Source organism: Dactylosporangium maewongense (genome assembly GCF_039531485.1).
GTDB lineage: Bacteria > Actinomycetota > Actinomycetes > Mycobacteriales > Micromonosporaceae > Dactylosporangium > Dactylosporangium maewongense.
This window is the reverse complement of the sequence record NZ_BAAAQD010000015.1, coordinates 57076-114746: the sequence shown is the minus strand read 5'-3', so window position 1 is coordinate 114746 and position 57671 is coordinate 57076. Positions and strand designations below refer to the sequence as shown.

Below are 57671 nucleotides of genomic sequence, written 5' to 3'. Positions count from 1 at the left end.
TGTCCTGGCGGGTGTCCAGCAGCCGGGTGGCACTGACCGCGTGGTACTTGCTGCCGCTCGTGCCGGCGGCGAAGTAGCCGACCACGTCGCCGACGACGTCGGTGCTGCCGACCCCGCCCTGCATCGTGATGTCGATCTTGCCGTTGCCGGCCACGGCCACGATCGCGAGGTCGGCGAGCACGACACCGGTGGTCAGTTGCAGCCCGGAGACGGTGGGCAGGGGTGTGCCGTCGGCCCGGGTGATGAGGTGCCCGCCCGAGGTCGCGTTCGCCGAGGTGAGGTTGATCGCCACCGCGGTGATGCCGGTGGGGATGCCGTTGACGCCGCCGACCTGCAGCGCGATGGTGTTGCCGCCCGCCAGCGGGGCGGTCGGCGCCCCCAGCCCTGACCTCGTGTCGAGGATGCGGGTCGGGTGGAGCGAGTGGTAGCTGCTGTTGCCCGCCTTCGCCTCGTCGGAGGTGAAGTAGCCCGACACGTCGACCACGACGTGCGCGGTCCCGCCGCTGCCGTTGAAGATGCTGATCGTGCCGTCCGGTCCGACCGGGACGATCGCGAAGTTGGCCAGCACGGCGTTCGCCTGGAAGTACACGTTCGACGTCACCGGCTGCGGCGTGTTGGACGGGTACAGCGTCAGGTAGCCGGATGCCGTCGGCGAGATCACGGTCGCGTTGACCGCCACGGCGGTGACGTCGGCGGCCGGGACGCCGTTCGCTCCGGCGATCGTCAGCCTGACCGTGCCGCTCGGCTGGATCGGCGCGGTGTTGCCGCCGTTGCCGAGACCGCTGCGGGTGTCCAGGAACCGGGTCGGGGTGATCGTCTGGTAGTAGCCGGCCGGGGTCTGCGTCTGTGCGACGCCGGTGACCACTCGGACCTCGTCGATGTCGCCGGCGAAGAACTCCGCGGCGGCGCCGGCCCGCAGCGTCCGGCCGATGTTGAACGTGCCGCCGGCGTTCCAGACCGCGGCGACGCTCGCCTCGCTCTGGAACTGCCGGTCGACGTACAGCCGGATCCGTCCGGCGTGGGCGTCGTAGACAGCCTGCAGATAGGTCCAGCTGTTGAGCAGCGGCGCCGCGAGCGAGTTCACCTGGACCACGGTCGGGGTGTCGGTGTCGGCGCCGGTGACCGCGAACGACCACCGGTTGGCGGTCTTGTCGTAGCGGACGGTGTACGCGGCGCCCCGGCTGCCCTGCTGGGAGAAGGCGGCACGGGACACGGTGGTGTCGGTGAGCCGGACCCAGCCCTCGACCGCGAACGACTGGTCCGTGCGCACCGCCGGGTCGGCCGTGGCGACGCCGGAGGTGCCGTTGAAGCAGAGGCCGGTGCTGAAGTTGTACCCGTCGCACAACGTCACGGTCGGGTCGGCGGACAGCGTCAGCGGGTGCTGGTACCTGCTGTTGTCGGTGACCTGCCGGGGCTCGGCGGTGGTGTAGTCCTCCATGTCCCAGTCGCCGGTGGTGACGGGTGCGGCGAGCGGCTTCAGGTCGAGCGCCGGGACGACCACGCGGTCCCAGACCTGGACCTCGCCGATGTCGCCGAGGAACGTGCCGGTCCGGGATCCGTTGAGCTTGCCGCGGCCGGCGAGGAGCGCCCCGGTGGCGTTCCAGTTCGTGGCGCGGGTGGACTGACCGGCCAGGATGCCGTTCACGTACAGCTTCGCGGTCTTCGTGCCGGCGTCCCACGACGCCGCCAGGTGCGTCCACTGGTTGAGCACCGGCGGCGCGCCCGACGTCGTCTGCGCGACCGGCGCGTTGACCGTGTCCGTGCCGTACATGGTCAGCGTCCACCGGTTGACCGGCGCGGGGGCGTAGGTGACCGCGAACCCGCACGCGGAGGCGCCTTCCTGGCACAGGACGGTGCGGGTGGTGTCGAGCCCGCCGGTCGGCCGGACCCAGGCGGCGGCGCTGAAGCTCTTCGACGTGTCGAGCACGGCGCCGGCGGTGGCGGCGAGGTCGTCGACCCCGTCGAACCGCAGACCGCGGTCCTTGCCGGTGACGGCGTGCGTGCCCGGGACGCGGCCGTCGGTCCACGCCGGGCCGTTGGCCGCCGTCATGGCCGGGCCGCCGGCCGGCGACGTGGCCAGGCTGGTGCCGCTGCCCTCGTCCATCTTCCAGACGGCCTTCGGCGCGGCCGGGACGTCGACGAGGAACCGGTAGTCCTTCGGTGGCGACGCGTTCTGGGCGCCGTCACGGGAGCGGACCGTCAGGACGTGCTCGCCGACGTGGGTCGGGGTGACCCAGACCGTGGCCGTCCCGCCGGTGGTGACGGCGTTGACCCACGACTTCGGGCCGGCGTCGAGCTGGTACTCGTAGTCGACGACGTCGGTCTCGCCGTTGGCGCCGAAGGTGAACTGGCCGCTGCGCCCGGCCGAGCCGCGCATCGTGTCGTTGGGCGGCGACTCGAGGTACAGGCCGTCGGCCGCGGCGACGGTCGGTCTGGTGCCGGGCGGGGTGATGTCGAGCGTGAACTCGCACCACGGCGACCAGCCCGAGCTGCCGCCCAGGCCGTCGCTGACCTGCACCTGCCAGCGGGCCATCGACCCGGTGATCGTGCCGTCCTGGACCCCCACCTCGGCGAGGGTCCCGGACGGGACGCCGGTGTCGCTCTTCGGCCAGCCGGCGACGGCGGTCCAGGCGGTGCCGTTCCACTGCTGGAGCGCGAACGACGCGGACAGTTGGCCGCTCTGGTCGCCGTCGGGGTCGGAGACGCTGGCCTTGAGCCACGGCGCCGTCGACCGTACGGTCGGCCGGCCGCTGCCGGTGGCGCAGGCCTGCCCCGCGGCGGTGTAGTCGGGGTGTGTCGTCAGCGCCGACGCCTGCGGTGTGTTGGGCAGGTTGTTGTACTCGATGGACATGGCGGTGGAGGCCTGGTCGAACTTCTTCCACCGGTTGCCGGTGCTCTCGTCGGTGCCGTCGCTGTCACGCGCCGACAGGCCCAGGGTGTAGCTGCCGCGGCCCTGACCGAAGTTGATGACGTCGTTCACCAGGGTCTGGTTGGAGAACTCCATGTACATGTTGGGTTGCGGGTCGTTGGCGCAGCCGGCGCCGGTGGAGGGTTTGTGGGCGTTGCCGGACCTGGTCTCGACGAACAGGTTGAGGGCGGGGCCGGACCAGGTCTGTTTGCCGCTCGTGGTGAGGTCGCCGGTGCGGTACAGGCTGACGGGGGTGGCGGTGCAGGACCAGGAGTGGGTCATGGTGGTGATGAACTTGGCGCCGCGGATCTGTTTGCCGGGCAGCCAGCTGAGGTCGAACGCGAAGAACGACCGGTAGGTGCCGGACCCGTCGGTGTTGACGCCGACGCGGACGATGCCGTCGTCGCGGTTGGCGTTCGTGGAGTTGGTGTAGCCCCAGCGGGCGCGGCCGACGCCGGTCCACGGGTCGATCACGACCGGGTACGTGACGCTCGGGTCGGCGAGCATCGCGGCGTCGGGGACGATGACGAGCGATCCGCCCTCGACGGTGGTCGGGAGGTCGGCCTTGCGCGCGTTGTCGGGCACGTGCCGCAGCGCCGAGTTCTGGCCGGCGGTGAGGGACCGCTGGGCACTCGGCACGCCGGCGGAGTCCCACATGAGCGCCTGCCCGGCGGAGGCGGTGACCTTCCCGGCGCTGTCGCGGGCCTCGTAGCCGCCGCCCGGCTTGTTCCGCAGCGACCAGCCGGTGCTGGTGAGACCGAACTTCAGCTTGGCGAGGGCCGGGTTCGCCGCGGCCTGCCTGGTCTTGACGATCAGCGAGTAGCCGAAGCCCTCCACAGTGGACTGCACCTGCAGGTCGACGTCCGGCAGCACCGACTCGTACACCGCCGTGTCACCCTCGATCCGCGGCGCGGGCAGCTTCGACGGCCAGGTCAGCTTGAGCGCACCACCGGCACCGTTGAGAGTGACGAGGGGTTCGGTGCCGCCGGCGGAGAACCGCACGTCCGCCACCGACGCCGCCGGCGCGATCGTCGCACCGTCGCGGTGCAGGTTCAGGTCGATCTGCCGCCAGGTACCGTCCTTCTTCGTCCAGTGCGGCACCGCATAGCTCTCCCGCACCAGCGTCCCGCGCGGCGTGGCCACGACCCGGGCGAGCTCGGACTTCGAGCCCTGCACCTCGACGTCGCGGCCGCTGTCCACGGCCTGCCGGATGGCGGCGGTCTCGGCCGCCCGCTGGTTCGTGGACTGCTGCCCTGTTGGTGTAGGCGCGGGTTCCGCGCCGGCCGGCGCGCCGGCCGCCAGCGCGACCACGGTGCCGACCGCGGCGACCGTGAGCGAAGTGGTGACGGCGAATGAGCGGTTTCTGCGCACGGAACGACAGAACTTGATCACTATGAGCCCCCGCGAAAGTGAAAGTGAGCGAAACGTAGGGGCCGCGCACCCGCCATGTCAATCGATGCCCGCGATGTCGGCACACCGCCACACCCGCACCGCGGATCGGCGTCAGTCCGGGGGTGGGCGCTCGCCGGAGCCGCGGGGGATGAGCCGCACGTCGACCGTGACCGTCTGCACCGGGCGCCCGTGGTCGGCGGCGCGCAGGCGGAGCAGGTCGATCGCGGTCCGCCCGATCGTGTCGCTGTCCTGGGCGACGACGGTGACGCCGGGGCGCAGCAGGTCGGCGAGCGGGAAGTCGTCGAAGCCGACGATGGCCAGCGTGCCGGCGTCCGGTCCCAGGTGGCGCAGCACCTCCAGGGTGGTCGAGGCGTTGCCGGTGATGAGCGCCGTCGCGGGCCGCGGGCCGCGCAGCACCTCGTCGAGCGCCGCGGCGATCCGGGCGGGCTCCACGGGCCCGGGGTGGACCCGGCCGGTGATCGGCTCGCCGCCCGCCGCCATGCAGGCCCGGAACGCCGCGGCCCGCTCGCGGCCGGTGAAGATGCGCTCCGCGTCGCCGATGTAGGCGATGCGGCGGTGCCCGTGCGAGGTCAGGTGCCCGAAGGCGGTGCCGATGCCGGCGGCGTTGTCGGAGATGACGGTGTCGGCGGTGATGCCACCGGCCGGCCGGTCGAACGCGACGATCGGCGTGCCCGCGTCGAGCTCGCGGGTGAGGTACTGGTGGTTGTCGCCGACGGGTTCCAGCACGATCCCGTCGAGGTGGTGGCGGCACATGGACTGCACGACCTCGCGCTCGCGGTCCTCCTCGTCGGCCGTCGCCGTGGCCAGGATGGTGTAGCCGTGCTCGCGGGCGGCGGCGTCGAGCGAGCTGAGGACCGGATGGCCGGCGGCCAGGTTGCGCACCGCGACGCCGATGAGGCCGCTGCTGCCGCCGCGCAGCTGCCGGGCGCGTTCGTCCGGCACGTAGCCCAGGGCGGTGACGGCGGCGTGCACCCGGTAGGCGAAGTCGGCGCCGACGGTCGGGTCGCCGTTGACGACCCGCGAGACCGTTCGCAGCGCGACCCCGGCGTGCCGGGCGACGTCGTTCATCGTCGGCCGCTTGCGGCGCTCGGTCATGTCTGATCCTCCCATGTCTGCGGCTCGATCATAGGCGAGATCACTCAGACAACGTTATCCCGAGGCGTCGTCGGAGCGTTGACATCCGATGTTTCGCGGTCGTAAGGTTCCCGCACGGCCGCCACCGCTGTAGCTCCTGCCGGCCCGGGCGGACGTTATCCCGGAGGTTTCCATGTCATTGACCCGCCGCACGGTCCTGATCTCCGCACTGTCCTCCGCCACGCTGCTCGCGACCGGCTGCTCGCCGGGCGAGACCGGCGACGGCGGCCCGACGATCACGTTCCTCACCTTCGAGACCCCGGCACTGACCGCCACGTTCTGGGACGACTCGATCACCGACGCCACCAAGGGCCTCGACGGCGTCACCGTCAAGAAGATCGTGGCTCCGACCAGCGACCGCAACGCCTACGCGAAGCAGCTGCAGGCGTCCGGCCAGTTCCCCGACGTGCTCGCCTCCATCAACCCCAAGGACTTCCTCGAGGCCGGGCTGCTGCAGCCCTTCGAGCCGGGGTGGCTGGAGTCCAACTTCCTGCAGCCCGACGGCAACGCCATCGGCGGCAAGACCTACATCCCGCCGACCAACTCGCAGATCCTGCCGATGGTCTTCTACAACAAGGAGCTCTTCGCCAAGCACGGCCTGGCGGTGCCGGCGACCTGGGCCCAGTTCACCGACGTGGTGGCCAGGCTCAAGGCGGCCGGGGTGACCCCGATCCAGCTCGCCGGCGCCGAGCCGTGGTCGGCCAGCATGCCGCTCGTCGGCCTGGTCAGCGCGCACGTGCTCGGCCGCAACCCCAACTGGATCAAGGACCGCTACGCCGGCCGGACGCACTTCGCCGACGCCGACGTCGTCGCCGCCGTCACCCGGCAGCGCGACCTCGTCAAGGCCGGGGCGTTCGGCAGCGGCGCGCTCGGCGTCAACTACGCCGACGCCAACAAGCAGTTCCTCGACGGCAAGGCCGGCATGTACCTCATGGGCAGCTGGTTCATCGGCCAGGTCTCCGCCGCCCAGGCCGCGAGCTTCGGCGCGTTCCTGCTGCCGACCGAGGACGGCCGGCCGGTCGTGCCGTTCAACGTCGGCGGCACGACCAGCGTCAACGCGAAGTCGGCCAACGCCGCCAAGGCCGCCGAGTTCGCCAAGGCCTGGTCGCTGTCGCCGAAGAACCTGCGCACGCTCATCGAGACCGACGGCGCCTTCCCGATGCTCAAGACCGTGCAGCTGGAGGACTTCGGCGCCAAGGTCACGCCGCTGTTCACCGACTGCTACCGGTTCGTGCAGGACGGCACCGCCAAGGTCAGCTCGATCGGCTGGGTGAACAACGACGACGCGCTGCCACCCGGCGTCGCCGACCTGTTCTACGCCCTGTCGCAGCAGCTGTTCACCAATGACGACGTCAAGGGACAGCTCGCGGCGCTCGACGCCGCCTGGGACAAGGCCGCCAAGTGACGGCGCGGGCCCGGCGGCGGCGGCAGGGCCGGGGCCTCGCAGCCATCGCCTGGCTCGCGGTCGGCCTGTACGTGCTGTTCCTGCTCTACCCGCTCGGCCGCAGCGCGGCGCTGAGCCTGACCGACCGCAACCCGCTCAAGACCAGCAGCAGCTTCGTCGGGCTGGCCAACTACGCGGAGCTGCTGCGCGACGAGCGGCTGCGCGGCACGCTGCAGTTCACCCTGCTGGTCGTCGTCGTGGTGACGGTGGTGGCCAACGTCTTCGGCCTGGCCTTCGCGCTGCTGCTCAACCGCGACACCACCGGCTACCGGGTCATGCGCACGCTCGTGTTCATCCCGCAGGTGCTCTCCGGCGTCATCGTGGCGTTCATCTGGCGCAGCCTGCTCACCCAGAACGGCCTGCTCAACGCCGCCCTGCGCCAGGTCGGCCTCGGCGGCGAACCGGTCGCCTGGCTCGGCTCCACCCGGCTCGCCACCGTGTCCATCTGCGCCGTCGTGAGCTGGGCGACGATCGCGTTCGCGACGGTCGTGTACTCCGCGTCGCTGCGCACCGTCCCGCCGGAGCTGTACGAGGCCGCGCGGATGGACGGCGCGAGCGCACCGCAACGGTTCCGTGCCGTCACGCTGCCGATGATCGCGCCCGGCATGACCATCAACGTCGTCCTCTGCCTGATCACCACCTTCAAGCTGTACGACGTCATCGCGGTGCTGACCGGCGGCGGCCCGGCGAACACCACCCAGTCCACCGCGTACTACCTGCTGGAGGTCGCGTTCACGCAGAACCTCTTCGGCTACTCCTCGGCGATCGCCATGCTGCTGCTCGCGCTCACCGCCGGGATCGCGTACACCGTCACGTCCCTGCTGCGCCGACGCGAGGTCCGGCTGTGATCCGACGTCTCCACCCGCAGACCGTGTTCGCCGCGCTGGCGACCCTCGGTTTCTGCCTGCCCATCTACCTGGCCCTCGTCAACGCGTTCAAGGATCAGCGGCAGATCCTGGCGAACCCGGCGGCCCCGCCCGCGCCGTTCACGCTGACCAACCTCACCCGCGCGTTGCAGCGCCCGGACCTGCTCGTCCAGGTCGGCCTCATCAACTCCGTCGTCGTCACCGCCGTGTCCGTCGCGGTGCTGGTGCCGCTGGCCAGCGCGCTGAGCTTCTACATCTCGGAGCGCCCGCCACGGCTCAAGGGCGTGCTGCTCGCCGTCTTCGCGCTGGGCCTCATGGTGCCGCCGCAGGTGGTGCTGCTGCCGATCGTCGGGCTGCTGGACAGTGTCGGGCTGCAGCACACGTACGCCGGCCTCATCCTGGCCAACGTCGGCGGCGGCTACCTGTCCTTCGCCGTGTTCGTCTACGTCGGTTTCCTGCGCGGCGTGCCCCGGGAGGTCGTCGAGGCGGCCCGGGTCGACGGCGCCGGCGACCTGCGGGTGTGGTGGCAGGTGGTGTTCCCGATGGTGCGCCCGGCCACCGCGACCGTCGCCATCTTCCTCGGCCTGTGGGTGTGGAACGACTTCCTCAACCCGCTGTTCATCCTCGGCCCGCTGAAGGGACAGACCATCACCACCGGCGTCTACCTCTCGCTCGGCACCTACTCGACCGACTACGGCCAGCTCTTCGGCATCATGTTCCTCGCCGCGGTCATCCCGGTCGCCGGCTACCTGGTCAGCCAGCGCGAGTTCATCCACGGCCTGATGAGCGGGGCGACGAAGTGAGCGCGCCGCCGCTGGACGACCTCGCCGGGGACTGGATGCCCGCCGCCGACCTCGCGCACCTGCCGTCGCTGCGCAACCAGTGGGGCCAGGCACACGTCAACGCCGACCTCACGTCCGTGTCGTGGCTGGCGATGCCACCGTTCTCCGGCGGCTACCACACCGGCGTCCTGCGCGTCGCCGGCCGGGTGGTCGCCGCCGACCGGTTCCGCTGGGCGCCGTGGGGCGTCGCCCGGTCCGGCACCGCCGCCGGTCTCACCGTCGAGACCGACACGCGGCTCGGCTACGAGCGGCACGCCGTGCTGTGGCGGGTCCGCCTGCACAACCCGGGGGAGCGGCCGGTCACCGTCGACGTCGAGCAGCGCCTCCTGGCGCCGATCGCGCACAGCGAGACGGGCTGGGGCTGGCTCTACGGCGCGCCGTGGAGCGCCGGGCACTACCCGGACCACTTCGCCACCGAACGGGTGCGGGCCGAGGTCCTCGCCGACGCGCCGCGCCAGGTGCAGCTGCACGCCGCGGAGCCGCGGCACCTGCGGCTGGGCCGCCCCCGCCCGCCGGGCATCCAGCGCGACGAGGACACCGAGCCGATGCTGCTGTCGACGGAGCTGCCCGACCACACCGCGCCCGACTCCGGCCGCGTCCGGCCACCCGCCGTCCTCGGCAGCGTCCGCGGCCTCGCGGCCGCCCCCGGCACGTTCCGGATCCGTGCCGTGGACGAGGAGCACCGCCTCCCGGCCGTGGCGCTCGGACCCGGCGCGACGCTGAGCCTGCAGTTCCGCCCGGACGCCGACGGCCAGAGCGGCGTCATCCTGACCCACGGCAACCACCCCGACTCCGTCCAGCTCGGCCTCACCGACGGCCGGCCGTGGCTGCGGGCCGGCGGTGAGCTCGTCACCGGCGGCGAGGCGCTCGCGGCCGGGCGCTGGCACGGGCTGAGCGTCCACATCGGCGACCACGGCGCCTCCCTCGACGCCGGCGGCGCCGTGCTGACCACCGAGCCCTGGGACGGCGCGCACCGGTGGCGGCCCGAGATCGAGGACACGGCGGTGGTGGTGGCCGACGGCGGCAGCCCGGCCTTCGCCGCGTACGCCTTCGCCACCCCACCCGACCGCCTCGACCCGCTCGGCGGCGGCGCGGTCGCCGGCTGGACCGTCACCGTCGCCCCCGGCGGGACTGCCGAGCTCGGGGTCGTGCTGACCTTCGCCACCGGCCGCTCGGACGCGCTGCGCGCCGCCCGGCACACGGCGGGCCGGTTCGCCGCCGAGCACGCCGCCGTCGCCGACCGCTGGCGCGCCACCTGGGCGAGTGCCTTCACCCCCGGCAACGCGGTGTTCTCCGGCCACCTCCCGGTCCTCGACGGCGCCCCCGAAGGCCTCGCCCGCACGTACCACCTGGGCGTGCTGCTCGCCGTCTACCTGCGCAACACGGGTGTCAGCCCGATCGGCCCGGTCTACCTCACCGGCGGCCCGCGGCTCGGGGCGACCACGACGTTCTTCTGGGACCAGTCGGAGTGGCCGCACACCGCCGCCCGCCTCGACCCGGTGGCGCTGCGCGCCTGGCTGCTCGCCGCGCTCGCCCAGCCGTACGAGCGCTGCCACTCCTTCGACACCCGCAACCTGCTGCCGACCGGCAACCACTACGCCGCCAACGACTACGCACTGTTCCGCACCGTCCGCGCGTACCTGGCGGAGACCGGCGACCTCGCCCTGCTGCCGGAGAAGGCCGGCGCCGCGACGGTCCTGGACCACCTGCGGGCGATGGCCTACCGCCCGCGTTCGGCCCGCGCGCGGTGGGGCGACGGGGTGCTGATGGACTTCGGCCGCGACCCGTGGGAGCTGCTGGAGTGCGTGCCCAACTACCGCGACGCGGTCGTGTCGCTCAACGCCGCCCACGCCGGGATGCTGCGCAGTCTCGCGGGGCTGCTGCGCCGGCTGCCCACCGAAGACGAGACGGCGGCGGAGTTGTCTGCCGAGTTGTCGGTGGAGGCCGCCCGCGCCGACGCCGACGCCGACGCGCTCACCGCGGCGGTCCTCGGCCAGTACGCCGGCGGCGGCCGCTGGCGCATCGCGCACCCGGAGGGCGACGAGACGATCGGCCACGTCCTGGACTTCGCGCTGGTCGCCGCCGAGCTCGCCGACGACCTGCCCGAGCACGTCCGCGCGGAGATGGTCGAGTTCGCCGCCACCCACCTCGTCGACGGCGACTGGATGCGGGCCCTCGCCCCCGACGACCCGGTGGCGCCGCGCTCCGACCGCCCCGACCACGGCGCGGCGGGCGCGTTCGGCGCATGGCCCGGCGCCACCGCGCACGGCCTGTGCCGCCTCGGCCGGCCCGACCTCGCCGAGGCCCTGCTGTCACGCATCCACGCCGCCACCTCCGGCGGGCTGTGGGGGCAGGCGATGGAGGCGGTCGGCGGCGGCCGCTTCCGCGTCGCCGAGCGGGGCGTCGCCAACCGCGACAGCAACGCCGGTGTCGCCGCCACCGAGGCCATCCTGCTCGGACCATTCGGTCCTGACGTTCACCGCGGGGATCGGCGCCCCGCCCGTACCAGTCCCGGCAACAACCGCTCGTCCATTCCGCCGATGAGGGAGCGCACATGAACCACCGCCCGAACCACAGACCGCACCACCGGCAGGGCCGCCGGCTGACCGCCGCCGGCACCGCACTGCTCGGCGCCGGCGTCGCCGCGCTCGTCACCGTCTCCTCCGCCCCACCCGCGCACGCGGCGACCCCGACCCCCACCCAGCAGTGGACCGACGTGCAGAACCTCGTCGGTCCGATCCGCGGCGTCTGGACCAGCCCGGACGCCGCGGGCGCGATCAGCCGCTCGATGCCGAACACCGCCCTGCTCGGCAACGGCGACATCGGCGTCACCTCCGGCGGCAGCGCCGGCGCCAAGACCTTCTACGTCTCCAAGGGCGACTTCTGGGCCGGCAACCCCAACCCGTCGTTCGTCGCGCTCGGCGGCGTCACCATCGCGCCCGCCGCCGCTGCCCCGTCGGGCAACCTTGCGCTCGGGGCGACCGCCACCGCCACCAGCGCACATCCGGACTTCCCGCCGCCGCGCGCGGTCAGCGGGCAGTGGGGCAGCGGCTACGAGGGCTGGGTCTCGCAGATCGGCAAGCCGCAGACGCTGACGCTCGACCTCGGCTCCGCGAAGACCTTCGACCGGTACGTCGTGCGGCACGACAGCGCCGCCCGCCCCGCCGAGACCGCCAACAACACCAGGAACTTCACGCTGCAGACCAGCACCGACGGGTCGGCCTGGGCGACGGCGGACACCGTCACGAACAACACGGCCGCCGTCACCGACCGCACCGTCACGAGCCGCACCGTGCGCTACGTCCGGCTGAACATCACCGAACCGACCCAGGGCACCACCGCCGACTCCAGCACCAACCCGCGGGCCCGCATCGGCCAGCTGGAGCTCTACGCCCCCGGCACCGGGCCGGGCACGCCACCCGCGTCCGGCGCGTTCCGCGAGGAGCAGAACATCCTGCGCGGCGACGTCGACACCACGATGACGCTCGCGGGCCAGCCCGTCACCATGCGGACGTGGACGGCCGCCGACCGCAACCTCGTGGTGACGCAGCTGCAGTCCACCGGGACCACCACGGTATCGCTGAAGGCGGAGACCTTCGCCGGCGCCGTCGACGCCCGCTCCGGCTTCACCAACACCGCGGGCGTGTCCGGCCAGACGCTGTGGGCGACCCGCCGAACGCCGACCGGGCCGCGCTGGGTCTCCGAGGCATCGCTCGCCACCCGCCTGGTCGGCGGCACCGTGACCGGCACGCCGTCCGCGTCGGGTGCCACCGCGCGGCTGACCTTCGACCTCGCCCCAGGCCAGACCGTCCGGCTGGTCACCGCCGTCGCGGGCGGCGGGCAGAACCCGACCGGCACCGCGGCCGCCGCCCAGTCCCTCGCCGGCGCGCAGACCGGCGCCGCGCTTGACGGCCTCTACACGTCCCACGTGGACTGGTGGAAGGGCTACTGGCTGCGCTCCTACCTCAACGTCGGCGACGACGTCCTGCACCGCTACTACTACGGCGCCCTCTACCTGCTCGGCTCCTCGATCCGCCCGGGCCGGCTGTCGCCGGGGCTCTACGGCATCTGGGCCACCAGCGACTCCCCGCAGTTCAGCGGGGACATGCACCTCAACTACAACTACATGGCCAACTTCTACGGCGTGTACTCCAGCAACCGCACCGACCTCGCCCAGCCGTACTTCGACCTCGTCGCCGCCTATCTTCCCGAGGCCCGGCGGCGCGCCCGGCAGGACCTCAACCGCGTCAAGCCCGACTACGTGAGCCGCCGCTTCCCGTCCGGCGGCGTCCCGGCCGGGCTGCTGTTCCCGGTCGGCATCGCCCCGTACGGCGCCACCGCCGACGACAACTACCACCAGCAGGTCGGCAACGCCCTGTTCGTGGCGACGCAGTACCTGGCCTACTACGACTACACCCGCGACCGCGCGTTCCTGCAGAACACCGCCTACCCGGTGCTGAAGGAGGTGGCGGCGTTCTTCTCCAGCTGGCTGGAGCTCGACCCGGCGACCGGCCGGTACAACCTCTGGTCGGGGCCGCACGAGGGCCTGTGGGGTCGCAACTCCAGCCCGGACCTGGGCATGCTGCGCACGCTGCTGTCCGCGCTGGTCGACGCGTCCGTCGAGCTGAACACCGACGCGTCGCTGCGGGCGACGTGGCAGAACCTCCTGGCGCACCTGCCACCGCAGCCGACGACCGTCGTCAACGGGCGCACCGTCTACGCCGTCGCGGACCCGGGGACCATCAGCGGCAGCGACACCCGCGCGATCCATCCCGGCGACAACACCGTCAACCTCGAGTTCATCCACCCCGGCGAGGCGCTCGGGCTGTCCTCGCCGGCCGCCGAACGCCAGGCCGCGATCGACACCCTCAACGCGATGAACTCGTGGGGCCAGGACAACAGCTTCCCGAAGGTCTTCACCCAGGCGGCCCGAGCCGGCTACCCGGCGCAGAGCCTGATCGACCAGCTGCGGGCGCAGATCATCCAGAAGCAGGGCCCGAACCTGCGCATCGTCGACCCGTCCCACGGCCTGGAGAAGTCCGGCGCCGTCGAGGCGGTCGACAGCCTGCTGCTGCAGAGCGACGACGGCGTCATCCGGGTCTTCCCGGTGTGGCCGGCGACCCGCGACGCCAGCTTCGTGAACCTGCGCGAGAAGGGCGCCTTCCTGGTGTCCAGCCGGCTCAGCGCCGGCCGGGTGTCCTACGTGGACATCGTCTCGCAGGCGGGCCGACAGGTCACCCTGCTCAACCCGTGGGGCACGCAGCCGGTGACCGTCACCCGGGCCGGCGCCGGCACCGTGGCGCACACGACCGCGAACGGCACCGTGTCGTTCCCGACCCAGTCGGGGGCGACCTACCAGATCGTGCCCGCCTGACCCGCGCCTGACCCGCCCAGGACCCCGCCGGCACCGTCCGGCGGGGTCAGCCGGGGTTCAGGTGGCTGAGAAGGGATCGCGCGGCGGCGGCGGTCTTCGACTTGCCGGTGGTTGCGAGCAGCCATTGCCGCAGGGCGGGATCGGTGACCGGCACGCCGGCGCGCAGGTGTTCGTCGCGGAGGAGCTCCACCAGGGTGTGCAGGCCACGGCCGGTCCGGTCGAGGGACGGCAGCAGGGCGGTCAGCACCGCCCGGACCTGTGCGCCGTGTCCGGCCAGGGACAGGTCGCCCAACGCGTCGGCCCACCGGTGCAGCGGCACCGCGGGAGCCAGCGTCGCCATCGCGGATGCCACCGCCGCCGGGTCCATCCGGTGGGGCAGCAGCGCCGCGGCGGTGTCGACGGCGGCGGTGCGGTCGCTGAGGCCGGCGCCTCCCAGCCCGGCCGCGACGACGTACGGGCTCAGTGGCGGCAGCTCGGCGACCGTGCGGTCGAGCAGGTGCATGGCGTGGGCCGAGACGCCGCCGTCGACGGTGCCGTCGAGGGACGCGAGCTGGTGCTGGAGCGCCAGGGCCAGGAGCGGTTCGATGTTGCCGGGCCACATCGACGCCAGCCACGGGTGCCACGGCCCGCCGGGCGACCGGTCGAACGGTCCCGCGTAGGCGAGCGCCACGGTCGGCAGCGCCGGATCGGGGGGTTCCGGCGAAGCGGGCGGTCCGAGCGCGCCGACCCGGATGGGCCGGTAGGAGGACCATTCGGGATCGAACGACACCTGCCACGCGGGTGCCCGTCCCGCACCGGGCGCGTCGAAGCCGGGTCCGCGGCCGATCAGCGGCGCGTCGTCGCCGCGCGGTGCGCGCGCCCGGGCCGCGGCGATCCATAGTGGACGGTCCGAGCGGCTGAGCGGCTCCGGCGGCGGCCCGCCGAGGGCGTACCGGAGGGCGGTGCCGGCGGTGCCGGGCACCGCGGCCGCCGCGTCGCGGACCGCCGCGGACGCGCCGGCCGGGTCGGGCCCGAGCCGCAGGAGCGCGGCGACCAGGTCCAGCGAATCCGGCTCGGCGCCGGTGGTGAGCCGCTGGATGAGCACGTCCGGCGCGATCCAGCCGCCGGCATGGGTCGGCTCCGCGCACGGGGCGAACCGGCGCCCGGCGCGCAAGGCCGACTCCACGGCGGCCACCCGCCCGGCGAGCAGCTGCACCTGCGGCGGTAGCGACGGCAGCTTGCGTACCGGCTTCGCGTGGGCGGCGGCGAGCACCAGTCCGGCGACGACGTCCAGGAGCAGGTCCCACTCGTACGCGGGGCCGTCGCGCAGCAGGCGGGCCGCCCGGCGGGCCAGGCCGGCGTACTCGCCGGGGTCCGGGCCGAGCCGGGCGGCCGCGCAGAGGGCGCGTTCGAGCAGCTCGGCGTCGGTCGGGTCGGCCAGCAGGATGGCGAACGCCTCGGCCAGCTCCGCCGGGTCCGTGATCGGCGCCACCGCTTCCAGTACCGGCGCGGCGACCTCGGGCGGGGCGACCGGTGCCGTGACCGTGGGCGGCGCATCCGCGCCGAGCCAGCCGCGGGCCTCGGCCGCGACCGCGGGCGCCAGCGCCGGCAACGCGGACAGGACCGGCCCTGGCTCACCACGCAGCCGCAACTGCTGGACGGCGGCCGCCTGGACGTCGGGGTGCGGATGGCCGAGCGCGGCGACGATGACGGACGACTGCCCGTCGCCGACCCGCGCCGCGAGGGCGAGCGCCTTCGTCGCGGTGGATTTCGCCGGTGCGAGGACCGCGGCGCCGAGCCCGTCGGCGAGCGCGGCGCCGTCGTGGTCGAGCCGACCCGCCTTCTGCGCGGCGGTGAGGGCGTCGACGGCGAGCGCGGCGGTCGGCCCGACGGAGCTGCGCAGCAGCGTCACGTAGCCGGCCTGGCGGGCGGCGAGTTCCTCGACGGACGGCGCCAGCGCGGCATGCAGGCGCGAGTACCAGCCGGCGCGGTACTGCGGGAACCCGAGCCCGAGCGCGGCGACGGTCGCGTCCAGCACCCGCGCGCGGTCGATGGTGGCGTCCGACAGCAGGTCGAGGACCGTGTCGTGCCACGTCTGCACGGACCGGCCACCGTACTTGTCGACGTTGGCCAGGCTCACCTGCCGGTTGCCCTCGATCTCGAAGATCCGCCAGAAGGCCCGGGCCAGCAGATCCGGGTCGGCCCGCAGCCGATCCGCCCGGCGCGCGCCGGCGGTGTACCGCCCACCGAAGTGGCCGACCATCGCCAGCACATAGTCGTCGTCGGCGTCCAGCGTGATGAGGCCGTCGCGTTCCGCCGCGCGGATGACGTGGAAGTCCGGGCCGAAGTCCGCGGTCGCCATCGTGCGCATCGCGTGCCGGGCGAGCGCGTGCACGAACCGGCCGCCCCGCGCGCGGGCGATCCGCATCTGCTGGTCGTCCCGGGGCCAGTACAACCCGTCGGCGGGCGCCGCGGCCATGAGGATCAGCTCCAGCCGCCGTCCCTCCTCGGGCGTGTACCGATCCTCGCGCCCGTCGATCGCGTCCCGCCACGCGTACCGCTCCCAGGCGCGCTGCACCGGCCGGTGCAGCGCCGCCCGCTCGTCCGCGGTGAACGCACACACCCGGTCGAGCAGGACCCCGTCGTCGAGCGTCAGGAGTTCGGTCAGCGTCGCCACAGCACGCAGGGTAGCCGCCCGCCGTGACGATCGCGTCCGGTGGCCGGCCGGGAGAACGTCCTTCCAATACCTCATCGCCCTCGGCCTTGTCAGGTCCGGAAGCGGCCTGTGACGGGAAACCGACTCGCCGTATCTGACGCTGCCGCGCGCCCGTCTTTCGACCGCTGATTGCCCATCGGAGGAGGAGCGCAATGCATCCGTCCCTGCCCGACTACCAGAAGCTGTTCGGAGATCTGGACTTCCGCGGCAGCGATGCGTCGCGGTCCGTGTACTCGCCGGCCGCGTACCTCGCCGACCTGCTGCAGCTCCTCACCGGCAGCGACCTGCCAGGGCGGCGGCCGGACCTGCGCGACGTGCGGCTCGACGGCGCGAACAGCTACACGGAGGTGCCGTACCTCGACATCGTCAACGGGATCCTCGCCGACGAGCTCGACCCCGACGGCGGCGCCCACGACGCGCTCGCCGGGCTGCGCCACCCGTTCGGGCTGCCGTTCTCGCTGCGGCACGAGCGGCTGCGGCGGCTCCTGCACCACCTCGGCACCACCCCGCTGGAGCTGTACCGCCGGTTCGCGGTGGACGAGCAGCCCGACGTCGTCGTCCGCGAGTACCTGGGACTCAACCAGGACGAGGCCGACCTGTACTCCACCGTGCTGGACGACGCCGCGCTGCGGGAATGCTACGGGCTGCGCGACGGCGAGACGTTCACCGACCTGGCCGCCGTCGACCGGTTCCGCCAAGCCGTCGGCCTGACCCACGAGGAACTCCTCGCCATGCTGCACGGCGACCTCGCCGAGGCGGAACGCGGGGAGGCCAACCGGTGCTTCATCCACCATGACGACGAGGTCGTCACCCTCGACACCGACGAGCGCCGGCTGGTCCGCGCCGGCAGCAAGCCCGTCCCCGTCGCCTGGTTCGAGCGCGTCAACCGGTTCGTCCGGCTGGCCCGGCGCGCCGGCCTGCGGTTCCAGGACCTCGACCTGGTGCTGCGGTCCTGCTGCGGCAACACCCTTGACGCGACCGCGCTGCGCCGCATCGCCACCCTGCGCTTCCTGCAGCAGGGCTACGACCTGCCGCTGGACGTCGTCGTCGCGCTCGTCGCGCCGGTGAACGCGCTCGGCGTCGGTGACGGCGACACCCCGCTGGACCTGTTCAACCGCGTCTTCAACGTGCCGTTCGTCGCCACCGAACGCACCGTGCTGCGCGGCGCCGCGCACCTGCCCGCCGCCTACGCGGGCCTGCCGGAGCTCGCCGCCCCGCACGACCTGCTGGAGAAGAAGCCGACGTACCGGCAGCGGACCGGGGTCGCCGACGCCGACGTGCAGACGATCGTCACCCGCTACCGGGACCGGTCGGCCGACGGTGTGTCCGGCCCGCTGGACCGAGGCCGTGCCGGCGTCGGCGCGCTGACCCTGCTGTACCGGGTCGGGCAGCTGACCACCGCGCTGGACGTGACCGCCGAGGAGCTGTTCGACATCCTGGACGCGCTGCAGAGCGACCCGTCGCTGCGCCGCCACCCAGCCTTCCCGGTCCTGCTGAGCCCCGCCGAGCCCGTTTCCGCCGACGTGTACGACATCCTGGCCGGCACGGACGTCGAGGCCGGGCTGTGGCTGCTGCAGACCCTGCTCGGCGTGGTGCGCTGGGCGCAGGCGACCGGCCTGGACAGCCGTGGGCTGCTCGAGGTCCTCGGCGTCGGCCCCGAGCGGCGTGGCCCGGCCGCCGACGAGGAGCGCGCCGCCCTGCTCGACGCCCTGCGCGCGCAGTTCGAGACCGTCCAGCTCACCCCGGACGCGTTCCGCTCGGCCCGCTTCGGGCCGCGCGCGGCACAGGTGATCCACGACGTCGTGGCCGGAGCCGAGGACGTCGGCTCGCCGGTGCTGCGCCTCACGCCGGGCGTCCGGGATGCCGCCTACGCGGCCGTCACCGACCTCGGCCGGGTGACCGCCGACGACTTCCGCGGCATCGGTCTCGACGAACGGTTCGCCACGAAGATCCACACGAACCTGGTCCTGCGCGGGTACCTCGACCCGTCCGGCACCCTCGACGCCGCCACGCTCCCCGAGACACCGGAGGAGCTGTGGCTCACCGGGGAATTCGGCGCGTACCGCGACGCGATCGCCGCCGACCTCGCCGCGGCGGTGGACCGTGCTGGCGAGGACGAGCCCGCCGCGTTCTACCCGTCCGACCTCGCCAGGTACTCGGAGCTGACCGCCGCCGAGCAGGCGGAGCTGTACGACAACCTGGTCTTCAACGGGCGGATCGACGCTGAGGGCCGGATCCTGGAGTCCGACGACGACGTGGACCCGGTGGACGCCGACCTCGCCGACCTGGTCTGGCCCGTGTACGAGCGCCTCCTCGAGGTCGCCGACCGGTTCCCGGCCGCCTGGATCACCCTCGACCCGGCGGTGTTCGCCGACGTGCCGCTGACCGACCAGCAGCGGGCCGCGCTCCTGGAGAGCCTGCGGTTCAACGGCTACCTCGACGACGAGGGCGCCTACACCGACCCGGTCGCCGCGCTCGGCCTGACCCTGCCCGAGCTCACCCTGGATGTGGCGTTCCACCCGTACCGGCGGCAGATCCTCGACGCGATCCAGGGCCAGCTGACGGCCGCGCTGACGGCGATGAACACCCTGACCCCCGACGACTTCCGCGACCTCGGCGACGACGCCGCCGCGCAGCGCGTCGCGGGTGTGCTCGACGCCGGGCTGCTCGTCGACGGGCGGATCCCGGACGACGCCGTGCCCGGCCTGACCGACCCGGCGGCCGTGCTCACCCTCGCCGGGTTCACCGAGGCGGAGAACCTGCTCGTGCTGCAGCGCCTCGTCGAGGCCATCCGCGACGCCGCGCCGTTCCGGGTGGACGTCGCCGCCGTCGACGCGCTCGGGTTCACCGTCCAGGAACGCGACGACCTGCTGCGGGTGCTCGTGGAGGCGGGCGACCTCACGCCCGGGCTGACCGTGCCCGCCGACCGGCTGAACTGGTTCGGGCACGTCCACCACGCGCTGGACTTCGCGCTGCCGGGCCTCACCGACTACAGCCGCGACGTGTTCTTCCTGCTGCACGCCGTTGCCGTGGCCGTCGACGCCGCCACCGACGAGGTCGTCGCGGTGCTCACCGCCCGCGAGGCGGCCCAGCGCGCGGCGGTGTTCGCGACCCTGCAGGACGCGCTCGGCGTCCCCGCCGCGACCGCCGAGGCGATCTGCGCCGCGGTCGTCGGCGGCACCGCCGAGACCCTCGACCTGCTCGTCGCGCCCGCCCTGGGCGACCCGTTCGCAGCCGCGGTGGACCCGGACGTGCGCCGCGCGGTGCGCCGCATCCGCGGCTTCGCCGCGCTCGCCGCGCGGCTCGGGCTCGGCGCCGACGAGGTCGCCGTCGCCTTCCAGGACCAGGACCTGACCGGCAAGTTCGCCGAACCGCTGACCCTGCCGCCCGGCGTCGACCGCATCGACGCGCTGCTGGAGAGCCCCGACGGCGACGTGTACCTGTTCCGCGGGCGCGGCTTCTGGCGGTACGAGCCGGGCGCGGACACCCCGGCCGACCCGCGGCCGCGGGCACTGACCGAGCTGTCGGACCGCTTCGGCGGGCTCGCCTCCGTCGACGCGGCGTTCACCGACGCCGACGGCACCGCGTGGATCGTCGGCCGCGACGACGCCGGCACCTCCCGCACGTTCGTCCGGCCGCTGGAGCACACCCGGTGGACGCCGCGGACCCAGGCGTGGGGCACGGTCCGCAACGCGTTCAGCGACGGCACCCGCATCGACGCGGCGTTCGTCGACGAGGAGGGCCGCACGTACCTGTTCCGCGGCGACCAGTACGTGCGCTACTCCGGCCCCGGCTACGCCGCCGTGGACGAGGGCTACCCGCGCCGGCTCGGCGAGTGGTGGGAGGGCGAGCAGCGCCGGCCCGGCGACGCGCCGCTGCCGCCGAGGTTCCGTTCGGCGCTGGACGCGGCGTTCCTCGGCCACGACGGCGTCACGTACCTGTTCTCCGGCGACCAGTTCGTCGCGTTGGGCGGCCCGGCCGACCGCTCCGCCGCGGAGCGGCCGATCGCCGGCGCGTGGGGGACCGTCGTCAACAACCTCGCGACCGCGGACCGGGTCGACGCCGCGTACGTCGACGGCTCCGCGCTGTACGTGTTCTCCGGCGACCAGGTCGTGCGGCACAGCGACAGCGTCGAGAACGAAGGCCTGCGCGTCGACGACGGCTACCCGCGCCGGATCGCCGCCGACTTCGACAACGCCGTCCCGGCGGTGTTCGAGCCCGGCATCGATGCCGCGCTCGCCGAGCCGGGCGGCGTCGTCCACCTCTTCCGCAACGGCAAGACGGCCGCGGTCGGCGCACCCGACGCGAGCGTCGTGCCGACCGCGCAGCGCTGGGGCGTGCTCGGCCCGGTCCTGCCCAGCGGCACCGTCGACGCCGCCCTCCTCGGCCTCGACGGCCGGACCTACCTGTTCAGCGGCGGCCAGTACCTGCGGTACACCGGCGCCGACTACACCACGGTCGACCCCGGGCACCCCCGCGCGATCCCCGACGACTGGGGCGGCCTGTGCCGGGTCGATGCCGCGTTCGTCATGGACGGCGCCACGTACGTCTTCGGCACCGGCGGGAAGCTGTTCGACCTGCCGCTGGACGAAGGCCCGCGGACCGCGTGGTCCCGGGACCGGCTCGCCCCCGTGCACCGCGCCGACCTGGATGAGGGCCAGCTGCCGGGCGCGCTGCGTGACCGGCTCGCCGAGCACGGCATCGCCGTCGCCTCCGACGTGCCGGTGACCAACGCGGAGACCGCCGCCGGCGCGCAGTGGCGGCTGACCGCCACCGACGGGCTGAGCCTCACCCTGCGCAAGGCCGGGCGGCGCCTGCAGGTGCACGTCACGCCCGACAGCGAGGACCCGTCGCGCCCGTACTGGGAGGAGGTCCGCCCGCGGACGTTCTTCGTGAAGTACTCGACCCGCGACTACACCACCCCCGACGCCGGCTACCCGCGGCCGATGACCGAGAACTGGTGGAACCTGCCCGACGACCTGATCGGCGGCGAAGCGGAGGCCCCGTTCGCCCGTGTCGACGCGGTCTTCACCGCCGCCGACGGGCGCATCCACCTCTTCGCCGGCGGCCAGTTCGTGGTCTTCGACGCCAAGCGCCGCTGGTGGTCGGCGCCGAGGCCGATCGCCGACGGCTGGGACAGCCTGCCGTTCGGGCACGTCGACGCGGCGTTCGTCGGCGCCGATGGGCGCACGTACGTGTTCAGCGGCCCGCAGTACGTGCGCTACACCGACACGTACACCCGCGTCGACGACCGGTTCCCGGCGCGGATCACGTCGATGTGGGGGACCGTCGCCAACACGATCGCCCGGACCGGGCGGGTCGACGCGGCGCTCGTCGTGCAGCGCCCCGCCACCGACGACCCGACCGCTGAGGCGCCGCTCACCGACGGCTCCCTCGACACCCCGGACCTGCCCGTGGACGGGCGCATGGTGCGGCGCACGTACCTGTTCTCCGGCGGCCAGTACGTCCGCTACACCGACACCGCCGGCGGCACCCGGCCGGCGACCGTCGACCTCGGATACCCGCGGCAACTCGCCGCGCTGCGCGAGGAGCCCGGCTTCGAGCACCTCGCCGCCGACCTCACGCGGGTCGACGCCGCCTTCGCCGACCGCGGCAACGTCTACCTGTACAGCGGCCGCGACTGCCACGTCGTCTCCCTCGACGTCCACCGCCGCCTCACCGACGTCGCCCGCGCCGATGTCGCCTGTGCGCTCGTCGAGGACGGCACGGTCTACCTGGAGCACCCGGAGGGCTGGCACCGCTACAGCTCCCTGGAGGGCACCACCGTCGCGTCGGAGCCGGCGTTGCCGCGCGGGCTGCGGACCGTGCCCGCCGAGTACCGGACCGGGCTCGACGCGGTCCTCGCCGGCACCGACGGCACCACCTACCTGTTCAAGGGCGCGACCTGCTACAACACCACCCTCGACCGGGCCTACCCGCTGGCCGAGGAGTGGGGCCGGCCGCGGAACACGATCTACCACGACAACGCCGTCGACACGGCGTTCGTCGCCGCCAACGGCAAGACCTACGTGTTCAGCGGCGACCAGTTCGTCGTGTACGACGGCCCCGACTACCTGGAGGCGGAGGTCACGGCCGGCCCGCTGCCGATCGCGGAGCACTTCGCCGGGCTGCGGCGCGTCGCCCTCGCCTACGTCCGCGACGGCGTCACCCACCTGTTCGAGCCGCCGGACAGCACCGGCCTGATGCGCCTGGTCACGTACTCCGGCAAGGAGTACGACCAGCCCGACGACGCCGAACCCCGCTTCGTCGACGCCGAGTTCTGGGGTGTACCGCAGGCGTACCGGCCGGCCGGGTTCACCGCACCGGACGCGGTCCTGTTCACCGGCGACGCCACGCTGCTCCTGACCGGCGGCACCGTCGTGCAGTACGACGAGGTCGACCGCGTCTGGTCCGCGCCGCGGCCGCTGGACCGCATCTGGCGCGGCATCGGCGACGTCGAGGAGCTCACGACCGCGTTCACCGGCCGCGACGGCGCGACGTACTTCTTCTTCGCCCACGAGTTCGCCCGCTACCAGGGCCGCGCGTTCACCCCGCGGCAGCCGATCCAGGACCGCTGGGGCCGCACCCGCAACACGTTCCTGAACGGCAGCGGCGTCGACGCCGCCTTCGTCCACCAGAGTGCCGTGAGTGGCGCCGTGACGTACCTGTTCGCCGGCTCGCAGTACGTGCGCTACTCCACCTCCGACTACCGCTGGGTCGACCCGGGCTACCCGAGGCTGATCGCCGGCAACCTGAGCACCGAGGAGCCGTTCGCGGGCCTGCCGGCGGCCGTCGAGGACGAGCTGGTCGAGCGGATCGGCACCGGCGGGCACGCCGTGCTCGACGCGGTCGTGGCCGGCGGCCGCAACACGTACCTGTTCGCCGGCCGGACCTGCCACGTCGTCTCCGCAGCGCCCGCCGCCGTCTATGACATCAGCGGGCTCGGGCAGGTGCGCAACACGATCGCCGACCGGCGGCGGGTCGACGCGGCGCTCGTCACCGCCGGGTACACGTACCTGTTCTCCGGCGACCAGTACGTGCGCTACACCGGCGCCGACTACACCCGCGTCGACGACGGCTACCCGCGCACCATCGCCGGGTCGCTCGCAGAGGAGCTGGACGTCGAGCGCCTGCCGGAGGAGTTCCACACCGGGATCGACGCGGCGATGCGCGCCCCCGACGGCTGGACCTACCTGTTCGCGGGCGGCGGGCAGAGCCTGCGGTTCCGGGACGGCACCGCCGAGGTGACCCCGATCGCCGGCGCGTGGGGCGCGGTCCGCAACGACCTCACCGCCGCCGGCGGCCCGCGCGCCGCGTTCGTCGCGCCGGGCGGCGAGCTGTTCGCGTTCGCCGGCGGCCAGTACGTGCGTTACGCGCTGCCGCCGGTGCCCGCCGAAGGGGAGCCGGTGCCCGCCGCCACCGCGTACGCCACCGTGGACGACGGCTACCCGCGGCTGGTCCACGACGCGTGGGGCGCGCTGCCCACGGACTTCGAGGCGACCATCGACGGCGCATTCACGCTGCGCGGGCACACCTACCTGTGCAGCGGCGGGCGGTACGTGCGCCACGCCGGCGGGCAGGCGCTCCCGCAGGCGTTCGCGGACCGTTGGGCCGACGTCGCCGACTACCGGCTCGGCGACCTGCGGACCGTGACCCGCTTCGCCGCGCTGGTCCGCACCCACCGCGCCGGTGGCGTCGACCTCGCCGCCGCGCTCGCCCCGGCGGCCCGCCCGAGCACCGACCTCTACCGCTCCGTCGCCGACCTGTTCGGCTGGGACGTCGACGAGCTGCGCTGGTGCCGGCGCAACAGCCGGTTCCTTACCGACGGCGCGGACGACGAGGACCGGTTCGAGCTCGAGTTCCTCCTCGAGCTGGTGGAGCTGTTCGGGTTCGCCGGGCCGCTCGGCGCCGGGCCGTCGAAGCTGCGCGCCGACGTGTGGACAAGGCTGCACCCGGCCGCGGGCCGGCCCGCCGACGCCGCGCTCGACGCCGCGGCCGCGGCCCTGACCCTGCTCCTGGCCCGCGAGGTGGGCGCCGACCGGTGGCCGGCGCTGGCCCGCACGCTGCACGACGAGCTGAACCTGGCGCTGCGCGACGCGCTCGTCGGCGCCGTCCTCGCCCGTGACCCCGGCCCCGCCGCACACCCGCGGACCGCCCGCGACCTGTTCGAGCGCTACCTCATCGACGTCGAGATGGGGGAGAAGGGCATGACGTCGCGGGTGCGGGAGGCGATCGCCGCCGTGCAGCTGTACGTGCACCGCTACCTGCTGAACCTGGAACCCGCCGATGGCGGGGAGGAGCAGCGGCTGCGGGTCAAGCAGTGGTGGACGTGGATGCGCAACTACCGGGTGTGGGAGGCCAACCGCAAGGTCTTCCTGTACCCGGAGAACTACCTGCGCCCCGAGCTGCGCGACACGAAAACCCCCGCGTTCGAGGCCCTGGAACGGGACCTGCTGCAGGGCGAGATCACCGCGCAGGGCGTCGAGCGGGCGTACAAGCGCTACCTCGACGAGTACACCGAGGTGTCCCGGCTCACGATCGCCGGCGGCTACGTCTACACCAAGGACCAGCTGCCGGACGGGCCGCGCCGGCTGGTGCTGTTCGGCCGGACGAAGACCGACCCGCGCCGCTACTACTTCCGGCGGGCCGAGTTCGGCAGCCGGGAGAAGCTGTCCGCGACGTGGGAGCCGTGGCAGCCGGTCGGCGTGCGCATCGACGCCGACCTGGTGCACCCCGTCCACGCGTTCGGCCGCGTCTTCGTCTTCTGGACCGTCGTCGAGCCCGTCGCCGACGACGACCCGGCCAGCGGCACCGTCGTCGCCCGCAGCGACGGCGCGGAGCAGCACGTGACGGCGTCGGCGAAGTCGACCCGGGTCCGGATCGCCTACTCGTTCCAGAACCTCAACGGGGAGTGGGTGCCGGCCCAGGAGCTCGGCACCGGTCCCGCGGAGGCCGGGACGATCGGCGACGTGCAGCTGCTGGTGCTGCCGCGGATCAAGCCCGACACGGGCAGGATGTCGGTCGTCGTGTCGTGCACGTACACGGCCACCCCGCCGACCCCCGCGGGTGCGGAGACGCCGCCGGAGCCGAAGCCGGCCGCGGTGCTGTACGAGCTCAACCCCGAGCTGTACGCGGAGCGGATCCCGGTGCCGCCCAAGGCGGTCGCCGGCACCGGCACGACCCCGGCCGAGGTCGCGGCGTCGATCATCGCGTCCATCATGGCCGCCGCTGCCGCCGCCGCGGGTCTCCCGCTGCCGGCGGGGCCCGCCACGGCCGGCGCCGAAGAGGACACCGACGCGGCCCTCGCTGAGCTCGCCACCGCGGTGGCCGCCGCCGCGGCCGCCAAGGCCGCCACCGCCGACCGGGTCGCGCAGATCTTCCTCGACCAGGTCCAGCCGGCCGACGTGGTGCGCTTCGACGCGCCGACCGGCGCCGAGTCGTGGCCGTGGTTCAGCGTCGACCACAAGGGCGGCAGCTTCCTGTGCCGGCCGGTGACGATCGAGCAGGTCACCGTGGTCCCGGTGAAGCTGAGCACCACCGGGGTGCGCTTCCCGAGCTGGAGCGCGGTCGACGCCGCCGTCGAACTGCCCGGCGGCACGGCCACCACCCCCGGCACGCAACTGTTCTTCTCCACCGCCCGTAACCGGTCCGTGGTCGTCCCGCCGGCCGGGCGGATCCCGGGGGCGGTGCCGATCGGTGAGCAGTGGGGGCTGCCCCGCACCGTGCTGCCGGCCGCGAACAGTGCCGTCGACGCGGTCCTCGTCCGCGGCGAGCACACGTTCGTGTTCTCCGGCAGCCAGTACGTGCGGTTCACCGGCACCCCGTTCGGCAAGATCGACAAGGGGTACCCGCGGGCGATCCTCGGCAACACCGAGACGCTGCCGCAGTGGGACCGGGTCGACGTCGCGTTCACCCTGCCCGGCAACGTCGAGGTGTTCCTCAACCAGGCGCTGGAGCAGGTCGTCACCGTCACCGACGGAAAGCTCGGCACCCCGGCGAGCTGGAAGGACCACTGGGTCCGCAAGCACCTCGGCGGCCTGGACGCCGTCATGGTCACCGACACCTACGTGTTCCTGTTCGCCGGCGACCGGTACGCGCGCCTGGACCACACCAAGAAGCCGAACAAGGGCAACTGGTTCGACGCGCCGGACAAGGACTACCCGCGCCCGATCGCCGGCAACCCCGACAGGATCCCCACCGACGTCCGCGTCGACGCGGCGGTGTGGCGCAACGGCACCGCGTACTACTTCGACAACACCGACCACCGCTACGCCGAGGTGCCGGCCGCCGGCGCGCGAACGTACCGCGCGACCTACGCCGCGCCCAGCGCGATCGCCACGTCCCAGATCGTCGACGCGGCATGGGTCGGCGGCGGCAAGCTGTACCTCACCCGCGCCGGCGAGTACGTGCGGTACACGCTGAACGCCGACAACACCGTCCCGGAGTGCATCGACGACGGCTACCCGAAGCCGCTGGCGGTGCCCGTCGACACCGTCCTGCGGCGCGGCGCCGACCTGTACGTGTTCAGCGGCCCGCTGTACACGAAGATGCCGGCCACGCAGGAGCCGTCGAAGATGCCGGGCTTCCGGCCGGTCGCCGGCGCGTGGGGCGAGCTGCCGGCGTTCGACTCCGCGCTGACCTCCTCGACCGGGCTGTACCTGTTCGTCGGCGACACGTACCTGCTGCACGACCAGACCCTCGAGCCGCCGCGCCCGTACGAACGCACCGCGCTGCCGTTCGAGATCGTGCGGCTGACCACCGGCACCGCCTCGGACCTGAACCGCAAGCTGCTGTCCGGCGGGATGCCGGCGCTGCTCGACCTGAGCACCCAGGAGACGGACGAGGTCGCGTTCAGCACCGACCCGCTCGACGTCAAGGCGATCCGGGTCAAGGCGGAGCTGGTCGACCCCGACCGGCTGCCGTCCGGCTCGCACCTGGACTTCCGCAGCGCCAACGGCCTCTACTACTGGGAGATCTTCTTCCACGCGCCGCTGCTCATCGCGAACGCCCTCAACGGCGCGCAGCGCTTCGAGGACGCCCGCCGCTGGTACGAGTACATCTTCGACCCGACCCACCCGACGTCCTACTGGCGGTTCCTGCCGTTCCTGACCATCGACCCGGCGGCGCTGGCCGACAGCCTGACCGCCGAGTTCGCCGCGACCGGCAGCACCGGCCTGGACGTCGGTACCCTCGCACCGTCGCCGACGTCGACGAAGCTCGGGCCCGCGCTCGCACCGGTCGTGACCGCGCTGCGGACCCTGGCGCCGGCGGTTGCCGAGCACCGGGACCCGCGGACCGCGCAGGAGCTCGCCGCGCTCGGCACCGTCAAGGCGGCCGGGACGCACAAGCGGATCGCCGGCACGCTGGCGGCGCTGCTCGCCGGCACGCCGACGGCCGCGCAGCGCGCCGCGGTCGCGGCGCTGGAGGAGCGGACTCTCATCGCCGCCGACCTCGGCGCCCTGTTCGAGGCCAACGGCGACGAGGAGGACCTGCTCAAGGCCTACCGGGAGGACCCGTTCGACCCGCACGCGATCGCCGCGCTGCGCCCGGTCGCCTACCGCCGCGCCGTCGTCATGGGCTACGTCGACAACCTGCTCGACTGGGCGGACATGCTGTTCCGGCAGTACACCCCGGAGAGCGTCGACGAGGCGCGGATGCTGTACGTGCTCGCCTACGACCTGCTCGGCGAGCGCCCCGAACGGCTCGGCGTCCGGCTCCTGCCGCAGGGCAAGAGCCTGGCCGAGCTCGGCACCGCGGACCTGACCGGCTACTTCAGCCGTGGCGGCGTGATGCTCGACGGCCCCGGCGAGGTGCACGCGGGCGTCGGCGACGCGTACTTCTCCATCCCCGAGAACAGCGTCTTCCTCGACTACTGGACCCGGGTCGAGGACCGGCTGCACAAGATCCGGCAGTCGCTGGACATCCTCGGCATCAGCCGGCCGCTGCCGCTGTTCGCGCCGCCGATCGACCCGATGGCGCTGGTGCAGGCCGTCGCGTCCGGGGCGGGCCTGGACCAGGTGACCGCGGCCGCCGCCGCCCAGCCGCCGCACTACCGGTTCGCCGCCGTCTACCGACGGGCCCAGGAGGTCGTCGACAAGCTCGGCCAGCTCGGCTCGGATCTGCTCAGCGTCCTGGAACGCGGCAGCGCGGAGGAGCTGAGCCTGCTGCAGAACCGGCAGGAGCACACCATCCTCACCATGTCCCTCGCGGTGAAGGAGGCGCAGGTCCGCATCGCCGAGGAGGGCGTCGCGGAGCTCACCGCCGGCCGGGTCGGCGCGCAGGAACGGGCCGCGCACTACGACGCGCTCATCGCCACGGGCATGACCGCGCTGGAACGGGCGCAGATCGCGACGATGTCCCTCGGCGCGACGATGCACATGTCCTCCAGCGTCCTGCAGATCGCCTCCGCCATCAGCCACGCGCTGCCGCAGATCAAGATGGGCCCGTTCATCATGGGCGCGGAGGCCGGCGGCGACCAGGCCGGCAGTTCGCTGGACAGCACGGCGCAGATCCTGCAGTCCCTCGGCGAGGGCTTCCAGGTGATCGGCGAGGTCCTCGGGGTGTCCGCGCAGTACGAGCGGATGTCGCAGGACTGGACGCTGCAGCTGGCCACCGCCCGCAACGATCTGGAGCAGCTGGAGCACCGCATCGCCGCGGCCGACCAGCAGCTCAGCATCGCCCGGCGGGAGGCGGACATCCAGGCGCGGCAGCTGGAGCACTCCGACGCCGTCGCGACGTTCCTGCAGGACCGCTTCACCAACGCCGAGCTCTACGGCTGGATGGCCGCGCGACTGTCCGGCATGTACTTCCAGGCGTACAGCCTCGCCTACGACCTCGCGAAGGCGGCGGAGCGGGCCTACCAGTTCGAGCAGGGCGTGACCGACGAGTTCATCCGGCCGACGTACTGGGAGAGCCGGCGCAACGGCCTGCTCGCCGGGCAGAGCCTCGCGCTGGACCTGCAGCGGCTGGGCAAGGCGCAGCTCGACGGCGACGCGCGGCCACTGGAGATCACCCGCCAGGTGTCGCTGCTGGACACCGACCCGGTCGCGCTGCTGCGGCTGCGCACGGCCGGCAGCGCCGACTTCGCGCTGAGCGAGGCGCTCTTCGACCGGGACTTCCCGGGCCACTTCCGCCGGCAGATCCGCACGGTGACGGTGACCTTCCTGGACGCCGAGGGCCAGCCGGTCGGTGTCAACGCGACGCTCACCCAGCTGAGCAACAAGACCGTGCTGGCGCCGGACCCGGCCGCCATCAAGCACCTGCTCGACCCGAAGGGCAGCCCGCCGGACGCGATCCGCGCCGACTGGCGGGCCAGCCAGCGCATCGCGCTGTCCCAGGTGGACTACGGCAAGGAGAACAACGGCCTGTTCGAGCTGCGCTACGACGACGAGCGTTACCTGCCGTTCGAGGGCACCGGAGCGGTGTCGACGTGGCGGCTGGAGCGCTCCGCCCACCGCGCCCCCGACGTGTACGACGTGCTCGTCACCGTGAAGTACACGGCCGAGTACGGCGGCGACCCGTTCGCCGCGGCGGTCAAGGGGATGCTCAAGCCCTTCACCGCCGCCCGGTTCTTCGACGTGGCGCGGGAGTTCCCCGAGCAGTGGGAGGACTTCGTCGGCAACGGCGCGTCCCGGCTCGTGCTGCCCTTCTCCACCGGAATGTTCCCCGACATGGCCGGCCGCCGGATCACCGGCATCGTGCCCGCGTACGAGCTGACCAACGGCACCCCCGCCCGCCTGGTCATCAACGGCGATCCGAAGCTCACGCTCACCGAGGCGACGCTCCTGCCGACGCCCGGTCTCACCGTCCGCGACGACGGGCCGGGGTGGGCGTTCGCGCTCGACGGCGACAAGGCCGACCTCGGCAACGTCGGGCTCGTCCTGACCTACCAGGCCCGCGTCCAGTAAGGAGACTGCGATGACCAATCCATACCGTTCGGGCTCGTCCGGGTACAACCCGAGCCGGCGGCAGCAGCCGGTGCCCCGGTACACCCCCCGGACCACGTCCAGCATGAGCACGACCACCAGGGTCGGGGGCAGCTACGGCTACAGCGGCTGGTACAGCCCGCCCATCACGGCCTCCTCCTCGACCTCTTCGTCTTCGCGGTCGGCGTACGGGTACCGCCCGCGCCCGGCGGCCTCGTCCTCGACCTCGGTGTCCCGGTCGACGCCCGTGCGGTCGACCCCTGTGCGGTCGACGCCCGTGCAGTCGGCGTCGTCGCGGTCCACTTCGTCGCGGTCCACCCCGACGCGGTCCACCCCGTCGCGGGCGACCGAGGTGTGGCGGCCGGTGGCGCGGACGACGACCGGGCGGTCCACCGCCTACACGCCGCCGCGATCCACGCGGCTGCCGGACCGGTATCCGACGATCCGCGAGGCCGAGGCGTCGCGCTCGGCCCGTCCGACGAGCTCGACGCGCAACCCGGTCACGGTGTGGCGGCCGGTCAGCAGCACCACGAAGCCCTCGACGGTGCGTGACACGCCGGCGGACGCGGGCCCGCCGGTGGCCGCGCCGCAGCAGCCCTCGCCGGCAACCCCGCAGCAGCCCTCGCCGGCGGCCCCGCCGCCGCCCGGCCCGCCGCCGCCGAAGTCGACGGTGAAGACCGGGTTCGCGTCGCGGGTCAAGGCCACGGGCGAGCCCGGCAAGACCAAGCACGGCGAGCTGCCGGTCAGCGACCCGCGCGAGGTCATGCGGGAGCAAGCCGAGGTGATCAGGGACTTCCTGAAGTGGCATGAGGGCCTGCGCACCCCGGTCGCCGACGACATGGAGCTCGCCGCGCTGAAGAAGATCGGCGGCGAGGCGGAGGCACTGCTCGGCAACAAGGGCCAGGCGCCCGACGAGGACCTGGTGGGCCGGGTCGTCCAGGCGTTCGCGACCACGATGGCGCTGAACGTCCGCCCGCTGCCGGAGAACGACGAGCTCGACATCGAGGAGGAGTTGAAGAGCGTCGCGGAGGAGAAGGCGAGGCAGCGTGCCGCCGAGGCCCCCAACGGTGAGCCGGAGCCGAAGGCGGCGGACGACGACTCGCCGAAGACCGAGGAGCAGCAGGTCAGGGTGCAGCTGGACGGCGTGAGCTCCGCGCCGGAGTTGGCGGCCAGCAAGCAATGGGCCGCGCGACTGATCGACGATGGTAAGTACCACACCGCCTCGTACGTGATCGACCAGACCTACCGCGTCGTCCGCTACATGGGCATGGCGGAGAAGGCCGCGAAGCTCGACAACGCGGCCCGCACCGCGGAGCTGCGGCAGCCCGAGCTGGTCAACACGGCCGTGGGCGACCTGGTCGCGGGCAAGTTCGACAGCGTCCGCGCCGCGATCAAGGGGTTGAAGGACGACGCGTACCTGCCCTCCGACGAGGGACACCCGAAGTACAAGGCGCTCATCGGCGACGTGTTCGCCAGCCCGGCATTGAAGAGCCAGGCGACGCAAGCGCCGGACGTGTTCGCCGACCTGCTCGTCGGCGCGATCAAGCTGTCCAGGGTGAAGCCGGACGCGAGGGTCGTCGAGGTCACCGGGGCCGACGTGAAGGCGCTGCGCGACGCGCTGCCGCCGGAGGCCGCGCCGGCGGTGGCGGCGAACCTGCTCAAACGCCACTGGCGCAACCCGGTGGCCTTCGACCAGGACACCCTGAACTGGATGATCGCGAACATCGAGCCCAAGGCGTGGAACGACCCCGGAGACGGGCTCGCCGCGCGGGCGTACAACATGCTCTGGCACGCCGGGGACTATCCGGAGATGATCCGTCTCATCGACAAGGGCGTCAGCCCGAGGCTGCCCGCCAGCGACGGGTCGGACTCCGGCCGCAACCGCGAAGGGGTCTGGAGCGGCTTCGTCCAGCCGCTGGAGCACCTGCTCGGCAACTACGTCCGGCTCGCCGACCCGAAGATCTCGGCGACCGAGAAGATGACGGAGGACGAGCGCAAGAAGGTCGCCGGCGCCGCGGAACTGTTGAAGGTCCTTGGTGCGCGGAAGGACACCACGATCGTCACGACCTGGAAGGAGATCAAGGAGTGCCAGGTCATCACCGGGTTCGACAAGGCTCCGGGGACGATCTGGGGCTTCGAGGACGTGCGGCTGCCGTACGTCCAGGCCGCGCACGAGTCCGCGGAGGGCCAGCGGCCGCTGCGGATGATCGAGATCTGGGACGCGGTGGAGAAGGCGCTCAACGCCAGGGGCTACCCGGCGCTGCTGGCCAACCCCGACAAGGTCATCAATGACTGCCTCAAGGCCGGCGTCAAGAAGCTGCAGGAGGGCCTCAAGGAGAAGCCGCGGGAGTACTACGGCCGGGAGTCCGGCACGTTCGAGGCGCAGTTCCAAGAGCAGGCGAGGGCGTACCTGACGTTCCTCGCCAAGCAGACGCCCGAGGCGAAGCTCGCGATCGCCGACCTCAGCGGCAAGCGGCCGGACAAGTGGATGGGCGCTCTCGGGTGCAAGGCCGGCCTGTGGTGGGCCGCCGAGGCGAAGGAGCCGATCTACTACGTCCTGGACGGCCTGAACGAACGCGACGCGATCGACTACAAGGCCTACAAGACGAAGAAGATCAACGAGCGGATGGCCGACCCGCTGAAGGTCCAGGCGTTCGGCGAGGTCATCACGCTGTCGGAGGTCCGCGAGATCCTGAACCACTGGGACAAACCGGATCAGAAGATGCGCACATACGTGAAGTTCGTCGAGCGCGGCAAGATCCTGGACGGGGCAGACCTGAACAAGATCGACGGCTGGGTCAAGGAGATGAAGGAAGCCGACGCCACCACGAAGCGCATCATGGCGCGGACCGGCCCGTCGAAGGAGGCCCTCGAACCGAAGCTCAAGGGCCTGGACACGACCAACCCCAACCTCCGCGGCGAGGACGAGAGCACCCTCAAGCACGTCGTGCTGCAGGCCGACCTGGTGAAGATGGCCGCCAACGCGCAGTTCGAGCTGCTGTCCGGCGCCCTCGACAACTGCAAGGTCCTCTACGACTGCCTGCTGCTGCCGAAGGACTTCAAGAACGGCTACCAGGAGATGCTCGGCCTGCCGGCGGACAAGCGGTTGTTGGCGGCGGCGGCACTCAAGGACAACTACCTCACCCCGGACAAGACGGCCGCCGCGCTCATCAAACCGCTGCGCGCCGCCGTCGACCGGTGGGCCGTCGCCGACCTGATCGTGTGACCGCCCTCGCCGCCCAGGTCGGTGATCGTCTTTTCGAGATCGCCGACCTGGGCGACGGGGTGGTCAGATCGTGCGGCGCAGCGCGGTCTCCACGGCATCGATCAGCGGGTCGCCTGCGGTCCGCGGGTGCCGTGCGAGACCGAGCTCGACGTCCGGCAGGGTGGGCAGGGCGTCCGCGTCGTGGCAGGCCATGGCAGGCTCGAGGTTCGCGGGCATGAGCGCCGCGACGCCGAGCCCGGCCCGGAGCGCGGCGAGCACACCGATCAGGCTGTTGCTCTCGAACGCCACCCGCCAGCGCCGACCGGTGCGGTGCAGCGTGTCCACCACCGACGTGCGCCACGCGCACGTGTTCGAGAACAGCACCACCGGCAGCGGATCGGCGGCGACGTCCACCCCGTGGCCGACCGCCCAGACCAGCGGGCGGCGCACCGTCCAGCGGGGCGGCCCGGGAAGGTCCGGCACCTCGTCGAGCACGAGGTGGACGCGGCCCGCGTCGTACGCCTCCCGCATCGCGGCCGTGGAGACGCTGAGCACCTCCAGGGTCGCGCCGGGGTGCAGCCGGGCGAGGTCGGCGAGGGCCTGCGGCAGCTGGGAGGCCGCGAGGTCCTCGAGCAGCCCGACGCCGCAGTGGCCGGTGAGCGCGCGCGAGGTCTCGGTGAGTGCCTGCGCGGAGAGCGAGAGGATGCGCTCGGCGTACGGCAGCAGCTCCTCGCCCGCCCGGGTCGGCGAGACGCCGGACGGTGACCGGTGCAGCAACGGGCGGCCGACCACGCTCTCCAGCTTGCGCAGCTGCTGGCTGAGCGCGGGCTGGGTGTGCCCGAGCGCCGTGGCGGCGCGGCTGATGCTGCCCGCCCGCACGGCGGTGACGAACGACCGCAGCAAGACGATTTCGAGATCCCTTGCCATAAGCATCCATTATGCCTGCCCCAACAGAATGAGGCGTTCCTATGGCGTACCGGATGACCTAGCGTCAGGTGAGTGACCGGATACCGGCAGGTGCTTGCCGTGCCAGGGATGGCCTCGTTGCTCGGCATCTCGCTGCTCGCCCGGACCGCGATCACCGCCGACGTAATGGCGCTGACGCTGTACGTCGTGCTGGGCCTGGACCTGAGCTACGCGGCGGCCGGTGGGGTCGCGGCGGCGCTGACCGCCGGGCTGGCCCTCGGCGGCCCGCTGCTCGGCCGCATGATCGACCGGCGGGGCGTGCGGGTCGTGCTGCTGGCCACCGCCGCCGTGCAGGTCGTGTTCTGGATGAGCGTGCCGGTCCTGCCGTACGGCGTCCTGCTGGGCGCCGCCTTCGCGGCGGGTCTGCTGATGGTGCCGGCCCAGTCGGTGACCCGGCAGGCGATCGCCGCGATGACGACGGCGGGGCAGCGCAGGGCCGCGTTCGCGCTGGAGTCCGTGCAGGGTGAGCTGTCGTACATCGTGGGCCCGTCGGTCGTGATCCTCTGCGCGGCGCAGACGTCCCCCGACGTGGTGGCGTGGGGCGTCGGCGCCGCGATCGCGGCCGGCGGCGCCGGGATCGCCGCCCTCGATCCGCCGGTGCGGGCCGAGGGCGAGGCGGATGCCGCCGCGGCCGGACGGCCCCCGCGCCGGCAATGGCTGGGCGCCGCCATGATCGCCGTGCTGACCATGGCGGTCGGCACCACGACCCTGCTCAGCGGCGTCGATCTCGCCATCGTCGCCACGCTCACGGAAGCGGGCCAGGTGTCCTGGGCCGCCGGCGTCGTCGCCGTGTTCGGCGTGGCGTCCGTCGCCGGCGGGCTGATCTACGGCGCGCTGCCCCGCCCGCTGCCCACGTGGCTGCTGCTCGGCCTGCTCGGGCTCGTGACGATTCCCGCCGGGCTCGCCTCCGGCTGGCCCTCGCTGTGCGTGGCCGTCGTCGGCGCCGGGCTGCTCACCGCGCCGACCCTGTCCACGGTCGCCGACACGGTGAGCCGGCTGGCACCGGCCGGCGCGCGGGGCGAGGCGACCGGTCTGCAGTCCTCGGCGCAGAGCGCGGGCTTCGCGCTCGGCTCCCCGGTGGTCGGCGTGGCCGTCGACCTCTCCACTCCGGCGGGCGGCTTCGCGGCGGCGGGGTTGGCCGGCGTCGCCGCCGCCCTGACCGGATGGCTGCTGTCCCGCCGCCCGCCGTCTCCGCCCAGCGACCCCGCCCGCGCCGAGGCACCGGACCTCGAACCGCAGGGACAGGGCCCCCGCTGACCTGCTCAGCGGCGCCGGCGGCGGGCGCGCTGGCGGCAGCTCGCCCCCGCAGCAATCGCCGACATCGCGGCCCTCGCGTTCGCCGACCCGGCCAGGTTCGCCGGGCGCACCCTGGAACTGGCCGGTGACGACCCGACCCCGGTCGAAGCCGCCGCCGCCCTCCGCGCCCACCTCGCCGCATAGCGTGCGACAACCGCGGTCCCGCTCGAACCGGGCGGGTCCGCCGGCCGGTTCAGACGGTGATGGCCTGGAGGGTCTCCGCGATGATCTGGCGTGACCGGGTCCGCGCCGCGGCATCGGTCACCATGTCCTGGACCATGACCTCGGTCGCACCCGATGCCCGGATCACCGGTTCGAGCTGAGCCCGCAGGGTCGCCGGGGTCCCGGAGATCTGCGGCGGGACGACGCCGCCGACGATCGTGCTCGGCTGCGCCTTCGCCGAGGCGCTCAACTCCGCCCGGGCCTGCTCGACGGTGGGGATGGGCCGGTCCCGTCCACCGGCCCGCAGTGCCCGCGCGGGCCAGGTCAGTCGGTGTGCCGACGCCTCGTCGTCGGCGGCGACGATGTTCAGCGCGAGCATCGGCTGTGCAGCACCGGTGCCGAAGGGTGTCTTCGTGAAGCCTTCCCGGTAGTGGCGGAGCGCGCAGGCGGCCCCGCCGGGGTTGATGTGACCGCCGAAGGTGTAGCCGATGCCGAGCCGCGCGGCGAGGCCGGCGCTCGCGCCGGAGGAACCGAGCACCCAGACCTCGGGCACGCCGTCGATGCCGGCCGTGAGGTCGATCGCCGCGAAGGGGTGGGCGCAGTCGAATGCCTTGTGGAGGTAGCCGATGATCTCGTGCACCTGGTCGGGGAAGTCGTCGGCCGGCTGGCTGCTTCGGTCACGGCGCAGCGCGTGGTCGATGAGGGGGGTGGCGGTGGAGCGGCCGAGCCCCAGGTCGATGCGGCCGGGCGCGAGCGACTCGAGCATCAGGAAGCGTTCGGCGACGCTGAAGGCGCTGTAGTGGTTGAGGAGGACGGCGCCAGAGCCGAGGCGGATCCGGGAGGTCCGCTGGGCGGCCGCCGCGATCAGCGCGGCCGGGTCCTGGGCGGCGTATCCCGTCACGTGGTGGTGCTCGGCGAACCAGAAGCGGTGAAAGCCGAGGTGTTCGGCCTCCTCGGCGGCGGCGAGGGCCCGGTCGAGGGCATCCCGCTTGCTGCCGCCGGGCGCGACCGGGGCCAGTTCGACGAGCGAAAATCTCACCGCACGCCTCCGGCGTGCAGGACGCCGCCGGTCCAGGCGGGGAAGCCGGCCGCGAGCACCGAGGCGACGTCGGCGGCGGCCGGGTCGATCTGCAGGCCGTTGTCGAGGGCGCGGCGGGCGGCGGCGGCCATGGCGGCGGGGTCGGGGCCGGCGTCCAGGAGGGTCTGCACGAAGGAGACGTGACCGCGGCGGATCAGCACGGGGATGCCGCCCTTCGCGCGGACCTCGGGGACGAGGTCAGCGTCGGTGATCTCGACGATCGGGGCGTCAGGCGCGAAGAACACCGCTGCCAGGGGGTTGACGACGATCTGCGGGAACTCCCGCATACCGGCCTGCGAACCGGCTGGGGGACACCCGGCGGGTGCCGTGGCTACCGCGCGCATCGCGAAGAAGAGATGCGCCAGGTCCGGGATCTCGGGCGCGCTCAGCAACGCCCGGCAGGCCGCCGTCTCGCACTCGAACGCCTCATCCAGCGGCGCCGCCGCGCTCCGCGCCGCCACCTCCAGAACCGCGGCGAGCGCGCGCACCGGCGACCCCGCCGATCGGCGTCCCACCTCGTCGGCAAGGCCCGGCGGCTCCGCGGTCCCTCCGGGAACCTCGTAGCCGGGCCGCTCCCACCGCTGCACGAAGTGCCCGGCCTGCTGCGCCAGCACCCAGGCCCGCGCCGCGGCGACCACGTCGTCGGCCAGCTCGTCCACCAGGCCGGCGGCCAGCGCCTGCGCCGGGTGATACGCCGTGCCCGGCCCGACGATGTCCAGCACCGTCGCGGCGATCCCGAACATCCGCGTGGCCCGGACCGTCCCGCCACCGCCGGGAATGATGCCCATGCCGGTCTCGGCGAGTGCCCACACGACCGACGGGTCGTTCGGGCCGACCCGGTAGTGGCAGGCCAGCGCGAGTTCGAAGCCGCCGCCGAGGGCCGAGCCGTTGAGCGCGGCGGCGACCGGCCGCCCCAGGGTCTCCAGCCGGCGCGCCTGGTCGCGCAGCGGCGTCAGCAGGTTGTAGGTGCCGGCCGCCTCGTCCGGGGTGATCTCGCCGGGGACGAAGTCGGGGCCGGCGATGAACGAGCGCTTCGCCGAGGTGAGGATCACGCCGCGCAGCCGGCCGAGCTGCGAGGTGAGGTCGTCGAGGCAGGCGCCGAGCCCGTCGTGGTGGCGCTGGTTGAGCATGTTCGCGGTGCGGCCGGGGTCGTCGAGGGTCACGGTGACGACGCCGTCGGCGTCCCAGGACCAGCGCGCCGAACCAGATTGTTGGACATCCGTCATACGGTCAACATAGGCGATGGTATGACGGATATCCAACTGTAGGGTGGGGCTATGGCGCGGGAGGACGACGCGATGCCGGACATCGCCGACGTGACGATGGTCGACGTGCTGCGGGCGGTCGCCGACCCGATCCGCCTGCGCATCGTGCAGACGCTCGCCGACGGCCTGCCGCACGGCAAGTGCGGCACGCACTGGGACTTCGGCGTGCACAAGTCGACCATGACGCACCACTTCCGCACGCTGCGGGACGCTGGCCTGACCCGCACCGTCGTGGCCGGCCGCACGCACACCATCGAGCTGCGCCGCGACGAGCTCGACGCCCGCTTCCCCGGTCTGATCGACGCCCTCACCGCGACCATCTGGGCTCCGGCGCGATCGTCCGTCGGACCCGGCGGCTCTCCGGCCGACCAGCCGGGCCGCTGATCGAGCCCCCGGCCCGGCCGTGATGACAGTCCTCGGCCGGGCGCTCCGACGTATCGGGTAGCTGCCCTGATCGCGCGCAACCGGTCCGCAACGCCGGGCGAACCGTGGTGCGCCTCGCCTGTCCGACGGTTGGTGGAGCCGATCACCAGCCGTCCGACAGGAGCCGCCCATGTTGCCCGCAATCCGGCGTACGATCGCCGTCGCCATCGCGGCGACGTTCGCCTCGCTGGCCGTGGGGGCCGGTGTGCCCACGGTCGCGCAGGCCAGCGACCCGCTGTTCTCGTGCCGCTCGCGTGGACCCGAGTGCCGCCAGCCCGGCGGGCCGTCCGTGAGCCTGCCGGAGCCCGACGGCACCATGAGCCCGGCGGAGTTCATCGCCGCGTCCGTGCCGGGCGCCCAGCAGAGCCGTCGCGAGGACGGGGTGCCGGTGTCGGTGACGATCGCGCAGGCGATCCTCGAGTCCGGCTGGGGCAGGAGCGCGCTGTCCACTGTGGACAAGAACTTCTTCGGCATGAAGTGCAACGGGCAGGGCAAGTACGCCACCGGCTGCCGCAGCCACGCCACGAGCGAGTGCACCGCGGCCGGGGCGTGCTTCGGGACCACGGCGTCGTTCCGGGTGTACAGCAGTGCGGCGGACTCGTTCCGCGACCACGGCTACACGCTGGCCACGCTGCCGCGGTACAGCGTCGCCTTCCAGTACCGCAACGACCCGAACCGATTCGTGGCCGAGATGCACAAGGCCGGTTACGCGACCGACCCCGAGTACACGGTCAAGCTGACCGGCATCATGGCCAAGTACGGCCTGTACCAGTACGACCTGCCCTGAGGTCAGGCGGTCAGGTCGAGAAGGCCGGACCAGCCGCCCGCGTAGAACGTGTAGTAGGCGTGCCCGTCGCGCCCCGCCGTGTACGCCTCGGTGGTGCCGAAGCTCGGGTTGTACAGGACCGAGGGCGACCCCGCCATCGCGCCGCCCAGGGTGTTCCAGCCCGACCAGCCGCCCAGGTAGTAGATGTACCGCAGCTCGTCGGCCGGCGTGTGGACGTACACCTCCGTGGTGCCGGAGGTGCGGTTGTAGACGACGCCGGGGTCGGAGTCCACGGAGCCGCCGAGGTCGACCCAGGAGGACCAGCCGCTGAGGTAGTAGCGGTACTTCAGGGTGCCGTCGGCGGCGCGGGTGTATGCCTCGGTCGTGCCGTAGCGCGGGTTGTAGAGGACGCCGGGGGTGCCCTCGACGGTGCCGCCGAGGTTGATCCAGCCCGCCCAGCCGTTGAGGTAGTAGCGGTACGCCAGAGTCGCGCCGACCTTCGCGTAGACCTCGGTCGTGCCGAAGCGCGGGTTGTACAGCACCGCCGGGTCGGCCGCGGCCGGGCCGCCCAGGTCGATCCACGAGGACCAGCCGTTGAGGAAGTAGCGGTACGCGAGGTTGCCGCTCGCGAGCCGGGCGTACACCTCGGTCGTGCCGAAGCGCGGGTTGTACAGCACGGCCGGGGTGCCCGTGCCGTCGCCGCCGAGATCGATCCAGTCCGCCCAGCCGTTGTAGAAGTAACGGTAGGCGACGTGACCGTTGGCGAGGCGGGCGTAGACCTCCGTGGTGCCGAAGCGCGGGTTGTGGAGCACCGCCGGGTCGGCCTGGGTGGTGCCGCCGAGGTCGGTCCAGCCGGACCACTCGCCGGACCGGTAGGCGTAGGCGAGCGAGCCGCCGGTGGTGCGGGCGTACACCTCGGTGGTGCCGAAGCGGGGGTTGAACAAGCTCACGGTCCGCGAGCCCGGGCGCGGCGGGTCGGCCTGGCGGACGTAGAGCAGGCGGTTGGCGGTGGACGCGGCGGCGTACGCCGGGTACGTCGACATGTCCAGGGCGCCGACGGTCGAGCTCTGCACGAGGGCGGCGCGGACCAGTTGCGGGCTGTAGTCCGGGTGCGCCTCGAGGATGAGCGCGGCGGCGCCGGCCACGTGCGGGGATGCCATCGAGGTGCCGTCGAGCCGGCGGGTCGCGCTGTTGTCGGTGTTCCAGGCGGACAGGATGCCCTCGCCCGGCGCGAAGAGATCGACGCAGGGGCCGTAGTCCGACCAGCGGACGGGGTGGTCGGAGGAGCTCGACGCGCCGACGACGATGGCCTCGGCGACGTCGCCGGGCGAGTTGTCGCAGGCGTTGAGCGGGTTGTCGTCGGCGTCGCCGTTGCCGGCGGCGACGGTCCAGGTGAGGCCGGAGTTGATGGAGCGGCGCACGGCGGCGGCCAGGATCTCGGTCTTCTCCCCGCCGAGGCTCATGTTCACCACCGCCGGGCGGGCCGCGTGGGCGGTCACCCAGTCGACGCCGGCGACGACCTCTGAGAGGTAGCCGTCGCCGCCGCAGTCCAGCACCCGCACGGCGACCAGGTTGATGCCCTTGGCCACGCCGTACGTGGTGCCGCCGATCGTGCTGGCGACGTGGGTGCCGTGCCCGTCGCAGTCGTTGGCGTTGGCCGGGTCGTTGCTGTTGCCGGCGTTCGCCGGGATCGGGTTGGGGTTGGTGGCCCGGTCGACGAAGTTGCGTCCGTAGCTCGCCCGGCCGCCGAACTGGGTGTGCGCGACGCGGATGCCGCTGTCGACGCTGTACGCGGTGACGTGGCTGGCGGTGTTGGGGTAGGTGTACACCGTGTCGGTGCCGCTGCGGTCGTCGATGCGCCCCAGGCTCCACGGCGCGTCGGCCTGCGTCGCGGTGGCGTGCAGCAGGATGTTGCGCTCGACGCGGGCCACCCCGGCCGCGGCCGCGAGCCGCCGCGCGTCGGCCTCGTCGAGGCCGTCGATCGCGAAGCCGTGCACGGCCGCGCTGAACTGCTCCTGCACCTCGCCGCCGAACCGCCCGGCGAGGTCGGCGGCGGCAGCGGCGACGGCGGCCTGGGCCTGTCCGGCGCTCTGAATCCCTGGCTGCTGGTCGAGCAGCACCACGTAGCCGGCGGCGGCGCCGGTCGGCGCCTCGCCGTACACCACGCCCTCCGGCGGCGCCGCCGGGCCGGGGGCCAGCAACGCCGCGAAGGTGGCCAGAGCGAGGGTGCCGATCACGCGTCATCACCTCAGGTGCTCGTTTGACTACGTTGAGTCACCATACCCGATGGCGGCGCGCTGACACCCGATCAGTGCTCGGTTCGGCGGGCACAATACATGGGTGGGACTGCTGTTCCAGACGCGTGCGTCTGACTCCTCGTGGATCGGCACCGTGTGGACGTGCACGAGCGAACGCGTCGCGGAGATGACCTCGGTCGCCGGAGTGTCGTGGGGTCTCGTCTTCTGGCAGCGCGACGGCATCGCGTACACGAGCATCAGTGGACCCGAGACCAGGACCGGCACCGCGCCCGTGCCCGAGGGCGCGACGTTCGTCGGCATCGAGTTCGCCGTCGGCACGTCACTGCGGGTCGTGCCGACGCCCGCCCTGGTCGACGGCGGCGTGGAGCTGCCCGACGCCCACAGCCGCAGCTTCCGGCTGGACGGCGCCCGGTGGGAGACGCCCGGCGCCGACGACGCCGAGGCCCTCGTCGCGCGGCTCGTCCGCGCCGGCGTCGTGATCCGGGACCCGCTCGTCACAGGCCTGCGCCGCGGCGACCGGCCGGCGGCGACCGCGCGCACCGTCGAGCGCCGCTTCCGCGAAGCGACCGGCCTCACACAGGGCGCCGTCCGGCAGATCGAACGCGCCCGCACCGCCGCCGCGTGGCTCGCCTCGGGCGTCCCGGTCGCCGAGGTGGTCGCGGGGCTCGGCTACTTCGACGAGCCGCATCTGGCCCGGGCGCTGCGCCGGTACGTGGGCCGCACCGCCCGCCAGCTCCGCGACGGCACCGGCGGGCCGATCGCCCTGGCCCTGGATCAGCGGGCGACGTCGTAGATCAGCTTGACGACGCCGTTCGGGTACGCCGCCGACTCCCGCAGCCGCAGCACCTGCTTGGCCTTGTCCGCGTCGCTGAACAGGCGCTTGCCGGCACCGAGCAGGACTGGGAAGACGAGCAGGTGGTACCGGTCGATGAGCCCTTCGTCCGACAGGCGCCGGGCCAGCTCCGCGCTGCCGTGGATGAAGATCGCGCCACCGTCGCCGCGCTTGAGCTCGGCCACGTCCCCGGCCGACCGCAGAATCGCCGTCGATCCCCATCCGTCGACGAGGGCGTCGCCGGCCAGCGTCGCCGAGACCACGTACTTCGGCAGGTCCTTGTACGCGGCGTGGTCCTCCGAGCCGCGCCACACCGGCGCGAACACCTCGTAGCTGCGCCGCCCGAACATCAGCGCGGTCGTCTCCTGCAGCTCCTCGCCCTTGAGCGAGAACGCCTCGGGCAGGAACTCGACGTCGTTGACCACCCAGCCGCCGCTGCGGTGCTCCTCACCGGGCCCGCCGCCGGGCGAGTCGACCACCCCGTCGAGCGACATGAACCCTGTGTAGACCAGCTCACGCATGACCCTGCTTCTCCTCAGCCCGGCAACGAGATCGACAAGGATGCTAGGACCCGCCGCCGTGACCGTCTTGTACAGAAACGACGCACCGCCGCCCCGTTGTCGAGAGCGGCGCCTGCCGGTCGGCCGGGTTGGTATGCCGAGGTGCGGGCGCGTCAGGAGGCGGGTTGTGACCGGTCGGCCAGGTGTGATCGGACAGCGCTGAGGAATGCCTCTGTCCGGGGCTCAGGTCCGGGGCCGTAGTTGATGTGACCGCCGTCCTCGGTCCACTCGCCCAGAACGGTGTACCTGGTGCCGTCGATCACTGAGCGAGCCTCCTCGAGGACGATGTACCGCACGCGGGCGTCATGGGCCGACACTGCCATGGCGGCGAAGTGCGCTTCGGCCGGATGCTGCGCGGCCGGGAACACCACGAGGAGCACGTGGTGGTCGGCAACGAGGTGGTGACTCACGGCCAGGCCGGTCGCGGGCAGCCGTTCGTGATCGGGCAGCGTCTGCCCTACGCGGTCCCAGACCGCGTCGAGGTCGAGCCGGCCATCCCGCCCGGCGCTCACCAGGTCGATGCCGAGCCGGAACAGCCCTGAGGGCAGCTCGCGATGCGCGAAGAGGTAGTGATGGCGGCGCGGATCGTCGGACATGCGCCGACGCTAGCAAGGCCCCTCATGGCTCGTTTCGGGGCGCGGCGCAAGGACATCGGTTCGTAAGAATCACGGCGGGGCGGGGATCGTAGGGTCGTGTCGTGGTCCTCAGACGTCTTGGCGCATCCGTCATTGCCGCGCTCGCCGTGCTCGTCGTCGCGGCCGGCTGCGCGGACGGCACCTCCACCGGCGCGGCCGGGCCCGGGAGTCCGTCCGCGCCGGCCCCGGCTGTCACGGGTGGCGCCTCACCCGCCACCTCCGGCGCCACGGCGGCCCCGCCGACGCTGACGTTCACCGCACGGACCGTCGGCGGCGGCGAGTTCAACGGCGCCACTCTGGCGGGGAAGCCGGCCGTGCTGTGGTTCTGGGCGCCGTGGTGCCCGACGTGCGCCGGTCAGGCCAAGGGGGTGAAGGCGACCGCCGAGCAGCTGGCCGGCAAGGTGAACGTCGTGGGCGTCGGCGGCCTCGACGACGAGCCGGCGATGCGCCGGTTCATCACCGAGTGGAAGCTGGACGCGGTGCCGCACCTGTCCGACGAGGCGGGCACCGTGTGGAAGAAGTTCGGGGTCACCTCGCAGAGCACGTTCGTGCTGCTGGACAGCCGCGGGACCGTGGTGCACAAGGGAGTCCTGCGAGGCGATGACCTCCCCGGCCGGGCCGCCGCGCTGACCTGATGGCCGACCTCGGGCTCGCGCTGGCGGCGGGGCTGGTCGCCGCGATCAATCCTTGCGGGTTCGCGCTGCTGCCGGTGTACCTGACGCTGCTGGTCCTCGGTGACGACAGCCCCGGCCGGGTGGTGGCGGTGCGGCGGGCGCTCGGCGCCACGGCCGCGATGACGGCCGGGTTCGTCGCGGTGTTCGGGGTCGTGGGGTTGGTGATCTCGCCGGTCGCCGGTGCGCTGTACCGGGTCCTGCCGTGGTTCACCGTCGGGTTCGGGCTGCTGCTGGTGCTGCTCGCCGGTTGGCTGCTCGCCGGTCGGCACCTGCCGTCGTTCGGGCTGCGGCCGGTGCGGGGTCCGCGGGTGCGGCGCTCGGCCGGCTCGATGACGCTGTTCGGTGCCGCGTACGCGTCGGCGTCGCTGTCCTGCACCATCGCCCCGTTCCTGGCGATCGTCGCCTCCAGCTTCCGCGCGGGCTCGGTCCTGGCCGGGGTGGGCCTGTTCGTCGCGTACGCCGCCGGCATGGGCCTGCTGGTCGGTGTCGCGGCGCTGGCCGTGGCCCTGGCCCGGCCCACGGCGCTGACCGGGCTGCGCCGGTTCGGCCCCGCACTGTCCCGGATCGGCGGTGCGGTCCTGCTCGTCGCCGGCGGGTACGTCGCCTACTACGGCTGGCACGAGCTGAGCGGCGCGGTCGACGACCCGGTCATCGCGGCGGCGCAGCAACTGCAACAGGCGCTGGTCCGCGCGGTGGAGACGCCCGGCACCGCGTGGATCGCGGCGCTCTTCGGCCTACTGCTCACCGGCGTTCTGACAGCACGAACGATCCGTGTCCGCCGTGCCGGACGGACCGCCGCCCCCGGACAGGAGCCTGGCGACGCCCCGCACACAGACGCAGGACGGTGACGGTGCCCTCTCACCCGGAGCGCCGGACAATCGCTCGGTCCGGGTGAGTTTGGCGGGACCGAGCGGATATTGGTTTGTACGGTACGGCTCGGGGCGCCGACGCGCGGACCCGTGGCACAAGGTCTACACCAAGATCTACGATCCTTGGAGGCCATGTTGACTACCACGGCCATCGATCTGGACACCCTTTCCGTCAACACCATCCGCGGCCTGTGCATGGACGCGGTCCAGCGGGCGGAGTCCGGACATCCGGGCACGCCGATGGGGATGGCGCCGGTCGCGTACACCCTGTGGCAGCGGTTCCTGCGGTTCGACCCGGCCGATCCGATCTGGCCGAACCGGGACCGGTTCGTGCTGTCCGAGGGCCACGCCTCGGCCCTGCTGTGGTCGCTGCTCCACCTGACCGGGACGCGGGCGGTCGACCCGGACTACGAGGTGCTCGGCCGGCCCTCGATCACACTTGAAGACCTCAAGACCTTCCGCCAACTCGACTCGCGCGCTCCCGGCCACCCCGAGTACCGGTGGACGAGCGGCGTCGAGGCCACCACCGGGCCGCTCGGCCAGGGGGACGCGACCTCGGTGGGGATGGCCATCGCCGGCCGGTGGCTGGCTTCCCGGTACAACCGGGACGACTTCCCGATGTTCGACTTCGACGTGTACTCGATCACCGGCGACGGCGACATGATGGAAGGCGTCGCGTCGGAGGCCGCCTCGCTCGCCGGTCACCTGCGGCTGGCCAACCTGTGCTGGATCTACGACTCGAACCGGGTGACGATCGAGGGCTCCACCGACCTCGCGTTCACCGAGGACGTGGCCGAGCGGTTCCTGGCGTATGGCTGGAACGTCACGACCGTTGCGGACGCCAACGACCTGGACGCCGTGGAGCGGGCGCTGCACAACTTCCGGACCGAACACGAGCGCCCGACGCTGATCGTGGTGCACAGCCACATCGGCTACGGCTCCCCGGTCGAAGGCACCGCGCAGGCGCACGGCAAGCCCCTCGGGGCGCAGGCCGTCCGGGAGACCAAACGGTTCCTCGGCATGCCCGAGGACATCGACTTCTACGTCCCCGACGACGTGTACGGGTGGTTCGCCCAGGGCATCGGTGCCCACGGTGGCGCGGCCCGCGCCGCGTGGCGGTCGAGCTTCGAGGGGTACCGGGCGCGGTATCCGGAGCTGGCCGACGAGATCGAGCGGATGCAGCGACGCGAGCTTCCGGACGGCTGGCAGGACGCGCTGCCCACCTTCCCGGCCGATGCGAAGGGCATCGCCACCCGCGAGTCCTCGGGTCAGGTGCTCAACGCGCTGGCGCAGGCGGTGCCGTGGCTGTTGGGCGGGTCGGCCGACCTCGCCCCGTCCACGGACACGCGCCTGACGTTCCCCGGCGCCGGCGACTTCCAGGCCGACGAGTTCGGACGCAACTTCCACCTCGGTATCCGCGAGCACGCGGCGGCGGCGATCGCCAACGGGATGGCGCTGACCAAGCTCCGCCCGTACTGGTCGACCTTCCTGATCTTCTCCGACTACGCCCGTGGCGCGATCCGGCTGTCGGCCTTGATGGAGATCCCGACGGTGCACATCTTCAGCCACGACTCGATCGGGGTCGGCGAGGACGGGCCGACCCATCAGCCCGTCGAGCAGCTCGCCTCGCTGCGGGCCACGCCGGGGCTGCAGGTGTTCCGGCCGGCCGACGCGAACGAGGTGGTCGAATGTTGGCGGGTGGTCGCTGGACTGCGACGTGAGCCGGCGGCGCTCGTGCTCACCAGACAGCCGGTGCCGACCTTCGACCGCACCCGGTTGGCCGGCGCGGACGGGGTCGCGAGGGGCGCATACGTGCTGGCCGACGCGCCGTCCGGCGAGCCGGACGTGATCCTGCTGGCCACCGGCTCGGAGGTCGCGCTCGCGCTCGCGGCGCGCGACGAGCTCGCCGCCGACGGGATCGGTGCCCGGGTCGTGAGCATGCCGTGCTGGGAGCTGTTCGACCGGCAGCCGCGACAGTACCGCGACGAGGTGCTGCCACCGGCGGTGCGGGCGCGGGTCGCGATCGAGCAGGCGTCCACGCTCGGCTGGGAACGGTACGTGGGCGACGCCGGCGCGATCATCGGCATGCACACGTTCGGCGCCTCCGCACCACTCAAGCAGCTGCAGAAGAAGTTCGGGTTCACACCAGAACGGGTGACGCAGGTCGCCCGGGAACAAGCGGCCGCGAACCCCTGACCGTCGAGGCGGCCTCGCCCGGCGCAGGCAACGAGGGGTTGTGGCAGGCAAGGAGGGGTTGTGGCAGGCAAGGAGGGGACGTGAAGGCAACCCAGACGCTGCACGAGCACGGGCAGAGCCTCTGGCTCGACAACATCACCCGGGGCATGCTCGACTCGGGCAAGATCCAGCACTACATCGACAAGTACTCGGTCACCGGCCTCACCTCGAATCCTTCGATCTTCGACAAGGCCATCGAGTCCGGCTACTACGACGACGCGATCCGGCAGGGGTCCAGGGCCGGGCTCTCCAGCGAGGAGCTGTTCTACGAGCTGGCGATCGAGGACCTGCGGCGGGCGGCCGACGAGTTCCTGCCGGTGCACGAGCGCACCGACGGCGTGGACGGGTGGGTGTCGCTCGAGGTGTCGCCGCTGCTCGCGTCCGACACGGCGGGGACGATCGAGGCCGCCAAGACGCTGCACGCCCGGGCCGCACGGCCCAACCTGCTGATCAAGATTCCCGGGACGGCGGAGGGCCTGCCGGCGATCACCGAGTGCGTGGCGTCCGGGGTGCCCGTGAACGTCACCTTGCTGTTCTCACCGGAGCAGTACGAGGCCGCCGCGGACGCGTACCTGGCCGGCGTCGAGCGCCGGATGGAGCGCCAGCTCGATCCCGCCGTGGGGTCGGTCGCCTCGGTCTTCATGTCCCGCTGGGACGTCGAGGTCGCCACCCGCGTGCCGGAGGAGCTCAAGGACGAGCTCGGGCTTGCCGTGGGCCTGGCCACCTACCGGTCGTACCGGCAGCTCATGGACTCCGACCGGGTGCAGCGTGTGCAGAACTCCGGCGGGCGGATCCAGCGGCTGCTGTGGGCCAGCACCAGGACGAAGGACCCGGCCGCCTCCGACACGCTCTACGTGTACGGGCTCGCCGCGCCGTTCACGATCAACACCATGCCCGACGTCACGCTGGAGGCGTTCTACGACCACGGCGAGATGGGGGCGCCGATGCCCGCCGACGGCGACGGCTGCGACGCGATGCTGGCCCGGTTCCGTGAGACCGGCCTCGATGAGGGTGCCCTCGCCGCGAAGCTGCAGTCCGACGGGGCGAAGACGTTCGTCGCCGCCTGGAACGACCTCGTGGAGAGGATCTCCGCACAGCGTGCCGCGGTCGCCTGACGCAGGCCGCGCCGGCCGGGCGGCTGCGTCACCGGCCGTCCGGCAGGTACCAGTGGTGCGGCGCGATGAGCCGGTGGACGGCGTCCGGGCCCCACGACCCGGGGTCGTACGGCTGCACCGGTGGCGGATTGTCCAGCAACGGGCCGGACACCTTCCAGAGCCGCTCGACACCGTCGGCGCGGGTGAACAACGACTGGTTGCCCAGCATCGCGTCGAGGATGAGCCGTTCATAGCCGGCCAGCGCGCACTGGGTGCAGAAGGAGTCCGCGTACCGGAACGTCATGGCAGCCTCGGTGAGGCGCATGGTGGCGCCGGGCTCCTTGGCCAGGAAGCGGGCCGCGATCCAGCCCGGATCGTCGAAGTCGATCACCAGCTCGTTGTTGGACATCGCGCACGCCAAGCTCGGGTCCAGCGCGAACATCCGCAGGGCCGGCTGCTTGAGCCCGAGGGTGACCACCTGCCGCCGCTGCCCGAGCGACTTGCCGGAGCGCAGGTAGAACGGCACCCCCGACCAGCGCCAGTTGTCCACCTCGACGCGGGCGGCGACGAACGTCTCGGTCTGCGAGCCGGGATCGACGCCGGGCTCGTCGCGGTAGCCGCGGTACTGGCCGCGCACCACCTGGGTGGGGTCCACCGGCGGCATGGCCTCGAAGACCTTGGTGGTCTCGTCGCGCAGCTGCTTGGCGGCCAGGGAGGTCGGCGGTTCCATGGCCACGAAACCCAGCACCTGGAACAGGTGCGTGACGATCATGTCGCGGAACGTGCCGGTCTGTTCGAAGAACCCGGCGCGGCCCTCGATCCCGATCGTCTCGGGCACGTCGATCTGCATGTGGCTGATGTGGTCGCGGTTCCAGATCGGCTCGAACAGTCCGTTGGCGAACCGCAGGGCGAGGATGTTGTCGACCGACTCCTTGCCGAGGAAGTGGTCGATGCGGAACACCTGGGACTCGTCGAAGGTGGTGTGGATGGCGTCGTCGAGCGCGCGGGCGGAGGCGAAGTCCGTGCCGAACGGCTTCTCGACGATGACGCGTGCGTTGCCCGCCAGGCCGGTGTCGCCGAGCATGCCGATCGTGGGCGTGAAACCCCGCGGAGGCACGGCCAGGTGGAACAGCCGACGGGGGTGCCCGCCGATCGTCTGCTCGGCCGTCGCCACCGCGTCGAGCAGCGGTTGCGGGTGCGCCGGCTCCGCCGAGCCGTAGGACAACGACTCGGCGAACTCGTGCCACGCCTCGCCGGTCGGCTCCGCCGTGCCGAACTCGGCCACCGCGTCCCTGGCGCGCCGGCGGAACTCGTCGTCGGTGACCGCGGAGCGGGCCGAGCCGACGATCCGATAGCGGGGCGGCAGCAGACCGGCCCTGGCCAGGCTGAACAGCCCGGGTAGCAGCTTGCGTCTGGCAAGGTCCCCGGTGGCGCCGAAGAGCACGATCACGTGATCCTCGCGGGGTGCGCCCTCCTGCCGCGGCGTCACCGACTCCCTGACACCAGGCGCTGCATACTGAACGCTCATGATCCCTGGTCACTCCGACCGTTGTGGATGTTTGTCTGTACTCCTGACCGCTACCCGGCCCGGCGGCTCGTACACCGATGACCGCGCCGGTGGAATGCCGGTGGATCCGGCGCCGGTGCTACACCATCCAGGCCATGTTGGAGGCCTGGGTCGGGTAGACGAACAGCGCTTCCCTCAGCGCGTCGGCGCGGATGTCCGCCCGGATGGCGAGCGCGAAGAGGTTCGAGAACTCGTCGGCCTCGGGGCCCAACAGGTGCGCGCCGAGAATCCTGCCGCTGCCCTTCTCGATCAGGACCTTGTACATCGATGCCGGCTCGGCGACCCGTCGCGCCGAGTACCAGCTCGAGGTGTCCGCCTGCTTCACGTCGAAGCTCAGGCCCTCGGCCCGGGCCTCCTGTTCGGTCATCCCCACCGCGCCCAATGCGGGGATCGAGTAGACCACGCTCGCCCGGCCGCGGTAGTCCGTCGTGTGCTGGTCGCCGTTCAGGAGGTTCTCGGCGACGAGGCCGCCCTCGTACTGAGCGAAGGGCGTCTCGGGAAGACCGCCGCTGCTGGCCGCGTCCCCCGCCGCGTACACCGCTGGGTTCGAGACGCTCCGCAGGTAGTCATCGACCCGGATTCCGTGGCGATCGACCTCGATCCCGGCGGTGGACAGGTCGAGGTCGTCGATCTCGGGTGCGCGACCGGCCGCGTGGACGACCATGTCCGCCTCGAACACCTCGGATCCCGAATCGGTTGCGGCCGTGACCCTGAAGTTTCCCGGCGTTCCTTCGACCCCCGTGACCTGGGCGCCGGTCCGGACGTCGATGCCCGCGTCGTGGGTGCGCACCAGGAGCCGGGCCACGAGGTCCTGGTCGAACTGTTTGAGGGGCCGGTCGCCCTGCTGCAGGATGGTGACCGTCGCGCCGGCCCTGGCCGCGATGTGGCCGAACTCGAAGGCGATGTAGCCGCCTCCGACGAACACGATCCGCCGGGGCAGCTCCTGCAGGTCGAGGAACTGGTCGCTGCGGGTGAGGTGCTCCTCGCCCGGGATGCCCAGCTTTCTCGGCCACGCGCCGGTCGCCACGACCAGGTTCGCGGCGTCGAGCACGTCCTGGCCGACCTCGATCGAACGCTCGCCGACGAAGCGAGCCCGCCCATGGAAGGTCTCCACCCCCTCCTTGACGAGCATCTCCTCCTGCTGCCGGGGAAACGGGTCTGTGAACGTGGCCTTGAACCGGATGAGCTCCGGCCAGTCGATGCGCAGATCCCCGGTGACGCCGCGGCCCTGCATGCGACTTCTCCGGTCGATGATCTCGGCCGCCCCCACCAGCACCTTCTTGGGGTCACAGCCGCGCAACCCACAGGTGCCGCCGTAGGGCCGGGAATCGACGATCGCCACGTTCCGGCCGGCCGCCTGGCATCGCGCGGCCACCGTTGAGCCGGCTTCCCCAGTTCCGATCACGACGACATCAAAGGACTTCTTCATGATCCTCCTTCTGAGGTACCTCGTCGTTGACGGCAGCAACGATCTGGCGCCGCCGCGCGAGTGCTGCCCGCCCGGCTGCCCGTGAGTGTGCTGCCCTACCCAGGTCCACGGCCCCCGACACATCCGCCGCCTCCCGCGCCCCCGCGGCCTGGTCCCATCGTGTCGGCGCATGATGGAAGACGACGTCCACCGGCTCATCCGAGTGCGCTCAGTGGGGGAGTACCGCCGTGACCAAGGACATCACGTACCGCAGGATCTACGAGCAGTCCTCGCCGGACGACGGCAAGCGGGTGCTGGTCGATCGCGTCTGGCCGCGGGGGATGCGCAAGGCGGACGCGCAGCTCGACGAGTGGCTGCGTGACGTCGCTCCTTCCACCGAGCTGCGCCGCTGGTACGGCCACGAACCCGGCCGCTTCGACGAGTTCCGCCGCCGCTACCTCACCGAACTGCGCGAGCCCGAGCGCCAGGAGGCCACAGAGCATCTCCGAGCCATCGCCGCCCACGACAAGGTGACGCTGCTGACCGCCACCCACGACGTCGACCACAGCCAGGCCGCCGTCCTCGCCGAGTGGCTGACCGGCGCCAGGACCTCCACGACCTGACCCGGTCAGAGTGCGTGACGATTCCTGACCGCCGGTGCGGTCCCGGCCGTGCCGCCGCACGGCCGGGACCGGGGAGGAGAGGCTACGGCGTGACGTCGGCGCTGTCGATCGCCACGTTCCATCCGCTGCTGGCCGCGTTCTTCGTGCCGGTCAACCGGATCCGCAGGGTGTGCGAGCCGGCCGCGAGCACCGGGCTCGTCCACGCCACGCCCGAGGCGTTGCGCGCCGCGGCGTAGTTGTCGACCAGGGTCTCCGCGCCGCCGTCGAGCGACAGGGCCATGACCTGCTGGTCGGCGTCGCGGACGGCGTGCAGGGCGACCCGTGTGCCGGTGAAGGTGAACGTCGCCGTCGAGCCGGCCGTGAAGCTCCAGTTCGCGGTGCCGTTGAACATGTCCGGCACGCCCGTGGTCAGGCCCCAGCCGGAGCCGTAGGCGAAGCGGGCGTCGGTGCCGTCGTAGGTGCTCGCGGCCGCCGCCTGGGTCACGTCGGCGCGGTCGAGGGCGATGTTGGTGCCGGTGCTCGACGGGTTGCGCTGGCCCGTGTTGACGATCGTCAGCGTGTGCGGGCCGGACGCCAGGACGGCGCTGGTCCACACCACGCCCGAGGCGTTGCGCGTGGTGGCGTAGTTGTCGACCGTGACCGGGGTGCCCCCGTCGACCGCGACCGTCATGCGGCCCTGGTCGACGTCGCGGACGGCGTGCAGCGCGACCTGGGTGCCGGTGAAGCGGAAGGTGGCCGTGGCGCCGGCGACGTGGCTCCAGTTCGCGGTGCCGTTGAACATGTCCGGGACCCCCGTCGTGACGCCCCAGTTCGCGCCGTACGAGAAGTCGGGGCTGTTGGCGTCGACGATGAGCGGGCCGCCCGTGGTACCACCGTCCAGCGGGGTGCCGAGCGTGACGGTGTACGCGTCCGAGCCCGACGTCATCGGCACCGCCACGTTCAGCGTGCCGCCCGTGACGGCGACGTCGGCGCTGGATACGACCGCCGGGCCGGTCAGCGGGGACTGGTTGGCGATGCGGGCCACGGTGACGCGGGCGCGGCCGCTGGTGACGAGCCACGACGGCACGCCCCGGATCGCCACCGTGGTGGTGCCGGTCTGGCCCGTCTGGTTGCCCAGCAACGCGACCGCGCGGCCGGCGTTGCGGTCGATGCTCGCGGCGACGCCGATCGGGCCCGAGCCGGTCGCCGCGACGAGGTTCCCGGTCATCTGGGCGTAGGCGCGGTACGTCCACCACTGCCCGGTGGGCTGCCCGTTCCACAGCACCGAGTCGAGCGTGCCGGCGACGCAGCAGTCCGACCAGATCGCGTGCGCCGCCGCGGAGACGTTGGACGCGGCCAGGCGGGACAGGAACCAGGCGAGGTACCCCGGCTGCTGCTGCCCGGAGAAGAGGTACTCGTCGATGGTGAGCGGCAGCGCCGCCACCCCGCGCGCGGACAGGATCGCCGCCGCGTCGGCCGAGTCGGCCAGGGGGTCGTTGCCGAAGTGCCAGTTGAGGACGTTCGGCAGGGTGCCGTCGGCCTTGGTCCGCGCGACCCAGGCGTCGAGCCAGCCGTGGTTGTAGCCGGAGTACGACGGGCCGACGATGACGGCCGACGGGTCGACCTGGCGGATCTGCGTCACCGCGGTGTTCCACATCTGGTAGTACTGCGCGCTGTTGACCCCGCGCGGCCAGAAGCCGGTGCCGTCGGGCTCGTTCCAGATGTCGTACCGCACCCGCGCCCCCGACGCCTTCACGTCCGTGGCGAGCCGGTTGACGAACGCGCGCCAGTTGGTGCAGTCGCCGTTGTCGCACGGGTACACGGTGTTGGACGGCTGCTCGGTGTCGGCGCCCCAGATGTCGGAGACGAGTAGGTGGTAGGTGGCGTTGTAGGGCGCGGCGGTGACCCGCCGGGCCTGCCCGACGGCGGAGTTGAGGCGCACCTGGTAGCCGGACCCGGCGCTGTACCCGTCGCCGATCCAGCCGTGCCCGGCGATGCGCGCCCCGCCGCCGCGGAACAGCGTGGGATGCAGGGGCTGCAGCAGGGAGTCGGCGGGCCCGGAGCCGTCCTGGTTGAGGCCGTACAGGAACCCGGACCCGGCGAAGGTGGGTGTCTTGCCGACCGCGGAGAAGTCGACGTTGACGGTGGTGTCGGCGGCCTCGGCCGAAGGCGTGGCCAGGAGCGGCACCGCGATCGAGCAGATGCCGAGGAGCAGGACGGCGATGAAGCGGCTTGGCGGAGCGGCGCGGGACATCAATCCTCCTGATTGACGGGGAGACGGGCGTCGTCTCGCAGGAACAAGGGGATCCGGGCCAGGGGAGCGTCGACGGTGACGGTCCTCCCGCCCGGGAACGTGGTGCCGGTGTCGGTGTGCGTCCAGCGGGCGCCGGCCGGGAGGTACACCTCGCGGTCGCGCGCGCCGGGGTACAGGACGGGCGCGACGAGCAGGTCGCGGCCGAACAGGAAGGCGTCGTCGACGTCCCAGGCGGCGGCGTCGGACGGGAACTCGACGAGCAGCGGGCGCAGCAGCGGCAGGCCGGAGCGCAGCTGCTCGTGCAGGTACGGGCGCAGCCGTTCGCGCAGTCGCAGGAAGGCGGCGAGGATGGCGTAGGCCTCGTCGCCGTACGACCACACCTCGTTCGGGCCGCCGCCGACCCCGACGCCGGCCCGGTCGGTGCGGGGCTCGCGGTGGCCGTGCAGGCGGAACAGCGGGCAGAACGCGCCGAACTGGAACCAGCGCACGAGCAGCTCCCGGTACTCCGGGTCGTCCGGGTCGCCGCCGTGGAAGCCCCCGATGTCAGTCGTCCACCACGGGATACCGCTCATCGCGACGTTTAACCCGGCCCGCACCGACGCCCGCAGCGCCGGGAACGTCGCCGGGATGTCGCCCGACCACAGCGCCGCGCCGTAGCGCTGCGAACCGGCCCAGGCCGAGCGGACCAGCGACAGCACCTCCGTCTCGCCCTGCTGGCCGAGGTACTCGAAGGCGCCGCGGGCGTGCTCGCGCGGATACAGGTTGGCGACCTCGGCGCCCGGCCCGGCGGCCAGGCTCAGGTTGTGGAAGTGGCCGGGGCGCATCTCGGGCTCGCAGGCGTCGAGCCAGAACGCGCGGACGCCGTCCTTGCCGTACGACTCGTGCACCCGCGCCCAGAGGAACTCCCGCGCCCGCGGGTCCGTGGCGTCGTAGAACGAGACCCCGATCGGCGCGTCGGTCTCGCCGTCGGGCCATTCCGCGTGTACGCCGCTGCCGCTGTCGGTCGCCACCAGCAGCCCGGCGTCGCGCATCGCGGCGTGGTTCGCCGACAGCGGGCTGACCGACGGCCACACCGACACCGCCAGCTCGACGCCGAGCCCGCGCAGCTCCTGGACCATCGCGGGCCCGTCGGGCCAGTCCTCGCCGTCCCAGTCCCAGTCGCCGAGGTGACGCCAGTGCAGATAGTCCGCGACGATGACCGACAGCGGCAGGCCGCGGCGACAGTACTCCCGGGCGACCTCGAGCAGCTCAGCCTGTCCGCGGTACCGGAGCTTGCTCTGCCAGAAGCCAGACGCCCACGCCGGCAGCTCGGGCGCGGGCCCGGTCACCTCGGCGTAGCGGCGCAGGATGTCGGCGGGCTCGCCGGCGGTGAGCCAGTAGTCGATCTGCGGCGCCCGGTCGGCGACCCAGCGGGTGCCGTTGACGGCCAGCTCCACGCGCCCGACGGCCGGGGTGTTCCACAGCAGCCCGTAGCCGCGGCTGGACACCGTGAACGGGATGCTCACCTCGCCGTTGCGCTGCTGCAGCTCGAGCACCATGCCCTTCTGGTCGAAGCGGCCGTGGCTGTGCTGGCCGAGGCCGTAGAAGCGCTCGCCGGCGTAGGCGGCGAAGCGCTGCTCGACGCGGTGGCCCCCGGCGCCAGCCGGCTCGAAGTGCCGCGGTCCCGGCCACCAGAAGTGGGCCGGCGCCTCGCGCAGCAGCTCCTCGCCGGTGTCGGTGCGGCGGGCGGTGAGCAGCCCGCCGGCGCTCACCTCGACCCGCAGCCGGCCGTTGACGAGCGCACCGTCCACGATGGACGCACCCGGGTCGGCGGGCCGGTCGAGCAGGGCGCCGGGCCGGTCGTCGGCGATGCGGTGCCGGCCCGCGCGGACCCGCACACTGTCGGCGCCCCACGGCTCGGCGACGAGCACGTCGTGGCCGTGCCGCCAGGTCAGCGCTGTGGTCATTGCTCTCCTAATCCTTGACGCTGCCGCTGGTGATGCCGGCCGCGACGTAGCGTTGTGCGACGACGAGCAGCGCGGCGACCGGCAGCGAGGCGATGACCCCGGTGGCCATCACGCTGTTCCAGTCGCTGATGTGCGCGCCGATGAAGCGGTAGATGCCGACGGTGATGGGGGCGGCCTCGTCGCGGGTGGTCAGCGTGACCGCGAAGAGGAAGTCCGCCCAGGCGAACAGGAACGAGAACAGCCCGGCGGTGATGACCGCGTTGCGGCTCACCGGCAGGATCACCGACCACAGCGTGCGCAGCGCCGAGGCGCCGTCGAGCTGGGCCGCCTCGCGGATCTGGACCGGGATGCCGCGCATGAACGTGTGCACGATGAGCACGGCGAACGGCACGCACAGCGTCGAGTCGGCGAGGATCAGCGCGAGCGGGGTGTCGAGCAGGTACAGCTCGTCGGCGGCGACGTAGAACGCGTTGGCCATGACGATGCCCGGGATCATCTGCGCCACCAGCAGGCCGAACAGCAGCGTGCGGCGCAGCGGGGCGCCGAGCTGGGCCAGGCCGAACGCGGCCGGCACGGCGACGGCGAGCGTGACGCCGACCGTGCCGAGCGCGACGTACACGCTGGTCAGCAGGTGCCTTCCCTGGCTGGACAGGGCGTTGCGGTAGCCGTCCAGGGTGCCGTGGACCGGCAGCCAGACCGGCGAGGGTTTGATGAGCTCCGTGGACGGCAGCAGGGAGGCGTTGACCATCCAGTACAGCGGGAACAGCATCACGGCGAGGACGATCACGCCGATCGTGGTGTTGGCCGCGCGCCTCACGACGAGCGCCGTTCCGCGCGCAGGTAGCCGATCGCGAACACCACGGCGACGACGATCAGCAGGTTGCCGACGGCGGCGCCGCGCCCGAACGTGAGCTGCTGGAACGACAGGTCGTAGGAGAAGGTCGTCAGGGTCTGCGACGAGTCGGCCGGGCCGCC

33 protein-coding genes (2 of these 33 only partly in view) are annotated in these 57671 nt (G+C 72.7%); 16 read left to right on the top strand and 17 right to left on the bottom strand.

The features are described 5' to 3' along the window. Together ABD332_RS33880 and ABD332_RS33875 are read right to left on the bottom strand one after the other, a co-directional pair. A protein-coding gene (locus tag ABD332_RS33880) for a LamG domain-containing protein (RefSeq protein WP_344506459.1) crosses the window boundary here: on the bottom strand, nucleotides 1-4279 show its 5' portion. The gene continues 299 nt to the left of window position 1, outside the view; 4279 of the gene's 4578 nt are visible here — the first part of the coding sequence; the start codon lies at nucleotides 4277-4279; its stop codon lies beyond the left edge, outside the window. A gap of 132 nt (nucleotides 4280-4411) precedes the next feature. Continuing rightward, nucleotides 4412-5416 carry a LacI family DNA-binding transcriptional regulator gene (locus ABD332_RS33875; RefSeq protein WP_344506457.1) on the bottom strand — a complete coding sequence of 335 codons (1005 nt, stop codon included), beginning with the start codon at nucleotides 5414-5416 and terminating at the stop codon, nucleotides 4412-4414. A 172-nt stretch (nucleotides 5417-5588) separates the two neighbouring features. Here ABD332_RS33875 and ABD332_RS33870 point away from each other — a divergent pair, with 172 nt between their 5' ends. Genes ABD332_RS33870 through ABD332_RS33850 form a run of 5 tightly spaced genes read left to right on the top strand, consistent with a single transcriptional unit; the run spans nucleotide 5589 to nucleotide 13981 of the window. After that, entirely contained in the window at nucleotides 5589-6860 is a 1272-nt protein-coding gene (locus ABD332_RS33870; RefSeq protein WP_344506455.1) for an ABC transporter substrate-binding protein, read from the top strand. Beyond that, on the top strand, nucleotides 6857-7747 hold the full coding sequence (locus tag ABD332_RS33865) for a carbohydrate ABC transporter permease (protein WP_344506453.1): 891 nt from the start codon (nucleotides 6857-6859) through the stop codon (nucleotides 7745-7747). The genes ABD332_RS33870 and ABD332_RS33865 overlap by 4 nt, the downstream gene beginning before the upstream one ends. Next, a complete protein-coding gene (locus ABD332_RS33860) occupies nucleotides 7744-8568 on the top strand; it encodes a carbohydrate ABC transporter permease (RefSeq protein WP_344506451.1) in 825 nt (274 codons plus the stop codon). Before ABD332_RS33865 ends, ABD332_RS33860 begins: the two co-directional genes overlap by 4 nt. Further along, on the top strand, nucleotides 8565-11165 hold the full coding sequence (locus ABD332_RS33855) for a hypothetical protein (RefSeq protein ID WP_344506449.1): 2601 nt from the start codon (nucleotides 8565-8567) through the stop codon (nucleotides 11163-11165). Before ABD332_RS33860 ends, ABD332_RS33855 begins: the two co-directional genes overlap by 4 nt. Beyond that, entirely contained in the window at nucleotides 11162-13981 is a 2820-nt protein-coding gene (locus tag ABD332_RS33850) for a glycosyl hydrolase family 95 catalytic domain-containing protein (protein WP_344506447.1), read from the top strand. Before ABD332_RS33855 ends, ABD332_RS33850 begins: the two co-directional genes overlap by 4 nt. A 46-nt stretch (nucleotides 13982-14027) precedes the next feature. Here the strand turns inward: ABD332_RS33850 and ABD332_RS33845 are convergent, their stop codons facing one another. Further along, nucleotides 14028-16637 (bottom strand): DUF6493 family protein, encoded by a 2610-nt coding sequence (locus ABD332_RS33845; RefSeq protein WP_344506445.1) that lies wholly within the window; start codon nucleotides 16635-16637, stop codon nucleotides 14028-14030. A 191-nt stretch (nucleotides 16638-16828) separates the two neighbouring features. On the opposite strand from ABD332_RS33845, the gene ABD332_RS33840 reads away from it, so the two are divergent. After that, complete coding sequence (locus tag ABD332_RS33840) at nucleotides 16829-30583, top strand: hemopexin repeat-containing protein (protein WP_344506443.1); 13755 nt, start codon at nucleotides 16829-16831, stop codon at nucleotides 30581-30583. Between the two features lie 138 nt (nucleotides 30584-30721). On the opposite strand, the gene ABD332_RS33835 is transcribed toward ABD332_RS33840, so the two are convergent. Beyond that, on the bottom strand, nucleotides 30722-30994 hold the full coding sequence (locus ABD332_RS33835; protein ID WP_344506441.1) for a hypothetical protein: 273 nt from the start codon (nucleotides 30992-30994) through the stop codon (nucleotides 30722-30724). A 3-nt stretch (nucleotides 30995-30997) separates the two neighbouring features. Next, a complete protein-coding gene (locus ABD332_RS33830) occupies nucleotides 30998-31300 on the bottom strand; it encodes a hypothetical protein (RefSeq protein ID WP_344506439.1) in 303 nt (100 codons plus the stop codon). Between ABD332_RS33830 and ABD332_RS33825 the strand changes: the two genes are divergently transcribed. Next, on the top strand, nucleotides 31272-33827 hold the full coding sequence (locus ABD332_RS33825) for a DUF1152 domain-containing protein (RefSeq protein ID WP_344506437.1): 2556 nt from the start codon (nucleotides 31272-31274) through the stop codon (nucleotides 33825-33827). The genes ABD332_RS33830 and ABD332_RS33825 overlap by 29 nt on opposite strands. Before the next feature lie 63 nt (nucleotides 33828-33890). Here the strand turns inward: ABD332_RS33825 and ABD332_RS33820 are convergent, their stop codons facing one another. Then, entirely contained in the window at nucleotides 33891-34733 is an 843-nt protein-coding gene (locus tag ABD332_RS33820; protein WP_344506435.1) for a LysR family transcriptional regulator, read from the bottom strand. A 108-nt stretch (nucleotides 34734-34841) separates the two neighbouring features. Here ABD332_RS33820 and ABD332_RS33815 point away from each other — a divergent pair, with 108 nt between their 5' ends. Beyond that, nucleotides 34842-36029, top strand: coding sequence for an MFS transporter (locus tag ABD332_RS33815; protein WP_344506433.1), 1188 nt, complete (start codon nucleotides 34842-34844; stop codon nucleotides 36027-36029). A gap of 232 nt (nucleotides 36030-36261) precedes the next feature. Here ABD332_RS33815 and ABD332_RS33810 read toward each other — a convergent pair whose 3' ends face one another. Further along, on the bottom strand, nucleotides 36262-37269 hold the full coding sequence (locus ABD332_RS33810) for an MsnO8 family LLM class oxidoreductase (RefSeq protein ID WP_344506431.1): 1008 nt from the start codon (nucleotides 37267-37269) through the stop codon (nucleotides 36262-36264). Then, nucleotides 37266-38534, bottom strand: a complete 1269-nt coding sequence (locus ABD332_RS33805; protein ID WP_344506429.1) for an enoyl-CoA hydratase/isomerase family protein — start codon at nucleotides 38532-38534, stop codon at nucleotides 37266-37268. Before ABD332_RS33805 ends, ABD332_RS33810 begins: the two co-directional genes overlap by 4 nt. A gap of 51 nt (nucleotides 38535-38585) precedes the next feature. On the opposite strand from ABD332_RS33805, the gene ABD332_RS33800 reads away from it, so the two are divergent. Continuing rightward, complete coding sequence (locus ABD332_RS33800) at nucleotides 38586-38957, top strand: ArsR/SmtB family transcription factor (protein ID WP_344506427.1); 372 nt, start codon at nucleotides 38586-38588, stop codon at nucleotides 38955-38957. Between the two features lie 169 nt (nucleotides 38958-39126). Beyond that, nucleotides 39127-39783 carry a sporangiospore maturation cell wall hydrolase GsmA gene (gsmA, locus tag ABD332_RS33795; RefSeq protein ID WP_344506425.1) on the top strand — a complete coding sequence of 219 codons (657 nt, stop codon included), beginning with the start codon at nucleotides 39127-39129 and terminating at the stop codon, nucleotides 39781-39783. 2 nt (nucleotides 39784-39785) lie between these two features. On the opposite strand, the gene ABD332_RS33790 is transcribed toward gsmA, so the two are convergent. Further along, nucleotides 39786-41999: a S8 family serine peptidase gene (locus tag ABD332_RS33790; protein WP_344506423.1), complete on the bottom strand. Its 2214-nt coding sequence runs from the start codon at nucleotides 41997-41999 to the stop codon at nucleotides 39786-39788. Nucleotides 42000-42102: 103 nt separating this feature from the next. Here ABD332_RS33790 and ABD332_RS33785 point away from each other — a divergent pair, with 103 nt between their 5' ends. Then, nucleotides 42103-42813, top strand: a complete 711-nt coding sequence (locus ABD332_RS33785) for a helix-turn-helix domain-containing protein (protein WP_344506420.1) — start codon at nucleotides 42103-42105, stop codon at nucleotides 42811-42813. Here the strand turns inward: ABD332_RS33785 and ABD332_RS33780 are convergent. Together ABD332_RS33780 and ABD332_RS33775 are read right to left on the bottom strand one after the other, a co-directional pair. Continuing rightward, nucleotides 42795-43373 (bottom strand): dihydrofolate reductase family protein, encoded by a 579-nt coding sequence (locus ABD332_RS33780; protein ID WP_344506418.1) that lies wholly within the window; start codon nucleotides 43371-43373, stop codon nucleotides 42795-42797. The two genes, ABD332_RS33785 and ABD332_RS33780, sit on opposite strands and share 19 nt — an antisense overlap. A gap of 152 nt (nucleotides 43374-43525) precedes the next feature. Beyond that, nucleotides 43526-44008, bottom strand: coding sequence for a hypothetical protein (locus tag ABD332_RS33775; RefSeq protein WP_344506416.1), 483 nt, complete (start codon nucleotides 44006-44008; stop codon nucleotides 43526-43528). Nucleotides 44009-44109: 101 nt separating this feature from the next. On the opposite strand from ABD332_RS33775, the gene ABD332_RS33770 reads away from it, so the two are divergent. The 4 genes from ABD332_RS33770 to tal all read left to right on the top strand — a co-directional run bounded on the left by ABD332_RS33770 (nucleotide 44110) and on the right by tal (nucleotide 48940). Then, complete coding sequence (locus ABD332_RS33770) at nucleotides 44110-44682, top strand: peroxiredoxin family protein (RefSeq protein ID WP_344506414.1); 573 nt, start codon at nucleotides 44110-44112, stop codon at nucleotides 44680-44682. Then, entirely contained in the window at nucleotides 44682-45569 is an 888-nt protein-coding gene (locus ABD332_RS33765) for a cytochrome c biogenesis CcdA family protein (protein ID WP_344506412.1), read from the top strand. Before ABD332_RS33770 ends, ABD332_RS33765 begins: the two co-directional genes overlap by 1 nt. 153 nt (nucleotides 45570-45722) lie before the next feature. Further along, on the top strand, nucleotides 45723-47786 hold the full coding sequence (tkt, locus tag ABD332_RS33760; protein WP_344506410.1) for a transketolase: 2064 nt from the start codon (nucleotides 45723-45725) through the stop codon (nucleotides 47784-47786). A gap of 80 nt (nucleotides 47787-47866) precedes the next feature. Next, entirely contained in the window at nucleotides 47867-48940 is a 1074-nt protein-coding gene (gene tal / locus ABD332_RS33755; RefSeq protein WP_344506408.1) for a transaldolase, read from the top strand. Between the two features lie 28 nt (nucleotides 48941-48968). Here the strand turns inward: tal and zwf are convergent, their stop codons facing one another. Beyond that, complete coding sequence (gene zwf, locus ABD332_RS33750) at nucleotides 48969-50447, bottom strand: glucose-6-phosphate dehydrogenase (protein WP_344506407.1); 1479 nt, start codon at nucleotides 50445-50447, stop codon at nucleotides 48969-48971. A gap of 118 nt (nucleotides 50448-50565) precedes the next feature. Next, nucleotides 50566-51915, bottom strand: coding sequence for a dihydrolipoyl dehydrogenase family protein (locus tag ABD332_RS33745; RefSeq protein ID WP_344506405.1), 1350 nt, complete (start codon nucleotides 51913-51915; stop codon nucleotides 50566-50568). 227 nt (nucleotides 51916-52142) lie between these two features. On the opposite strand from ABD332_RS33745, the gene ABD332_RS33740 reads away from it, so the two are divergent. After that, on the top strand, nucleotides 52143-52517 hold the full coding sequence (locus ABD332_RS33740; RefSeq protein ID WP_344506403.1) for a DUF488 domain-containing protein: 375 nt from the start codon (nucleotides 52143-52145) through the stop codon (nucleotides 52515-52517). An 82-nt stretch (nucleotides 52518-52599) separates the two neighbouring features. Here ABD332_RS33740 and ABD332_RS33735 read toward each other — a convergent pair whose 3' ends face one another. The 4 genes in view from ABD332_RS33735 to ABD332_RS33720 are tightly spaced (at most 7 nt apart) and all read right to left on the bottom strand, a layout consistent with a single transcriptional unit that may run on beyond the window. Further along, on the bottom strand, nucleotides 52600-54750 hold the full coding sequence (locus ABD332_RS33735) for a hypothetical protein (protein WP_344506401.1): 2151 nt from the start codon (nucleotides 54748-54750) through the stop codon (nucleotides 52600-52602). Continuing rightward, a complete protein-coding gene (locus ABD332_RS33730; RefSeq protein ID WP_344506400.1) occupies nucleotides 54750-56696 on the bottom strand; it encodes a glycoside hydrolase family 31 protein in 1947 nt (648 codons plus the stop codon). The genes ABD332_RS33735 and ABD332_RS33730 overlap by 1 nt, the downstream gene beginning before the upstream one ends. A 7-nt stretch (nucleotides 56697-56703) precedes the next feature. Beyond that, nucleotides 56704-57513 carry a carbohydrate ABC transporter permease gene (locus ABD332_RS33725; RefSeq protein ID WP_344506399.1) on the bottom strand — a complete coding sequence of 270 codons (810 nt, stop codon included), beginning with the start codon at nucleotides 57511-57513 and terminating at the stop codon, nucleotides 56704-56706. Beyond that, a protein-coding gene (locus ABD332_RS33720) for a carbohydrate ABC transporter permease (protein ID WP_344506398.1) crosses the window boundary here: on the bottom strand, nucleotides 57510-57671 show its final stretch. It continues 699 nt past the right edge of the window; 162 of the gene's 861 nt are visible here — the last part of the coding sequence; the start codon falls outside the window, past its right edge; the stop codon is at nucleotides 57510-57512. Before ABD332_RS33720 ends, ABD332_RS33725 begins: the two co-directional genes overlap by 4 nt.

Bases quoted from the DNA above. Each gene is read 5' to 3' on its own strand.
- ABD332_RS33875 (WP_344506457.1), bottom strand. From the start codon at position 5,416: ATGACCGAGCGCCGCAAGCGGCCGACGATGAACGACGTCGCCCGGCAC.
- ABD332_RS33870 (WP_344506455.1), top strand. From the start codon at position 5,589: ATGTCATTGACCCGCCGCACGGTCCTGATCTCCGCACTGTCCTCCGCC.
- ABD332_RS33850 (WP_344506447.1), top strand. From the start codon at position 11,162: ATGAACCACCGCCCGAACCACAGACCGCACCACCGGCAGGGCCGCCGG.
- ABD332_RS33840 (WP_344506443.1), top strand. From the start codon at position 16,829: ATGCATCCGTCCCTGCCCGACTACCAGAAGCTGTTCGGAGATCTGGAC.
- ABD332_RS33820 (WP_344506435.1), bottom strand. From the start codon at position 34,733: ATGGCAAGGGATCTCGAAATCGTCTTGCTGCGGTCGTTCGTCACCGCC.
- ABD332_RS33815 (WP_344506433.1), top strand. From the start codon at position 34,842: ATGGCCTCGTTGCTCGGCATCTCGCTGCTCGCCCGGACCGCGATCACC.
- ABD332_RS33805 (WP_344506429.1), bottom strand. From the start codon at position 38,534: ATGACGGATGTCCAACAATCTGGTTCGGCGCGCTGGTCCTGGGACGCC.
- ABD332_RS33800 (WP_344506427.1), top strand. From the start codon at position 38,586: ATGGCGCGGGAGGACGACGCGATGCCGGACATCGCCGACGTGACGATG.
- gsmA (WP_344506425.1), top strand. From the start codon at position 39,127: ATGTTGCCCGCAATCCGGCGTACGATCGCCGTCGCCATCGCGGCGACG.
- ABD332_RS33780 (WP_344506418.1), bottom strand. From the start codon at position 43,373: ATGCGTGAGCTGGTCTACACAGGGTTCATGTCGCTCGACGGGGTGGTC.
- ABD332_RS33775 (WP_344506416.1), bottom strand. From the start codon at position 44,008: ATGTCCGACGATCCGCGCCGCCATCACTACCTCTTCGCGCATCGCGAG.
- ABD332_RS33765 (WP_344506412.1), top strand. From the start codon at position 44,682: ATGGCCGACCTCGGGCTCGCGCTGGCGGCGGGGCTGGTCGCCGCGATC.
- tkt (WP_344506410.1), top strand. From the start codon at position 45,723: ATGTTGACTACCACGGCCATCGATCTGGACACCCTTTCCGTCAACACC.
- zwf (WP_344506407.1), bottom strand. From the start codon at position 50,447: ATGAGCGTTCAGTATGCAGCGCCTGGTGTCAGGGAGTCGGTGACGCCG.
- ABD332_RS33745 (WP_344506405.1), bottom strand. From the start codon at position 51,915: ATGAAGAAGTCCTTTGATGTCGTCGTGATCGGAACTGGGGAAGCCGGC.
- ABD332_RS33735 (WP_344506401.1), bottom strand. From the start codon at position 54,750: ATGTCCCGCGCCGCTCCGCCAAGCCGCTTCATCGCCGTCCTGCTCCTC.
- ABD332_RS33730 (WP_344506400.1), bottom strand. From the start codon at position 56,696: ATGACCACAGCGCTGACCTGGCGGCACGGCCACGACGTGCTCGTCGCC.